Source organism: Robertmurraya sp. GLU-23 (genome assembly GCF_052983275.1).
This window is the reverse complement of the sequence record NZ_JBRKCV010000011.1, coordinates 115343-166939: the sequence shown is the minus strand read 5'-3', so window position 1 is coordinate 166939 and position 51597 is coordinate 115343. Positions and strand designations below refer to the sequence as shown.

The following is a 51597-nucleotide window of genomic DNA, read 5'->3' as shown; positions in this document are numbered from 1 at the left end:
GTAGTATTTAAAGGACCTAGTAATCGGATGAAGGAATCATTATTACAAAGTTAAGGAAATAGAGAGTATTGGCAAGTAACATTTTTAATTGCCGTTTAATACAATTTTTACTTGCCAAATACAATAAATCAATACATTTCTACACAGTATTACCTGAAATTCGTTAAATGATCGATCTGTTACTAAATTATGCTGAGCAAATACTACGTTTTTGGTTAAATAAGGATCAAATTTTACAGCATTGTTGGTCACTTGATAATAATCTGAAAAGGAGTTTTTCCCTCCTGAAGCAATATAATTATTGGTATATTTTTTCATATTTTCTAAAGGAAAAAAACCAGATTTAGCGATCTTTAATACATCAGAATTAATATCTGTTGCATATATCTTTGCTTTTTCGTAAATACCCTCTTCATGAAGAAGGATCGCCATTGAAAATACTTCCTCACCAGTTGAACATCCTGCATGCCAAATCCGAATCGTTGGATATGTTCGTAAAATAGGAACTACTGTCTCTCTAAAATTCAGAAAAAAATCTGGGTCTCTAAACATTTCTGTCACATTGATTGAAAAATCCGCTATTAATCTTTTTAGACAACCCGGATCATGTAAAACCTTCTCTAACAAACCGGTGATACTTGTTAGTTTTTCAGCATGGATTCTATGCCAAACTCTTCTTTTGATAGAATTGTAAGAGTAATCTCGATAATCATATCCACACCAGGAATATAGTCCCTGTAGAAGGAGATCTATTTCTATTTTTTCAAGTTCTTCTGATTTTTGCTCACTTTTATCCATCTACCATTTTCTTCCCTTCTTGCGAATACAGCCATACTTGAATCAAGGAAATTAACTGTTCAGGATCAAAGGGCTTTACAATATAATCGGAAGCACCTGCCTCTATACATTTCTCACGGTCTTCTTTCATAGCTTTTGCCGTTAAAGCTATGATTGGCAATGTATGATATTCCTGCATAGACCTTATTTTCGTTATGGCCTCATATCCATCCATTTCTGGCATCATGATGTCCATTAATATCAGGTCAAATTGTCTGTCCTCTTTCAAAATCTGCAAACAATCAACACCGTTTTCAGCGAACGTAATATTCAACCCATACAGTTCAAGAAAGCTAGACAGTGCATAGACATTTCGAACATCATCATCGACTAACATTATCCTTTTTCCTTTTAATTCAGGAATATTCTTAACCATATTCTCAGCATTCAAATCAGTTGATGTAGGTTCACAACTTCCTTCATTAAGTAACAAAGCCAATTCTTCTACTAATCGCTGTGGTGCCATACTATCTTTAATTATTATGGTGTGTGCGTGTTGATTTAAATACAATTCTTCTTTAGAAGTTAAGTTTCTTCCAGTATAAATGATAATATCTAAACGTTCCTGTTTCCCTTTTTCCATTATCTTATTTAATAATTCAAATCCGTTTGTATCAGCTAAACCTAAGTCCATAATCATAAAGTCAAACTGATTTACTTTTAACTCTTCGAGTGCCTCTGAACCATTCGATACCGCCTTAATGACCACATTCATGTTCCCTATTAATTCCATCAAACTAATTCGTTGATTATGATCATCATCTACAATTAAAAGCCTTTTAATTTGATCATCTGTGGTAATAGAAGGAGAAATTTTAGCTTTTTTAGCTGTACTCGATTGTTCTTCATCTTCTGAAGTACTACTAATCGTTTCGATCGTGACAGCCACTTCCTGAAAGTCATTAGATTCGTCTTTTTCATTATTTTCAGATTGATAATTTCCTAAACTAAAAGTGAATGTGCTTCCTTTCCCTTCTTCACTCTCAACCTTAATTTCTCCACCTAGTAGAATGGATGTTTCTCTGGAAATAGACAATCCTAGTCCTGTTCCTCCATATTTTCTACTAGTAGTTCCATCTGCTTGTTGAAAGGCTTGAAATATAAGATCTTTTTTATCTTTTGGAATGCCTATACCTGTATCGGTTACTGAAAATACAATATCATTTTTGGAATAAGATGAAGATCCAATTTCTAAACAAACTTTTCCTTTTTCTGTAAATTTAAATGCGTTTGAAAGAAGATTTTCTAACACCTGAAGCAAACGCTTTTCATCGCTATATATGGTTTGAGGAGTGCCTTCTTTTATATCTATATGAAAGTGTAATCCCTTTTCATTTGAAATGGGACGGAATCTTACATCAAGCATTTCTACTAAAGAATTAATTTGGATGACACTTGGATGGATATCCATTTTACCTGACTCTATCTTCGCTAAATCCAAGATATCATTGATAAGAATCAATAAATCCTTCCCGGATGAATAAATCGTATTTGAGTATTCGATCTGTTTATTAGATAGATTTCCCTCATGATTATCCGCCAATAACTTCGAAAGAATTAACAGACTATTTAAAGGGGTACGCAATTCATGAGACATATTTGCCAAGAATTCAGATTTATATTTTGAACTTAACGTTAGCAATCTCGCCTTCTCTTCTAGCTCTGCTCTTGCCTTTTCCACTTCTTTATTCTTGATTTCATATTTCTTATTTTGCTCTTCTAATCTCATTGCTTTCTCTTTTAATTCTGTATTCGTTTCTTCGAGTTCTTCCTGCTGAGCCTGAAGTTTTTCTTCAGATTGTTTTAGTACTTGTGTTTGCTCCTCCAACTCCTCATTAGTCATTCGTAATTCTTCTTGCTGGGATTGTAGTTCTTCCGATTGCACCTGTATTTCTTCCATTAAGGCTTGAGTTTCTTCTAGCACTTTTGCTAGTTGGATTCTTTTCATTGTATTATCCAAAATAATTCCGGCATGGCTGATTAGTTCATCCATAAAAGACTGCTGGGTCTCGCTAATTTTTTTAAAGGAGGCAAGCTCTATAACTCCGATCACATTCCCATTTACTATAATCGGCCATACATGAATATTTAGGGGAGATGCTTCTCCTACTCCAGCAATTAGTTCGATATTATTTAAATGTACCCCAGAAACAAAAATCGGAGACTTTTCTAATGCGGCTTGACCAATAAGCCCTTCCCCTAATTGAAAGGTACTTTGACTTTTTTCGTTAATAGCATATGAGGCTATTCTTTTAAATGAAGAATTATTATTTGAATCTTCGATATGAGTGACAAAAAATGCTGCCTTACAAGAATCCATTAATGGAACAATCTTAGAAAGGAAGGTTTGAGACAACGATTCTACATTGCTAAAACCATTTAACGATGTAGTAATTTCAGCTATATTTGACTTACTCCATATCAAAGACCTTTCTATTTGAGTTTGTTCCTCCAAGGATTGAACCATGCCATTAAATGAATTCGCTACTTCATCAATTTCATCGTTCGATTCTACTTCAACTCTTGTACTTAAGTCCAATTTCCCATTTGCAATATTACTCATAGTTGCCGAAACTTTCCCTAACCGCATTGCTAGTTTCCAAACCATTTTTCCTAAAAATCCGAAAGATAAAATAATACTTATAAAGGCTATTAGACTAGATATAATGATTTCTCTTTGAAGATCTTTTGAAGCATTAGAAAATGTTGATAATACGCTCGTTTCTAAACTTTCATTAAGATCCGAAAGTACTTGAAAAAACTCTTCATGTAAATTGTGCCCATTATCATTGATCAACTCAATGGCCTCTTGCCTTTTCCCTTCAGAAATAAGACTTATTATTTGATCTGTATAAATGGTAAAATTCTCATTTATTTCCTTAAGGTGTTTAATTAATTCCTTTTGTTCTTTTGTATATACCTTCAACTCAAGTGAATCAATATTTTTGGATACAGCATCATTTGCTAATTGTAAGTAAGTAAGTTCTTTTTGAAGGGAATCTTCATCAGTAAATAATATAATATTTCTTAAACTTATCGCTTCATTTTTAACTTCTCTATGGGTTTCTTCTGCCAACAAAACTAATTGGTAGTTATCTTGGGTCGACCCTTCTAACCGATTAATACTGGAGATTTCAATCCATCCAATAAGAAGGATCATAATAAGTAGGATAGGTTGTGTGCTAAGTCCTAACAGAAACTTTGATTTGATTTTCATATAAGAGCTCCTTGTAGAATTTTCCCATTCTAATGTATAGGTAGGTTTTTCCCTTGTTCTATACAAGCTTGATAAACCTTTGCAATAGCCTGAACACGATCATTAACGGTTAGTTTTTGAAAAATTCGAGTAATGTGATTTTTCACAGTATGTTCACTGATAAATAAACGTTCTGAAATTTCTTTATTGCTTAGCCCATCAACCAAAAGTTTAAAAACATCCATTTCGCGAATGGAAATCATATATATATCCTTTGTGTTATTTAATGCAGCAGTAAGAATTTCTTTATTACTTCTTTCATTATCTACTACATGATTATTTGTTGAAATTTCTTCGTACTTCTCTGTTAGAGTATCTTCTCGAGATTGGATTAATTCTTTCCTCTCAATATAAGTAGAATTTTTCTCTTTCAAGAATTGTTCAAATTCCTTTGGGAATATAGGAGGGCTAACCAAGTACCCCTGTATTTCATGGCAATTCAAATCCCGCAAAATACTAAGTTGTTCCTCAGTTTCAACTCCCTCAGCTATTACGGACATTTTTAAACTTTTGGCTAGAGAGATAATCGTAGAAACTAGTGGAACACTTTCCGATTTGGATTTTGTTAAATCTTTAATAAAAGACTTATCAATTTTTAATGTTTGAAGAGGAAATTGCCTTAAGTAATTCAGTGACGAATATCCTGTCCCGAAGTCATCCAAACTTATCCAGATACCCAAATTTCTTAAAAGAGTTAAGGTTCTTGTAATACTCGCCTCATCACCCATTAATACAGACTCAGTAATCTCAACTTCTATCATCCTAGGTTCTATATGATATTCGCTTAAGATATTCCCAACTTTTTCCACTAAGTCTTTCTGTAAAAATTGGATTGAAGAAAAATTCACTGCCACTCTGATTGGGGGCATGTCTTTTTTCTCCCAATGCTTGATCTGTTTGCATACCTCTTTAAGCACCCATTCACCAATTTCAACTATTTGACCGCTTTCCTCTGCTAATGGAATAAAATCCATAGGTGAAACAATACCCCAAGTAGGATGATTCCAGCGCAATAATGCTTCAGCGCTTTTAATTTCACCCGATTCTATGTTTATACGCGGTTGATAAACTAATGCTAGTTCCTTTCGCTGAATAGCTTTTCTTAAGTCATTTTTTAGGATAAAAGATTTATAGGATTGAATGTTTAATCCTGTGTGGTACATTTTGCACTTATTATTACCTAGTTCTTTTGCACGATATAGAGCTACATCTGCATTTTTCATTAATGTAATGGTATCTTCACCGTCAAACGGGAAAATACTCATCCCTATACAGCTAGTTATGAATAATTCGTATTGGTCAATGATTAGTGGCCTCTTGAAGCTTTCTAAAATATTTTCTGCCAACTCCAATGCACTTTCTCTATTTGTATTTGGCATGACGATATTGAATTCATCTCCGCCAACTCTTGCGATTAAATCTGTTTCTCTTACACTTGCTTTTAATCTAACAGCCACCTCTTGGAGTACTTTATCTCCAATCAGATGACCAAGCGAATCATTAATATATTTAAATCGATCCATATCCAAATAAAATAAGGCTAATGATTGATTGAATTGTTTAGCTTGATTGACCAATAAAGGCAGTTGTTCATTTAACAGCCTTCTATTTGGTAGATCTGTTAACCAATCATAGTAGGCCATATGAGTAATTCTTTCCTCATATTGCTTTTTATCAGTGATGTCTCTTATTGTAACAGCCACTATACACTCGTCCTCGACAAATCTTTTTCCCACTTGAACTTCAGTAGGAAAAATAGTTCCATCTTTTCTTGATGCATATATTTCTTTCTTATTTTCGTTGCCTGATATAAAATCCAAATGGTGGACTGCATTTAAAACATTTTGAATGTATCTTTGAGAGTCCTCTCGTTTAAAAAGATCTAAAATATTATTATTTAATATCTCCTTTACCTCATATCCAAACATGGATGAAATGGCAGGGTTTGCTTTTAAAATGATTCCTTTGTCATCAATATTAATCATCGTATCAATAGAAGTTTCTGTAATAACATTTGCTAATGCTTCTGAAATTTGAAGTCTTGAAGTGGCTTTTGACAATTCTATATTTACTTTTTCCAGTTCCTTGGTTTTTTCTTCCAAATGATTTGCTTGTTGAACAAGTAATTGATTCATTCTATACATTTGAACGAATCCTTCTACTTTCGCTTTCAGAACTACTGGGTCAAAAGGTTTAAGAATATAATCAATTGCTCCAATAGAATAGCCTTTAAAAATATGTTCAGAATCCATATTATTGGCAGTAATAAATAAAATGGGAATATTTTTTGTTTTTTCTCGAGCCTTTATTATTTTGGCTGTGGCAAATCCATCGATTCCTGGCATTTGAACGTCTAACAGAATAGCAGCAAAATCATTCTTTAATAAATATCTTAAAGCTTCTTCACCTGAAGAGGCTTTAACCAGATGATAATCCTTTCGATCAATTATTGCCTCTATTGCCAAGAGATTTTCGGGTCGATCATCGACTAATAATATATTAACCTTATCAACGCTATTCATTACTTCACACTCCAGTTCTTATATTGAGTTCAAATAGATTAAAATGATGTGTACCACCAAAATTTTGAGTACTAATTTATAGGCACTAAATCCCTGATATTCTCGATATGAGAACTTATTGTGTAATTATATCTTAGAACTATTTAGTAGGAAAGTTTTAACATTAAAATATTACAAATTTCTTAATTTTAATATTTGGTACAATACCCAATTTTTACTATTATTTTGCAAGCTCCATACAATAAAAAAACAGGAAACTCAAATGAGCTTCCTGTTAATTAACCTAATTTTTCCTTATGGTTCTTTGAATGACTAATCTTTTCTAAAAGTATTCTAATTTGTTGAAAATCCTCTTCTTGAAGAGGAATCCCTTCCCAATGAAGTTCTTTATGTGAAAGCACTTCTTTTACGTTTAATTCTTGAAGAGGGGCTACATTTAACAAATAATCGACCGAAACCTTATAATAATTTGCAAACATAACGAGTTTTTCAAGGGAAGGCTGTCTAAATTCCGATTCGTACCCCGCATAGGTGGATTTAGCCACTCCTACTATTTTCGCAGCATTTTCCATTGTTAACTGGTGTTTTTGTCTTAATTCTTTAAGTCTCTCACCAAAACCAAACATAGTATTCACCTTTTAATCAGTTTGTTTTATAACCGATAATAAATGAGACTTCACTCTTGCTAGTTGTTCCTCAATCATCTCGTTCCCTTTGCTAAACATATTGATTTCATGAATTGTAAATTCTCTTATGTTCTCAGAAAACACTACGGTATGTCCAACCATTTTATCATTATACTGGATTGGGATGCAACAAACAGCCTTATAGCCCGCCTTTAATAAATCCGTTTTGTGGTTCAGAGAAACTATGTCCTCTCCTTTCTCCACATTTGATATGGCTACAATCTCTTTTCCATAAACAGGTATGTCGTCACCATCCTGAATATCATTAACTGTAGATAGGCCTTGAGAATAATCATTATAGTGCTGAGATACTTTTGAAATTGATGCATTCCATAGTTTTTGTTCCTTTTCATCAAAAAGATAAATTCCGCAATCAATCCCTTTAACACGATGTTCGAGTAGCCTTGTACAACGATGTAACATCATTTTTGTTTCCATAGCCATGAAATCAGCTTCACTAATCACATCGTTTTTGTATAATTCCTTAAATATCTCACTCAAATCAAGTGTATTCTTCATTGTTGGCTCAATCCTAGATAATATTTTACTTATCTCTTTGGTGTAACGAAAACTTTTCAGAGAATGTATGATTTTGTCCATTTTTATACCTCATGTTAGTGATAACTTGTAACTAACCCATTTTATTTTCGAAAAGTTAAATTGTTTAAGAATGTATGATAATAACGAATAATAAAAAGCCCACCAAAAGATTGGTGAGCTTTAATAAAAATAGGGAATAATCCTACCATTTTATTAATCCAACCCTTTCGGTAACCCGGCGATCATTACTGTACTTAGCTTTAGACCCGTAGCTTTGCGTCCTTATTTTTCAATAAGTTTGCCATTATCGATGGTATATTTCCTTTAAAATCGACTATTAATTGAACTATGTTTAGAAACCTTTTCACAAATTTTATCACATTAAACCCTAATTAAGCTATTACCAACATTATAAAAAAAAGGTTGACGGTAACCATCCGACAACCTTAATTTAGAAAGAATTTACCCCTTCAATCCTTCATAGTGTCTAATAATCTCTTTAGCAAGTTGGCTTGAGTCCTCAAGACCACATACTTGTTGAAGCACATACGACACTCCATGTTTGTTAATCATTGACTGAAGCTTTACTGCATCTTCATCTTCTTTGTAATCAAAAAGTAAGGCTGCAGCAATAGCCTTTGCTAAATTATCGTAAGAAAGGCCCACTTTTTGAGCCTGTTGGGCTGGACGTACGAGTCGATCCTCTGGCCCAAGCTTTCTTAACGGGGAACGACCTACTCTTGTCACACCGTCATGTAGATGAGCATTTTCAAAACGTTTAATGATTTTCTCAATATATTTTTGATGTTCTCCCGGATCTAGATGGTACTGTTTGATTAAATAAGCACCCGTCTCACCAAGTGTGGCCTTCACCTGATTGTAGATATCCATATCCGCTAGAGTTTGGTCAATCGTTTCTTTGTTGGCAAGATAACCGAAATAAGCAATCACGGCATGTCCTGTGTTAACCGTAAACAACTTTCTTTCAATAAATGGAGCTAATTCAGGAACGATAATCATTCCTTCAATAGGAGGAATTTCTTCTTTCGTTTCTACCACCCATTCATGGTAAGGTTCAACAAGCACATCTAGAGAACCTTGATTATTTTGAATCGGTACAATCCGGTCCACAGCTGAATTTAAGAATTCTACATGAGCAAGTACCTTTTCTTGCATTTGATCATCAAGATGCTCAAAGATATAGCCTCTTAAAAGATCGGTAGCGGAAATTTGATTTTCACAGGCAATTACATACAGCTTGTCATTATTTTCTTCTACCCTAGCAGCCAATCCCTTTGCGATTAATGGTGCGATTCTCGGGAGGATGTTAGGTCCAATAGCCGTCGTTAAAAAGGCTGCCTTCTTGATTGTTTCTATTACTTCATTTTCCTGTGTTAGATTATTCAATCCTGAAACATTCTCAATAAGAATACTCTCTTGTGCATCTGTTGCAAGCTTTACTTTATATTGTTTTTCTTCATTTAATTGATTAATAATTGGTTCGGCAATATCTATGAAAGTAACATGGTATCCTGACTGAGAAAAAAGGGCTCCAATAAATCCTCTCCCGATATTACCTGCTCCAAAATGTACTGCTAGTTTCATTACATCATCCCTCTATCATTTATTTTTAAATTCGACTGTAGATAATCCGAAAAAATAGACTCTAACCTCTTATAAATTAGCTCTTCATTTGCCGATGAAAAAATCAAAATAGCTTCATCGGTCTCAATAATATTTGTACTAATTAAGCTAATAATCTCCTGCTGTCTGTTACTTAACTCTAATGGGGCCAGCATGAGCAAGAGGTTCTTCATCATAACCAGGTTTCCATCCATTCCCCTAACCAGACAAGGATTAGGCAGATGGGCAATTTGGAAGATCAGCTCACGTACATGCTTATTTCTTGCATGAAATAAGGCTAAATTGGTCTGAGGAATCCCGAGACCGCCTCTTTTTTCCCTCTCTTTTAACGAATTTAGAATGCCCCCAGAATCAGTCACTAGATTCTCTTTCTCGGCAATCTCCAACATCTTATTAAGGATCAATTCCTGGCTTTCCGAATGCTTCATCCTGTAAAATCGGTAATTTTGCATGATGGACTCTATACTCTGATGAATACTCTTAATGTCCTCTAGCATGTCATGCAAATCGATGTTTTTTTTAACAACAGATGAAGGTACAGAATGGCGTTCGATCTTTTTGTATTTTTCACCCTTTGCTATGGCTTCAATATTATTCTGTATAAAGCTTTTAATCGTATCAATGTTCTCTGTACTCAATAACGGGTTCACTAAAATGTATTCTTTATGGATGAAAGGCAATCTTACAGTAGAAATAATCACGTCATATGCTTGTAAATTCACATGTTCCGATATTTCTTTAATCGACTTAATATCAACTGAATCAATTTCTGCTATTTCTTTTTTGATTCTACTAGCCAACATCTTTGAAGTCCCGATTCCGGTAGGGCAAATCACCAGGGCTTTAATTGTCAAATGCTCTTCCTGCATTAATAATGCGGAACCGAAGTGTAACACCATAAAAGCAATTTCGTCTTCTGGAAAATGGTCAATGTATTTAAATTCTTCTTTTACACTATTATTTACTGCCATAAATAAAACCGGATACTTCCGTTTAATTTCTTCTTTTAGTGGATTAAACGACTCCATTTTTTGTTCGATACGAAAAAGCGCTGGCTCCATATGGGCAAGCAACCCTTGAAATAAGGAGAAGTCATCCGTTAAATTTACCTGAAGCTGATTAGAAACAGAGCGAATCACGTTTTTAATGAGCTGAGCAAGTAATATGTTTTCGGGTTCAGCCTCAGCACCTTGTAGCTTTATACCTTTTAGAATCAATGCTAAAAAATGGATATCTTTTTTAGTAAGACTCATATCAAGTTTTCGTTCTAACTCACGACTAATCACTAACATCAGATCATATTCGATCGCAACCTCTTTTTCTTGTAAGATCACATCCTCTTCCAACAAAAAGTGTGCATCTGTTCTCATTAGAGTGATATAAATATGTAAAACCACTTCCAAGTATGCTCGATCTGTTACTCGGGTTTGGGTTTTATGAAAGGTAGCATTGACTAAGGTAAGTACTTCTAAAAACTCATCATGATGAAAATAATGAAGAATCTTTTCCTCAGATGGACTTCTCTTTTCCAAAATAAATAGTTTTTCTATAAACTCATCGTGAAAATACTGTAGAAAAAAATGGACAAGAGCTCTTCGTTTGTTAGCCTCTGTACCGTGCAGTTCTACTCCTACTCCTCTTTTTCTTGTTAACTGTAATTGAAACATCTCTAGCCATTCCGCCATTTCGTCAAGATATATGGCTAATGTTGCTGAACTGACTCCAAGATGAGTGGCTAAAGTTTGAATTTTAAAAAGCTCTTCTTCATATACAGCTAAAAGTAATCGAAGCTTTTTTTCGAGAGGAGTTTGATCAATTGGTGTACTCCCTGCCAAATGCTGAATTAACCGATATATCTGTTCGTTCTTCCCCTCAATAGAAAGACCTTGATCCATGTTGCGTGTTAGACTTAGTCCAAACTTCTCCATGATCCTTTCAGTTGCCTTTAAATCACGTTGTATAGTCCTGGTACTTACATTTAGTGAAGAGGCAATTGAAAGAACGGTATGTTTTCCAGAAGTTTTAATAATCAGTTCAATGATAGCTTTTTCCCTTGAGGTTATATCCACGGTATCAACTCGTTCCTGAGTGAAATAACTAGAAAATAGAAAAGCGCAAAGATACGCTTTTCTATTTTTTATTTCTTATTTACTTTTTACCAATAATTTCGATAATCTCTTGAGCTGTTTTTGCTTGAGCCATTTTTTCGATATTTTCCATATCGGAGCAAGTAACTGCGATTCCAGAAAGGATTTCAAGATGTGTACCGTCTTTTCCAGCAATACCGAAGATTAAACGTACTTTCTGTCCATCAAAATCCACGCCATTCGGAACCTGGAGGACAGTAAATCCGGATTTAATAACAGCCTTCTTCGCTTCTTCTGTTCCATGAGGGATCGCAACATCATTTCCCATATACGTAGAAGTCATGTTATCTCTCTCAATCATTGCTTCGATATAGCTTTCATCGACGTAACCAGCATTCTTCAATGCCTGACCGGCAAAGCGAATGGCTTCTTCCTTATTTGCAAACTCCTGATTGATAAAGACATTTTCAGGACGAAGTAAATCATCGCTATGTGACACTTCTTGTTCCGTGTTATCCGTGCCATTCTCTTCTGCCTCATCTACTAAGTCATGAAGAGTTGAGCTTGCCGGAAATTTCAGCTCGCTAATTAGCTTGTCATATTCAGGACTAGATAAGAAATTATCAACAGAAATATGATAAGCATTCGGAACTTTGTTTATTGCTCTAGGAGTTAGCTCCTCCTGTGTAATAACAATTTGAGCGTCAGCTGGAAGATTACTAATAGCCATATTGGTAACCCCGATATCCATTCCCGCTTCTTTTACTTTTTTGCGTAACAACGATGCTCCCATAGCACTTGAACCCATTCCAGCATCACATGCAAAGATAATTTTTGTAACATTGTCAGGGATAGCGCCTTGATCTGTAAGCACATTTGATACAGAGCTTTTCTTCCCTTTCAGTTCTTGCATTTTTTGAGCGGCTGCTTCAAGGTCATCTTCACCCTGCTTCCCCGTTTTCAAAATAAAGGAAGAAACAATAAATGACACGACTGCAGCCACGATTACACCAGCAAAGTTTGCCATATATGCACTTGCATGATGTGGGGTAACCGCTGTAATCGCAAGAATACTACCTGGTGAGGATGGAGCAAATAATCCACCGCCTAATAGAACCAATGTAAATACTCCACTCATTCCACCTAGGATCACAGCAAAAAATAACATGGGGCGCATTAAGATATATGGGAAATAAATCTCATGAATACCACCGAAAAAGTGAATGATTCCTGCACCGGGTGCTGATTTCTTTGCTGTTCCTTTTCCAAAAAACATATACGCAAGTAGGACACCGATTCCAGGACCTGGATTTGCTTCAAGAAGGAACAGAATGGATTGTCCCGTTTGTTTTACTTGTTCCACACCAATTGGTGATAAAACTCCGTGATTAATCGCATTATTTAAGAACAATACTTTTGCTGGTTCAATGAGAATACTCGTTAATGGAAGCAGTCCTGTTCCAACCAACCAGTCAACTCCTGATACAAGCCATCCAGTAAACACATCGACTGCAGGCCCAACGCCTAAAAAGGCTAGAATGGCAAGGATCGCCCCTAGAATACCCGCAGAAAAATTGTTTACTAGCATTTCAAAACCAGCTTTAACTTTTCCTTCAATTAACTGGTCAAATTTCTTAATAACAAAGCCACCTAACGGACCAATGATCATCGCACCAAGAAACATTGGTATGTCTGCTCCTGCAATCACACCCATCGTTGCAATTGCACCAACAACCGCTCCACGTTCTTGATGAACAAGTTTTCCACCTGTATACCCAATTATAATAGGTAGTAAATAGGTAACCATTGGGGTAACCATTTTGGCAAGGTTTTCATTTGGGAAAAAGCCAGTGGGAATAAATAAAGCAGTAATTAATCCCCAAGCAATAAATGCTGATATATTTGGCATGACCATAGAACTTAGGAAATTACCAAACTTTTGTACAGCTACTTTTATTTTTGATTGTGCCATATTCGATCTCCTTCTAAAATTAGTACCTTCACATGTTAACTTACAAAGTTAACACTATCAACAAAGTGAAAAACCAACTTTGTCGTTCCTAAAGAGACAAAAGTATTTTTTCTCAACAAAGAATTAATATTCTTTGTTGTAATTTGACATAATTCTCTAAAAGATATAGTAGGTTTTTCATATTTTTAAGATATTAAAAAACCCTTGCGTTTTATCGCAAGGGCCTTACTTAATCTATTTATGCTTTTACAGCTAACTCAACTACACGGCGTGCAGATGCTTTTACTTCTTCTAAACCTGCAGCAATAATTTCTTGTGCTTTATTTGGCATCGCATTATGTCCTTCAATTACAACTTCATCAATGATTTGCATTCCGAACACTCCACCAAAAACATTACGCATATAGTTCACAGCCATTTCCATCGGTGCTGCTTCAGGCGCTGAATAAACCCCTCCGCGTGCATTTAGGAAAATCGCTTTCTTTTCTGGCATTAAGCTTACTAGGTTACCAGAAGCATCATATTTAAATGCGAAGCCTGCTGCGTATACATAATCAATAAACGTTTGTAATTTTGCAGGGATCGTTAAATTCCATAACGGAAACGCAAACACAACAACATCTGCGCTTGAAAGTGCGTCCATTGCTTTTTGTTTTGCAGCTAACAAACGTGATTCAACGTCAGTTAGTTCTCCACCATTTTGAACCTTACCAAATGCATCAAAAAGGTCCTGACCAAAATATGGTGTATCCTCTTCAAACACATCATAAGTAGTAACGTTTACGTCTTTCCCTTCTAACTCCGCCATAAACGTTTCGTACATCTTACTAGAAATCGCCTCAGAAGCAGGGCGGTTATTTGCTTTTACTACTAAAACATTCATTTACATTCTCTCCTTTATTGACTTCTCTGCCAGGCTAGTAAAACTAATTACCTAACTATAATTATTATAATCAGAGTCAAATGATTGTTAAGTACGCACTTAAAAGTGGTATAGTATCAAAATGTATACTATCACTTTAGCAATCACCTTCACATAGCCAGTTAATTTTTATCTAAAGGAGGAATTGAGATTGGAAATAAAGCCTGAATTATGTCGTGTCGACGATGCTTTAGGAATTTTAACGGGGAAATGGAAACCCATTATCTTATTACATCTTTTAACAAAAGGAACTCAACGATTTAGCGAGTTAAAGAGAAATATGCCTGGAATCACCCAGAAGATGCTAACTAATCAGTTACGGGATTTAGAAGAGGAAGACATTGTGCAACGTGTCGTTTATCCACAGGTTCCGCCAAAGGTGGAGTACTCCATAACGGATTATGGGAAAAGCTTAGAGCCCATATTAAGAGCCATGCATGATTGGGGTACGAAACACAATTTGCATAAACAACAAAAAATGGTTAATGAATAATATTTTTTTAGAGCTGTTACTATTGATCAGCTCTATTTATCTAGTTACTAGGCTTGTGATTGTCTATCTCGATACTTGCCGGGTGTCATTCCAACATGTTTTTTAAATAACACAGAGAAGTGGCGATAATTATAATAACCCACTTTTTCACTAACTTCGTTTACTTTTGCTCCATTCTTTAGCAATTTCTTTGCCTGTTCAATCCTCAATTTTGTGACGTACTTTATGTAGGACTCTCCCATTTGTTCCTTAAATAACACACTAAAATAAGTGCTACTCATGTTAGAATGCTCAGCCACTTCTTGAAGGCTAAGTTCTGTCTCGTAATTCAAATGAATAAAACGAAGGGCACGCTCAATGGCGATATGTTTAGGCTTAATCTGGTTGTTCTTTACCCATTGAAAAATTTGATGCATCTGCTGTTGAAACCAATAGCATAGCTCTATCGTGGAGTGTAGATTGGCAACTTCCTGATGTGGCAAATATCCTTTATTCCAAAGACTTTCTTTAGCTACTTCCATACTTAGGTAAATAAGTCTTAGCATCTTCCCTTTTACTACTTCTGGGTCTAATTTCCGCTCTATCATGGAACAATTAAATTCCTCTATTTTTTGTAGAAACGCTTCACGATCAAGCATGCGGAGACTAAGTAAAAGTGACTGTTTTCTTTGAGTAAGTTCCTTTTCTGTCAATGCCTTACACTCAAGTTCAAAAATGGAAGCCTTAACCATTACATTCTTCAACTCCTTATCCATTAAATATTTACAGAGATTGAATATATACGGGTTAAATAGATTTCTAGATAGTCAAGTTTACGTTGGAGGACATCTACTAGATTGTTTATTGAAGAAGAACAGAAGGAGATAAAATTCACTTTTTAAGTACTTTCATTTTACTAAGTTTTTCAATATTTTGAAAACGCTATCTTTTTGGTTGATGTCTGCTTTTTTTAGGTCATACTAAAAAAAGACCACAACCGTCTAATCGACTGGTTGTGATCCCTTCTTGTGATTTATTTCTTTTTGGGTTTACCACCTTCAAAAGATAAACTATCAATTCGAAGATCTGGTGAATGGAATACGACATATACCGTGTTTTGACCCTTCGGCAATTTTCCTTCTAGATCAACAGTCACATCTGTATATCCCAACTCGTTTACGGTCACCCCTGCATTCTCGATGGTGTATGTGTTCTTTTCTGTTTTCGGTACTTCAATTTCAGCAAAAGGTTCGCTAGTAACAGAACCTGAATGCAAAGTAATTTTTCCTCCTGTCACATTGGAAGCAAGACTAGCCGTTACTTGTTTTGAACCTGTTAGTACTACTTTTGGTAGAGCTACCCATGAACCATTTTGTTTCGATCGAACAGCATGATATTCTCCAACAACCTTTTCTGCTTTTAAACTTTCGGCTGTTCTTGCTTTGGAGACTTCATGATAAACAACTTCATTTGATGCAAAAGAGTGGTCGAACACATTAAATGGCTTATTGGTTGGTAAAGCCGCAAGTGACTCTCCATCAATGGCAATGGTACTTTCTGCTTTAACATCTTCAGAAGAAGATCCTATCATCAATACATAGTTTCCTTCCTCTACAAGGAAATCCCCGGCATTTACATCCCAAACAGCTAAATCTTTTGGATCGACCTTGAGTGTAACTTTCTTTGTCTCACCAGCTTGTAAGGATACCTTCTCAAAAGCCACGAGTTGCTTTTGAGGGGCATATTCCCCATAAGCAGATTTATTATTTTTTCCGTATAGCTGAACGACTTCAGAAGTATTTACCGTTCCTTCATTCTTCACTTGAACTGTTACTTCAAAAGGAGAACCCTCAGAAGCCATCTTTGGTGCTTTAAAGTCACTATACGTAAAGTTACTATAAGATAGGCCGTAACCAAATGGGTATGTGACAGGAGCCTTTGTATACATGTAGGTTAATTCTTGTTCAATTGGATCGGCATTTGTCATATCCAACGTAAATCTTGGATCAATGTCATCCAATGCAATAGTTGTATTTCCTTCAGGAATAGAATACTTACTGATTTCTGGGAATGTAGACATATCTGCATACCATGTTGAAGAAAGTCGTCCCGTTGGAGCATAGTCCCCATATAATACTTGAGCTAATGCATGTGAATCGTACTGACCTCCATATGGTTGATAAACAATGGCTGAAACGTTCGGGTTATTTTGAATTGGCTCCATTCCGACCGGGAAGCTAGATTTTACAACCACAACTGTCTTTTTCCCTTCCGCAGCGAAAGCAGCCGATACTTTTTCAACCAATTCGTAATCTGCCTCTCCCATATTTAAGTCAGAGCGATCATTGCCTTCCCCCGCACTATGACGTGGAATAGCTCCTACAAATACAACAGCATAGTCATCCGTTTTCGCACGATTGACCGCTTCAACTCCTACTTCTTTTACGACTGTTTGTTCAAATTTCACATCATCATTTCGATTGGTTACATTTTCAGCATTTCCAATCGTTGATGCCGCAGTCTTCAATTTTCCATCAGATCCAGTGGTAATCACTCGTCCGTTGGAATAATACCAATTCGTGAAATCACCTGAGAATCCAGTTCTGTATCCACTCGCCACAAGGGAAACCGTCTGATCTGCATTTTCCTCCACTCGGATGGTTGGTGGAATCGCACTTGTATTTCCTAACATTTGGGCAAGATCCCAGTCATTATTGGTTAAGTTTAATGCCGTTGCATTTGAATTTTCAACAGATGCATTAGCAGCAGTAGGTGATGTCACCCATTTTCCGTTTAATACTGAACGTAAGCTATACCCTTTTTGTCCCCAATCATACACTTCAAATAAATGCGCAGGGTTATTCACATCTAATGGTTCAGTTGTAGTTACAAGCTGAGAACCCTTTGTTACATCTGCTGCATTTTCATCCGCTGTAACCGTTTGATTATTCAGCTTTGATTTTAATGCAACCACTTCTATCGCCGGGTCGTAGGAAACATTATTGGAACCATTCGCCTTGATAATGGCTAATAGTGGTGAGATTCCAGAGTTGTCTATATTCGGTGTCGTTCTTGCTGAGTATGTGGTTTTAAACCTTGAATCTGCATACACTCCAGAAACGGACGCCTTCTTATTTTTCTCTAATGGGAGTGCCCCATCATTCTTTAGAAGGACGATACTTTCTTGAGCAGCCCTTAATGCAACATCTTGATGTTCAGGATCACTATATGTAGCTAGTTTTTCCCTAACATCTTTCGCCTCTTGAGCAAACGGATAGTTCTTAGGAATTCCGTTCTCATCTACTTCATTAAATATACCCACTCGAACCATTTGATTCACATGCGGACGAGCTGCATCAATTAAATCCTCTTTTGTCACACCGTATTTCCCTGCTTCAACTGCGTCAACTACAGCTGCCACATCGTCTAATGCATTTTGAGGATTTGGTCCAGGACGTCCGGCGTTCGCATCAGCTAAAATCATTAAGATGGTTGCAGTCGTTCGATCCGTTGCATATTGCGTATCATAACCATTGCCTTGCGCATTTGCTCCAAAAACGTGGGCATCTCCATTAAAATCTGGAGAGCTGTAAACACCGTATTTAGAATGATTATTCGCATGAATTTGGTAAGGTGAAAGAATATTCGGAATTCCGTTCGTACGTCCAAATGAAGTCATGACCCCTGCAACAGAACCAGAGCTTAGTGCTTTCAAAGGACTTTTTGTCTGATATTCGAAAATAGATCTTGCACCAGCACTATTATTAGCTGTTTGACGGAACCATTGTGCATTATAAACGGAGTAATGCTTCGTCCCAACAGCGGCACGCATCCAAAATCCATCTTCACTCTTTTCCTGATCTGTCCCACTAAGACCTGCTGCCATATTATCAATCATCGTAGAAGCCATGTGAACATCTTCAGAAAACCCTTCGTCAAATCGACCGCTTAACGGATTAATTCGCATATCGCTCACAACCGTAAAGGCAACAGTCGCAGAAGGATCTGTTCCACCGTGTATATTCGACTCCCCTTGCTTCACTTTTAATGTACTAATTTTTTCACTTCCTACTACTTTACCAATATCCGTAAGAAGTTCTTTATTCCAAGTTTGCCCCATTCCTACCAACGCAGGGAAATCCGTTGAAACACCTTGAACATTATCTGCAGCTGATAGAGCACCAGGAATCACCTTGCCTTTATTGGCTCCACGCTGTAAAGTGTAATGGTTTCTTGAACCAGTTGCATAGACGGCCGGTCCTTCTAGACCTGTATATTCAAAATAAGCATCCACATATTCATCTAGATGGTCAGGGACACCATCAAACAATGGCATTCCATCAAATACACCACCAACCTGATTTTTAAATATGATTTTCTCTTCTGCTTTTTTCTCTGGAGCTTTGAATCCAACGAGACTCGCGGTTAGCGAAGTAACAAGCAATACGGACAGTGATTTTCTCCCTATTCTAGAAAGACGGGATTTTTTCAACACAGCACTTCCTTTCAATTTTTTTAAGCGCTTTCAATTATAGAGGGACCGGTCTCCTATAAAATTATCTTACTCCCTATCTACCATTCAGCGATAGAGAGCTATTTTTACGATTGTGTACACATTTTTAAGACAGGAGTAAAGTGGATTCATTTTAATTATCATCCTTGATAGGATTTTCCTAATTTTTACTCTGTCAAATGAACCGTATACTTAGAGTATGTCTTAGACCACAGTGACGTTTTTCAGATTGAGGTGATTGGGTTGGTTGTAAGAATTGTATTTATCATTACATTAGGGTTTCAGACGATTATTAATATGACAAGACCTGTCATCACGTTATATGCCTCAGAGCTTGGAGCTTCTCCTCTTGAAATAGGTATCCTTACGGCCGCCTTTGCCTTATTTCCGCTCATTTTTGCAATTCAAGCCGGTAAATTAGCGGATAAACTTGGAGATCGCATTCCTGTTTTTATCGGGTTGTTTTCCATTATTGTGGGGATGGCTATTCCATTTTCTTTCCCAAGCATGTGGGCCTTGTTTGTGAGCCAGTTTTTTGTAGGAATTGGAAGTGTATTTATCCCTGTTTCCTTACAAAATGTTCTTGGAAATAGTGCAACTAAGGAGAATCGTGACCACTACTTTAGTATGCTTGGCATGGCAGTTGCAACCGGTGCATTAATCGGGCCTATCATCGGTGGATTTGTTACGGAGCATATTTCATATTCGTTTTCTTTTCTTCTTTCCATTCTTATTGGAATCGTACCAGTGATTTTTACTTTTTTCCTGCCAGTCATGAAAAGGCAAGGTTCTGCTAATCATTATGGAATGCTTTCTTCTATTAAGCTATTACAAAATCCACTATTACAAAAAGCCTTATTTTCAAGTGCCCTAGTATTGTACTCAAGAGATATTTTTGTTGCCTATTTTCCTTTGTATGCGAAAAGCTTCCATATGTCTGACTCTACTATTGGAATCATTATAGCTGTCCAAGGATTAGCGATGATTGTTGTAAGGGTGTTTCTACCAAAATTAATTGAAGTAATCGGTAGAGACAGGGTTCTTCTTACTTCTATCATTGTTGCTGGAATCTCCTTTCTGCTAATGCCTTTTTCAGAGAATGTGATTTTTATGGGCATTTTGAGCTCCCTTATGGGGTTGGGCTTGGGTTGTGGTCAACCTCTCTCCATGACAACGACGTATAATGCTTCTCCTAAGTCAAGGACCGGAGAAGTTCTCGGCCTACGCCTAACCACGAATCGCTTATCACAGCTGATTGCCCCTCTTTTATTTGGGGTGATCGGTGCCTCGGTTGGAATTATGTCTGTGTTTTTGGTTAGTGGGGTTTTCTTAGTTTCGGGGACCTTTTGGATTCGGCCGGAGAAAGTAAATTTATCAGAGGTAAAAGAAAATTAAATAGAAATAGGCAGACACTGTATTGTTAAAGAGTTCCGTTTTGAAGTGCTTTTCTTAAAATACGTACGAAATGACAGAATGGTATCTAATATTTACGAGGCAGATCATAATTGGTGAGTTTCTTTATTATGAATAAAAAACCAAAATTTATTTAAAAGTTCACTTACCTGTGATACGGTTCACCGTATTGCATCAAAATGAAGTTTTTCGTGGATTTTTAGATTACACTCACACCTTTATAAAGTAAGATGTTTTGTCCTTAATCAAGTAACTAGCAAAAGTAAAAATAAGCGGAGAATTTCCGGCTAGTTGCAGAATGGAGCCTCGTTTAGGGGTAAATAAGGGGAGTTTTTCCGCTTAAGCAAAGCAAAATCTCCTATTTTCGTATTTTTCGAGCCAATAGGCGGAATTTCTCCATCTATTTAAGTCTTTTTTTAAAAGAATTTCTAATTAAGCGGAATTTCTCCGTCTATTGATCAGCTCGAATGCTTAATCTGATCCCCAACCGATAAGTGCGGACCCTCTTGAACCCAGATGTGGAAAACACCAACTTTTTATCGACCGCTTATCAAGATCAATAAAATCGGTACTCAAAACGACACTGTAAATGACATAAGTTTTGACCCTCTTTTTAAAAGTACAATACTTATTGTCCGTCTTAATAATGAGTCAATTGCACGTCAAAGTTAATAGGATTTTGTAGAAACGCTAATAAATATAGGAAAGACGTATGCCAATTCATACGTCCTTTCTCGTGAATTTTAATAAGAAAGTACCCGAAAACGGAACCCTTTACTGTAGTGCTCTGCTTATTTTTCATTTACTTGAAACTCTAAAAAAACTCCCCATATTTTCTTAGTTACTGGTAAAAATAAGACGATGCCTCTGTCGATTAAAAGTGAATGTTGTCGTATGGCTATTTTCAGTAGTTTTTGCCTTGAAAAATTACTAGTAATACTAAAATAATCCTTTTTAAAATCTCTGAAAATTCACACTTCAATTGGTAAAATTATTTGTGGAAGCGTTACCAAAAAAATATTTAACTTAATTTTATGGGGGATAAAAGATGTTAAAAAAGATGAGGAAACGAAGAAGACAATTAACTTCCATTGCACTAGCAACAGGTATTGCTTTATCCGGATTAAGTTTTCAAACAGGCGTATTTGCTGCAGAACAAGGAGCTCCGAAGACAGAACAAATAAACCAAAATGAAGTGCCACAATTAGTAGACAAAGCCTCCATTGATGCTGTTATCGCCGCTATGACAGTAGAGGAAAAAGCAAAACTCGTAGTTGGTGTGGGCATGCCTGGAATGACGATCCCTAAACTTCCTGTTCAAGGTGCGGTCGGAGGAACACCTGCGATTGAAAGATTAGGAATTCCTGCTATGTATTATGCAGATGGGCCGGCTGGGTTGAGAATTAGCCCTACTCGTCCTGGAGAGTCAAAAACGTATTATACTACTGCCTTTCCAATTGCTACCTCGTTGGCATCGACCTGGGATACTAATGTGGTGAATAAGGTTGGGCAAGCTCAAGGGAATGAAGTAAAGGAATATGGTGTCGATGTCTTGCTAGCACCTGCTCTAAACCTTCACCGTAACATATTAACCGGAAGAAACTTTGAATATTTTTCTGAGGATCCGTTGATTTCAGGTAAGATGACTGCCGCTTTGGTAAATGGTGTCCAGTCTAATGGTGTTGGCGCTACTATCAAACACTATGCAGCCAATAATCAGGAAACCAATCGTTTTACCATTGATACGATCGTTTCTGAAAGAGCTCTAAGAGAATTATATTTGAAAGGCTTTGAGATTGCCGTAAAGGAATCTCATCCGAAAGCGGTCATGAGTTCTTATAATCTGCTAAATGGTACACCCGCATCTCAAAATGAAGAATTGCTGACAACAGTCTTAAGAGGAGATTGGGGCTACGATGGCTATGTGATGACTGACTGGTTTGCTGGAACAGATCCGGTTGCCCAAATGAGAGCAGGAAATGATCAGATTATGCCTGGTTTCCCTCAAAGCACAGAACGAATCGCAAATGCGGTTAAAAACGGAAGCTTAGACGAAAAGTTATTGGATCGAAATGTGAAGAATATCTTAAATTTCGTCGTAGAATCTCCTAGCTTTAAAAACTATAACCATTCTGACAATCCAGACCTCCAAGCTCATGCCCTAGTTGCTCGTCAAGCTGCGGCGGATGGAATGGTTCTATTAAAGAATCAAGAGGCTCTACCACTTAAGAAAGAAAACAAAGTGGCGTTATTTGGTACCGCACAGATTGAAACGGTGAAAGGTGGAACAGGTAGTGGAGATGTAAACGCAGCCTATACCGTGTCTATTGTAGACGGATTGAAACATGCAGGATATTCACTCCATGAAGACCTTGTGAATCAATATAGCAACTACATTAGTGAGTTAAGACAAATGGAACAATACAAAATAAAGCCAAGTCCATGGGGTGAGGACTTTGGAAAAGAAATACCAGTCATTCCTGAGATGGTGTTAGATACGAACCAGATTAAAACAATCGAGGATGAATCAGATATTGGGGTCATTGTGATTGGAAGAAATTCTGGCGAAGGTGTGGATCGTCAAAATGTAAAAGGTGATTACCTTCTAACAGATACGGAAAAAGCGATGATTCAAAACGTCTCAAAAGCATATCATGATGCTGGAAAGAAAGTGGCAGTTGTCCTGAATATTGGTGGCCCTGTTGAAATAGCAAGTTGGAGAGATCAAGTAGATTCCATCCTTCTAGCATGGCAACCAGGACAGGAAGCAGGAGATGCGGTAGCCGACGTATTAACTGGAGCGGTGAATCCTTCTGGAAAGCTCGCAACCACCTTCCCTGTAAAATATGAGGATGTACCTTCATCTGAAAACTTCCCTGGTACACCAGCAGAGAACCCTACTCAGGTTGTCTATGAAGAAGACATTTATGTTGGTTATCGCTATTACTCAACCTTTGATGTGAAACCTGCCTATGAATTTGGATATGGATTGTCTTATACAAGCTTTGATTACAGCAATATTCGAGTGAATCAGGCAGGTAAATTCAATGATCAAATTACCGTATTTGCTAATATAAAGAATACAGGGAAAGTCTCTGGTAAAGAAGCGGTTCAAGTATATGTTTCGGCTCCAGATGGAAAGCTTGAAAAACCTGAAATTGAATTAAAGGCATTTGGAAAAACAAAAGAATTAAAGCCAAATCAAACTGAACTATTAAAGTTTGATTTGAATGCGAAGGATCTGGCCTCCTTTGATGAAGACAAAAATCAATGGATTGTAGAGAAAGGTAAATATACTGTAAAGATTGGAGCTTCATCAGAAAATATTAAAGGCACCGCTACCTTCACAGTTACCAAAGATATCATTGTAGAAGAAGTGAGTAATTCGTTAGAGCCAGAGGTTGAAATTGATAGACTCAGTAAAAAATAAGATACAAACGCCAATATCGAAACTGGATATTGGCGTTTTTTATGCTATAGTGATCCAAATTGGGTTGCTGACTTAGCACCTGCTAGGTTTGCAAAGCTTGTAAACTCCTCTAATAAAGCTTTGTTTTCAGGTACTCCATTGTCATGAATCCGAGATAAAAGAGCTGCCATAAAAGCATCACCTGCACCCGTCGTATCAACCGCTTTAACTTGGATACCCGGAACGTTCACCTGAATCCCTTTATAACTCGCAAAAGCTCCGTCCTTTCCTCTTGTAATAAAAAGAAAAGGAATATTCAGGTTTGATATTCTTTCTAGTCCTTGCTCAAATTTCTCCGATTTTGTTAAAAACAATAATTCATCCTCTGCCATTTTTACGATATCCGCCTTTTTTACATAGGCGAGAATCACTTCCCTGCATTGCTCTTCACTTTCCCAGCGTTTCAAACGAATATTGGTGTCAAATGCTACCAGCAAATCCCCTTCACTAGCAAATGCGAGAGCTTGATTGGTTGTTTTTCTTGCTACTGGATGGAAAAGGGTGCCTGATCCAAAGTAGAATAGTTTACTTTGAATGAACAGCTCTTTGTCGAGTTCTTCTGCTGTCATCCAGTCATCAGGCGTTTCATTTATGTATGAATGGAAATAACGATCCCCTTGATCATTTATATGAACATATACCGAGCAAATCTTTTTAGTGGCCTCGTAAGTACAATAAGATAGATTCACTTGTGCCTTTTTCATTTGTTCTTGCACAAACACACTTGTCTCATCCATCCCAAGCTTACACAAATAATACGAAGGAATTCCTAACCTTTGAACTCCTACCGCCACATTAACAGTGGCTCCTCCTAAAAGTCGCTGATAATTTGTATTCGTCTGATCTTGGGAGATAAAATCAACAAAAGCCTCACCTAGTGAAATGATCCCTTGCTTTTTCAATCTTTTGCTCCTTTCGTCATGCACTCTAGAAAAAAATATTGCAGCCAAGGGCTGCAATATTAGTTTACACTAGCAGGGCTTCAATTTCCTCTGACCTTACGGGTTTACTAAAAATATACCCTTGCCCATGAACGCAATAGTTATTGATTAAATACTTTGCTTGATATTCTGTTTCGATTCCTTCTGCAATAACATCAAATTTTAAAGTTCTTCCCATTTCGATAATAGCTTTTACGATAGAATTAGTCCCCGTTTCCTTTTCTAAATCATCTAAAAAGGATTTATCGATTTTAATTGTATCAATTGGAAGATGTTTTAAGTAACTTAGAGAGGAGTAACCCGTACCAAAGTCATCAATAGCAATGGTAATGCCTACATTCTTTAATTGATTTAAGACACGAATAGAATTCTCAATGTCTTGCATAATCGTTTCGGTAATTTCTAACTCTAAATACTTTGGTTCTAGACTATACTCTGATAATGTGTTATCCACGAATTCAATGAAATCTTCCTCTAACAATTGCCTGACCGAAATATTAACAGCCACCGAAACTGGCTTTAGCCCTGTATCTTGCCACTTTTTATTTTGTCTAACAGCTTCTTTTAGAACCCATTTTCCAATATCAACTATGATACCTGTTTCTTCAGCTAGAGGGATAAATTCAATCGGAGAAACCATACCTAAGGTTGGATGAAACCACCGCAACAACGCTTCGGTACCTACAATTTCCTTACTTTTCAAATGAAATTTAGGTTGATAAAATAACGAGAATTGCTTTAACTCAATGGCTTTTCTTAACCCATTTTCCAACTCTAATTTCCTTAGTTTTATTTCATCAAGCTGGGAAGTATAAAATTGAAAATTATTTTTCCCATGTTCCTTCGCCAAATACATGGCTGTATCTGCATGCTTTATTAGCGTCTCCTGATCTTCACCATCTTCAGGGTAGCGACTTACTCCAATGCTAGTCGTTAAATAATAATCTTCTCCATTGATTTCAAAAGGAGTATTAAGATTTCGAAGGATACTATTTGCTATTTGCTCAATTTTTTGTATTTCATGATAAGAAAAAACCACTATAAATTCATCGCCGCTATGCCTAAATACGGAGCCTTTTTTTCCAATAATCGTATTTAACCGATTGGCAACCTCTCGTAAAATTAAATCCCCAGTAGAATGGCCTTTCGTATCATTAATTACTTTAAATCTATCTAAATCAAGAAACAAAACAGCGAATGTAGTAGAAAAGGAAGTTTCATGAACTAAATGTTCTTTTAGTTTATTTCTATTACCTAACCCTGTTAACGTATCATAATAAGCCATATGATGAATCGTTTCTTCTGCTTTTTTCCTCTCCGTAATGTCCTTACCAATGATTTGGTACACAGGTCGTCCCTCAATATTGATAGGTAATACAGAAAGTTCGACTGAAATTTCCCTTCCCTGTATGTCGGTTATAACGGTCTCATAACTTAATAAATTTTTCTCATATTGATCTAGTAACATTCTATTATTTATATCTCTAATTGTTTCGATCTTCATAAATTTTGTAATCGATTCATTACTTATCGGATGATCATCTGAAATACCCAATAGCTGATAACCTGCAAGATTTAAATAATCTAGCTTGTCATTCTTGATAATTGCAATAAAAGTCGGTGACATTTCCACCAAACTACGGTAACGTTCTTCACTTTCTCTAAGAGTCGTAATATCAAATAACACACTTGTAAAATCGATTAAGGTTCCGCACGAATCTAGTATAGGAATCCCTCTATCCTGAATCCAACGAATCTCACCATTTGGACGGCGAATACGGTACACACTAGTGACCGCTTCACCTCTCTCTATTTTTTTCTTTCTTTCCTCAAGCACAAGAGAATCCTCTTCTAGAATCGTTTCCTTCCATAGCTCTGTATTCTCGTAAAAATCTGATAAAGGATAGCCGTATAACTTTTCAATTCCAGGAGTGATCAGAAGTTTATTAGTTTTTAAATTCATGGACCAAATCGCCACGTCCAATGTTTCAAAAATGGTACTAAGCCGTTGGTTGGTCTCGTTTAAATCTGTTGTATGCCTATTGATTCTTTTTGTTAAATAAAATAATAAAATGATAATCATCACAACGAAAATATAATGAGCAACCTTAAATACATAAGAATTGTGTGGAATAAAAAACTCAATCAACTCAGAGACAATAAAAAGGAGGATAATAATGCTGATTTTTCCATACTGTCTATTCAATGTTTTATCCATAATGAGCCCCTATAGTAATCTTTTATTATATATCGGTAGAAATAGGGATATGTTTATAAAAGCTCGTGGAATAAATGAGTAACTGCTAATCTTTTCTACCACAAAAAACCCCTTGCACTTTTATGCAAAGGGTTCACATTCTTATTATTTCGGTAAATATCTCCATCCACCAAAATGAGTAATATCTTTTCCATTTCTCCCACCACTCGTTTCACAAACAAATCCAGGTACATCAGTTCCATCCTCAAGCTGCACCTTTCCCATGGCAAGCGGAGCAGGAATCAACAGGGCAAACTTCCCGAATTCCGAAATAGGCATCTCCCAAAGCTCTATTTCTATAGAAGCTCCAGCGTCATTCGTTCGAATAAGCCCTGGCTTTGCCGGTAGCGTATCAAGTTTTACAAGTTTGTAGAATGGAGCCGTTTTAGCTTCTCTTACAAAGGTTGCACGATGCAGGGTCATTTGCTTTTCCAGTGGAAAACCTCTCATATGCAAACCACAAACGGCTACTAATGTTGTAGTTTGGTTACCTTCAGTGCGATTTCCATGAAGAAATAAATCCGCCAGTCCCCTTATGATATGTTCATTTTGATGAGTGGAAAATAGGGTAATGCCAAAAGGTAGATTTTTAGCTGCATCCTCTGTCGGAATATTAATTGCACTAAGATCTAATAGATTGCAATGATTGGTGTACAATCCCATCGCACTATTGGTTTCAATTGGGTTTCTTCGTACTTCCTCTCTAGTCCAGGTTCCACCAGAGGTAGGCATCACGAGAACACCGTCTTTAAACTGTTGGTGAGCCCTCTGTTTAAACATCTGAAGTTTGTGCATCGCTTTAAAAACAGATGCAGCATCATATTCCGGCTTCGCCCCCGAACGCAAAACAGTCTCCGTTACAGGAAAAGCTACTCCACTATTCTCGGTAATGAAATTCCCTAGATCAGCCCAGCGTTCTGCCACCCACGGACCATCATATAAAACGCTGGCTGCTTCGGATAAATAGTCTCCATCAATGTATTCAATGGGAATATTTAGCTGTTCCAATTGTAAAATTGCCATTTCCCATGCTTTTTGATATTCAGCTGCATAGGGTCCAAAGAAGCGGTGCGGCTGTTGGACCATGTAGATTTTTTTCGGTAAAGCTTTTGGCTTACTTGCAAGCTCCCTGGACCATGGGTCTTCTTTATCAAAGCCTCTTGCGATCTCGTCAACGATTTCAACATCAGATAAAGTATGAGCAAATACCGTGACACAGTCTAGACTCGCGCAGGCTGGAACTACCCCCTTTGTTGGCCATGCACCGAGACTTGGCTTAAAGCCTAGCAATCGATTAAGCGCAGCTGGTACACGGCCAGATCCTGCTGTATCTGTTCCAAGAGCAAAGGCTACTTGACCTCTGGCAACTGATACAGCTGAACCTGAGCTTGATCCTCCACTAATCAATTCAGATTTCAGAGCGTTCTGTGTTTCACCATAAGGACTTCTAGTTCCGACAAGTCCGGTAGCAAATTGATCCAGATTTGCTTTTCCAACCGGGATGGCTCCAGCGTCGATGAACCGTTTCACTACTGTCGCATGTTCTACAGGAGTATAAGCAAACTCAGCACAACCCGCTGTTGTCGGTACACCTGCTAGGTCGATATTATCTTTAATCGCAAAGGGGATTCCCCAGAGAGGAGCTTTCTCTGGGTCCATATTTTTCAAGTTATCTAAATAAGGCTTGATGAATTCCATTGATGGTGGAGTGATCCAAATATTCATCTCTTTGTCAGCTTCACTTCGTTGGAGTATCTCTTGAATCAGCTTTTCTGGTGTTAATTCGTTAGACTTATATTTTTCTCTTAAATTATGAATGGATAGTAACTTTGGCGTGTTCATCGTTTTCATTAGATATCCCCCGCTTTTCTTTTGTAATGGAGACAAACAGTTGTCCCGCATGAACTTCATCACCTGGCGATACGTGGACAGATTGAATCACGCCATCAAATGGTGCATGTTGAGGAAATTCCATCTTCATACTTTCCTCAATCATTAATACGTCGCCTTTCTTTACAACATCTCCAGAAGAAACAAGCACTTTCCACACGCTCCCTGGCATCGTACAACGGACCGCTTCTACTCCTTGTGGCAATTCTTCTTCAACCGTTTCAGTTACCGATTGTTCCGAAATATACTCAGCAAGACCAAGCTCTTTCCAGCTCTCACGCTCTGCCTTAAATGCTGCCTCCTGCGTTTGTCGGAACTCTTCTGCACTTTCTTTAATCGAATCCAAAAACGCTAGGTACTCTCCAAGATTAAAGGTTGTCTCGGTAATGTCTACTTCAAAACGGCCTCTAAGGAAGTCTTCTCTCATGACTGTAAGCTCTTCTGTGCTGACTGGATAAAATTGAATTTGGTCAAAGAAACGAAGTAACCATGGCTTTTTCTCTGTAAAGCTCTTTGTTTCGCGAACTCGATTCCAAACTTGAACGGTACGTCCAACAAACTGGTATCCGCCTGGACCCTCCATTCCATAAATACACATATAGGCGCCACCAATTCCAACGGCATTTTCCGGTGTCCATGTTCGAGCCGGATTATACTTTGTTGTTACTAATCGATGTCTTGGATCGATTGGAGTTGCAACAGGTGCACCCAAGTAAACATCCCCAAGACCTAGGACTAAATAGCTCGCATCGAAGACCGTCTTCTTCACATCTTCTATTTGAGGTAAACCATTGACTCGTCGGATGAATTCTAAGTTACTTGGACACCAAGGAGCATCAGGACGGACATTTTTTTGATAACGATCAATGGCAAGCTGTGTAGCTGGATCGTCCCATGAAAGAGGAAGTCGAACCACACGGGACGGAACTTCAATCTCCTCTAGAGGCGGTAACTCTCGATTGATCCCTTCCATTAATGCACAAATGGTAAAGGTCGATATTTGAGATGCATCAAAATGAACTTGTAAGGAACGAATTCCTGGTGTTAAATCTAATACCGGAATATCCTTACGAGCTTGAATAGCATCCATCAATGCATGAATTTGAAAACGAAGCAAGAGATCTAGCTCCATTTCTCCATACTCGATGAGGATATGCTCATCTCCCGCTGCACGAATCGTCATAGGAAAATGACTTTCATCATTTTGAACAAGTATCGGATAACTTGGTGATAAGAGCTTCGTTTCTTCTGGCAATGTAGGAACTGAGTGATCTCCTATATTTTTTAAAAATAGTTCTTGTGATTTTCTTAGTTGTTCCGCCTCTTCTAGCGTTAAAAGTTGAAAGCGGACACGGTCACCTGCGTGAAGCTGGCCGAGTTTCCAAAATTCGGCTGATGCTGTTGTCACTGGACAAACAAACCCGCCAAGACTCGGACCATCAGGACCAAGTAAGATCGGCATATCCCCGGTTAAATCTAATGTACCTATCGCATATGCGTTGTCGTGAATATTAGAAGGATGTAACCCTGCCTCTCCTCCGTCTTCTCTAGCCCAAAGTGGAGCCGGCCCAATTAAACGGACACCTGTACGTGAGCTATTAAAATGGACTTCCCAGCTTGTTTCTGTCAACTGTGTCAAATACTCTGGTAATAAAAACTCTTCTGTACAGTGTGGACCTGGAATGACACCTATTGTCCATTCTTTTGTTAATACAGGTTGTTGAGTAATGCTAAGCTCTTTATTTGAAGGTGTAGCACAAGGATGAACTCTTAACACATCTCCTGTGCGAAGCGCACGCCCACCATGTCCGCCAAACCCTCCAAGCGTAAAGGTTGAAGCACTTCCTAAATAGAGGGCCATATCGAACCCACCTGCTACTTGTAAATAAGTGCGCATTCCTTGTGTAGCTTCACCAAATGAAAGAATTTGGCCGCGCTTGGCAGTGACCACTTTATAGGTCGGAACAGGAATATCATCCAATGTAGCTTTCATATCGGAGCCGGATAAGCAAAAAACGATATCTCCACGGAAACGGTAAGAGCCCCCTCGTAACGTTAGCTCTAACCCAGCAGCATGAGAATCATTCCCTAGCAACTGATTTCCGATTCGGAAGGAGAAAGGATCCATCGGTCCACAAGGAGGAACTCCCACATCCCAGTGCCCCACTCGTCCTGGCCAATCTTGAACAGTCGTTTGGATCCCACCATCCAGTACTTCAATAGCACATTCCGCTGGCGAAAATTCCTTTAACATTTGAGTATGCACATGTCCAGAGCGACATTCTTCTTCCTCTAACAGGGACTGCACATATTGTAAGTTGGTTGTGACACCATATAGTCTTGTATCTTGTAATGCTTGACTTAGTTGATTAATGGCTTGTTCACGAGTGTCTGCATGAACAATAATTTTGGCAAGCATAGGGTCATACAAAGAGGTAACCGTTAAGCCATCTCTTACCCACGTTTCAATCCGGGCATCCTTTGAAAATCGAACTTGATCCAACAGGCCACCGCTCGGACGAAAATCATTCAGACAGTCTTCCGCATAAATCCGAGCTTGAATACTATGCCCTTTCGGAGGGGTATACAAAGTATTTAGATCACGAAGCTCACCAGCCGCTTCACGAACCATCCACTCGACTAAATCAAGACCTAACACTTCTTCGGTCACACCGTGTTCTACCTGTAGTCTGGTATTCACTTCTAGAAAGTAAAACTTTTCCGCTTCTGGGTCATACAAATATTCCACCGTTCCTGCACTTCTATAGCCCACTTCTTCGGCTAATCGTTTAGAAGCAGCTAGCATTTCTTCACGAACAGCTGAAGATAAGCATGGAGCTGGACTTTCTTCTACCACCTTTTGATTACGACGCTGAACGGAGCAATCACGTTCTCCTAATGCGACCACTTCACCGTACTCATTTCCGAAGATTTGAACTTCCACATGGCGTGCTTTTTGAATATATTTTTCTAAAAAGACTCCTCCGTTGTTAAAATTCGTTTCAGCTAGGCGACAGACCGAATCAAAGGCATCTGTTAGGGCAGACTCATCTGCACAAACACGCATTCCAATTCCTCCACCTCCTGCTGTACTTTTAAGCATAACAGGATATCCAATTCGTTCGGCTTCAGCAACGGCGGTTTCTACTTGGGTTATTAAGGAGGTTCCCGGTAAAAGTGGAACTCCTGCTCTCATAGCTATTTCACGTGCTGAATGCTTTAAACCAAACAGCTCCATTTGCTCAGGAGTAGGACCAATAAAGGTGATTCCATGTGTTTGACATGCACGGGCGAAATCAGCATTTTCACTAAGGAACCCATATCCTGGATGAATAGCTTCCGCTCCTGACTCAAGAGCTGTTTTTAAAATGAGTTCGGCATTGAGATAGCTATCTTTTGCAGCACCTTCACCAATTAATACTGCTTCATCCGCGTGATCGACATGAAGGCTATCTTGGTCTGCTTTTGTATAAACTGCAACAGATGCAATGTTTAATTTTTTTAGCGTTCTTTCAATTCGAACCGCAATCGCTCCACGGTTGGCAATTAGTACTTTCTTGAACATGGTTGGAGCTCCTCTCTATGTTATTTATCCCAGATTAGTAGTTGAATAGGAGTTGGATTATAAGCGTTACAAGGATTATTTAATTGTGGACAGTTGCTAATAAGGACAAGTGTCCGACTGACTGCTTTCATTTCTACATAATATCCTGGGGCAGACACACCATCTTCAAACGTTAATCCACCTTCTGGAGTCACAGGAACATTCATAAAGAAGTTCACGTTTGGTGCTAGATCTCGTTTGTTAAATTGGCTTCCATACTTTGATAGTTGAAGCATAAATGTATCTCGACAGTTGTGCATCGGAAGCGTGTCATGAGCATAGCGAACGGTGTTACTTTGCGCGGAACAAGCACCACCAAGCGTATCGTGGCGTCCACATGTATCGGCAACAATCTCAACCAGTTCTTTCCCTGACTCGGAAACTAGAACTGAACCCGTCGTTAAATACACATTGCCCTGGCGTTGAATCGTATTGATTGCACTATAATGGTCGGTTGGATGATCAGCATCGTAGAATAGGGTGTCTGCTGCCTGGTTTCCCTCTATATCCACTATTCTTAACACCTGTCCTGGTTCAAGAATTTTGGTCCACCCCTCTCCAGCAGGAACGATGTAGTTATCAATTGCTTCATCTATCTGTCTTTCACTAATCTTATATTGTAAAGTGGCCATTAGTTTGTTCCTCCTTTTGTTAATAAACAATAGTCCCATGTGTTCTCAAATGCACGACGGTTTTCCGGACGATGGTTCACACAAATATCGTTCTCCTCTACAGGAGCTGCATCGGTGATCGTTATCTCGATAGGAACAGAAGGATAGTTGGAACTTGGGTCAAGCGGGTTTGGCGTGTTTGATAAAATAATAAGAACGTCCATCTCGGCTCTCAGTGTAATGGTGTCACCCTTTTTGGAATGACTTCGGGCAAAATGGAGTGAACCATCTTCCATGCAAAATACTTTTGAGAATAAATTTACAACAGGGATCAGATCTCTGTTCGTTAATCCATTTCGGAACAATTCAACTGCAAAGTTTTCTTCCCCACTTCGATACCAATCATTTCTTTGTTCTTGATATGTGGTCTTCCCATATCGTTCGTCGATCATAAGGCGTGTCGCATAGCCTGATATCGTGTCATGCCAGCCAAGAGAATCATCAATCATACTAGCTAGTACTCTTCCATTGTCACTCATCAAGACATTTCCAGTCGTTAAGTGAGCGGTATGCTGAGCCTTTAATGTATCCGGCATATTGTAGCGCTCCGATGTGTCATCTGCGTTATATAAAAGGAGAGAAAGATTGGCTCCATCTCCAAGAGCTTTAAAAGTTAGTTGTTTTCCACTTCTTATTTTTGTTGACCATTTTCCACCAGCAGGAATTATTTTCGTAAGTATCTTACTCATCATTTAGCCTCCTTTAAAATAAAAAAGGATAAAAGCCTAGGAGATCATTCATCTCCCAGGCTTTTATCCTTCCGTGTATACAGCGATTACTGTACGCTCTCTCTCGGACCTGACGTTAATAACCGGAACCCTAGAAAGCTTTTTCGTTTCCAACAGGATGTGGAAACCTGTATGTTGTTGTAATTATTATAACTGTCAGAAAAGACAGATAACAATGAAAGTGTCAGACTATCTAACAATGTTTTTCTTAATCGCTGTTTGATGGAAATTCAAAGCTATTTTACGTTCCTTAGCTTTGCTCCATTCAGTCTTCAAGAAAAGATACGTAAATCCTACAGCAACCCAGATGACTCCGGCTGTTAATGTATGCTTATCAAGCAAGGTTAACAGCCAACCGATAAAACTTGCCCCGACAAGTGGAAAAATAAGATAAAAACAAGTGTCTTTTAGTGAGCGTTTTTTCATTTTCACATAATAATGTGCAATGACTGATAAATTGACAAATATAAATGCGGTTAAAGCACCGAAACTAACAAACATGACAGCCGTATCTAGACTAATAAACACCGCAGATAATGAAATAATGGCTACCAACATGATATTGGCAAAGGGTGTTTTGTACTTAGGATGAATGCTTGTAAATATTTTTCCTGGAAGAATCGATTCCTTACCAAGTGCATATAAAAATCGGCTCACACTTGTTACGGAGGAAACACCCTGTGTAAAGGTTGCGATCATAAGAACCATAATAAAAAGAGAACTGAATAAATTGCCACCAACTAATTGAACGAGATTATAAGCTGCATTATCAGGATTGGAAAAAGTAAAGTCTGGATACGCAAGTTGAGTCAAATAAGAAATCGCTGTGTACATCGTTACCGCTATGATCACAATGAGAAAGATGGCTTTTGGTATCGTCTTTTTTGCATCGATCGTTTCTTCTGCCATCGTTGTGACTGCGTCAAAACCGAGGAAGCAAAAACAGATGAGTGCTGCACCAGAAAATACGGCACTTAAGGCAATATGTTCACCGAAGAAAGGTGTTAAAGAGAATAATGAGCTTGCACCTGTTCCACCTGCTAAAAGATCCTTTGCGACGAGAATACAAAAAATGAGAATAAATCCGATTTGAACAAGGACCGATAGTCCACTCACGCGAGCTGCCGATTTGATGCCAACGATATTAACGATAGCAAGGATGATATTCATAATGATAATCCAAACAAAAACCGGTATAGAAGGAAATTCTGTATGCATGAAGATGCCAAACGTAAGGATAGCAATAATAGGAGAGAAAATATAATCCAAAAGAAGAGCCCAACCAACAAGAAATCCTGCCATTGGGTGAACCGCCCTCTTCGTATACGTATAGGCAGAACCTGAGACCGGGTAAGCCTTAACCATTAAACTGTAACTATAAGCAGTGAAAAAGATTGCAATAAAGGCTGTTACATAGGCAGCCGCCATCATCCCACTCGATGCTTCATAAGCAACACCGTATACGGTAAAGAAAATCATCGGTGTCATCCAAGCAAGTCCCATAAACACAACTTGATGTAGCTTAAGTGATTTTACTAATCCTGTTCCTTTGTTCATTCTCTAACACCTTCTTCTTTGGATTTCGTGTTATAAAAAAACAAAAGCCCAGGAGAATTTTACAAAAAAATTCTCCCGGGCTTTTGTCCCTCCGTGTCTACAGATATACTGTACGCTCTCTCTCGGACCAGACGTTTTCCAACCGGAACCCTAGAGAGCCATTTTTGTCCTCAGTTATTCTAACGAGAACCCGTATGCTTTTATACTCTGAAGTATAGACGTGGGAAAGCAGTGGTTCAAGGAACATGTCAGATTATATAACATAGAAAAAAAGCTACCGAAGACACGGTAGCTTTCAAAGATCCATATTTTTATCCAAAACGGTAGTAAACTAATACAATCGTTGCTAGTACAAACAAGAAATTTAAAAATACAAAGATGAATTGATCTAGTTTTGTTTTATGCCATTTGATCGGTGGATTATAGAAAGATACACCTTCAATGATAAAGATGATTAAAACAATATGAATCATAAAGTGACCGATAATTTCTGTAAAACCAAACAACATCGTCGTCATAATAAAGATAACCGTAACAACAAGACCTAACACTCTATTTAAAATACCTACCACAAGTAAATAACCTACGACAAATTCAATAAATGCAGCCATCACAAGGAAAGTCGCTGGCGCAAAACCAAATGTTGGAACATGATGGTTCGCAATAATATCCATTGCCATACTTGGATACACCCATTTTTCAACGGCCACCCAGCATAGAGATAACCCTGTTCCTAAATATAAAAATGGAAATCCTACATTTTCTAGTTTTGTTTTTCCTACAAGTAAAACTCCAATAATGGCGATATAAAAGCTGTAATCAAGCATGTAGAAAATACCATGTTCGGCAGTAATATAAACAAATAATACTAAAAGAATAGCCGAACCGACCTTTGTTGCTATATGATGTGGAATCAATAAGAATCCAACACTAATCCATGCAATAATGGATACCATCTGACTTACTTGTAGTTCTGGTGCAAATAACGTTCCGTTGATAATTTGTAAAATAAGCGCGATGGCAGTCCCATATTTCAGCAGATGTCTTGAATATTTTCTGAGACTTGATAATTTGTCATCCCATACCTTAATTTGCTTCCATTCAGCAAATCTTGGAATAAGTAAGGTGAGTACCCCTAAAACAACTGCAGCAAGTAGTGCTAAAGATATAAAAAACGGCGATAATATATTTTCAATAGTTTCTTTTTGTGGCGCTATGTTTGTGAACCACTTCACATGGGCTTGTGCAAAATAAGGGGTTAAAATAGCTCCGATTAGTGTTGTAAAGAAAAAGATTTTCTTCATTGTTAGTCCTCCTTGCGATTAACACTATTAACATATTATTAATATACTTTACCGAACGATGTTTGGGTGATAGGAATATTGAACTTTTTGTGAATAATATCACAATCAATAAATAAGGAGGAAGACCCAGAAACCAAATCCACCATGATAACGTAAATACCTTTGTAAACGGTCGTTATAAAGGAGGATATATGAAAAAGAAAACACCTTTCATATGTATTATCATCAGTTTACTAAGCATTATTCTTTTTATTTCCGGATGCAGCAACTCTGAGGCAAGTCATTCTAAGGAAGCTCAAAAAGAAGAAAACACCTACGATAAGCTTGTAAAAGAAAAGAACAAAGAACTCGATCTTCAGCCCATTGAGCTAACTTCTTATAGCGAGGAAGCAGGAGTCACATTAAAAAAACCCACTTATAAAGAATTCGCCGTCAATCAAAAAGTGATGGTAGAAGGTGCGATCGAGATGTTTTCAGAGATCAAGTCTGACTATGTTTGGATCAAGGTTCGAGCTAACGAAGAGGGACCAGCTGGAATGGAGCAGGAATATTACGCACCGATTAGTGAAGGGAAGTTTAAGCAAGAGATTTCCCTTTTTAATGGAGAAGGCCAGTATGAAGTAAAAGTGCAGGTTCCTAGCTTAGATCGTGAAGACTATTATTATGAAACTGCATCATTTACGGTTCATAACGTGAACCCAGACATTGAACGTGATGTGACGTATTCTCCTTTTGGTCAAGAAGCAGAAATACTATTAAATCTTGATCACGGATATGTGACGGAAAAAGAAATTTTTGCAATAAGTGGAGATGCAGGAACATTATCCGATAACGACACCATCATGATTAAACTAACCAAAGACTCCGATTCCTGGACTCATGTATTGCCGATTGTGGATGGACAATTTTCCTTTGATGTCCCCCTTTTATATGGAAAAGGTGTGCATGAACTCGAAGTTCTAGTCCCTGATGAAGAGCGAGAAAAATATTATCAACCAGCAACAAAGATTCTCATTAATAATGATTCCGACCGAACCATGCTACCAATCGATTTTTCAAGTACTTATCTAGAACGAGGAGTCACACTCCAGTATCCACAATTTGGCGGAGTCGAATCGGATGGCCTATTTACGATTAAAGGTACGATTGACCCGAAAGCTTCATTTGGACCCGAAACCACACATATTTTTGTGACAACGAAAAAAGGTGAAGACGAAGCACTAGACGTGATTCCTGTAGAGGATTTCTCGTTTGATGATTCCTTCTATTTACGATTTGGACCGGGAACATATGAAGTCATGCTAAGCGTCCCTGAAATCAAGGAAGAGAATAGTGATCGATTTCGATATTTTGGATTTGCCAAATTTGAGGTAGAGTCAACCTCTGAAGATAAACGTGATCTGCTACCATCACGTGGGGTTGAGTCCGATGCTCCAGAAATTAAAGAGTTAGCTGGGCAGTTAACAAACGGTTTAACCACCGACAGGGAAAAAGCAGAAGCCATTTACAAATATGTGGCAAGCAACATCTCCTACGATGTTGAAAAATACGAAACGAAAAACTACAACTGGGATGATAGTGCCTTAAAAACACTTGAGTTGCGGAAGGGGATTTGTCAGGACTACGCTTACCTAACCATTGCCTTACTACGAGCAAGCAATGTAGAAGCACGATTAATTGAAGGAAATGCCTTTGGAGGATTTTGGCCGCAAAAGCATGCTTGGGTAGAAGCAAAAGTCGATGGAAATTGGCTGACCATGGATCCAACATGGGGAGCAGGTTATATTAAAGACGATGCTTTCGTCGCACAGTACACAGCAGAGTACTTTGATCCAAATCCAACAGAATTTGAAAAATCTCATAAGCGTACCGGAGTATCTTATTAACAAGCAAGCACCAGAATTTTCTGGTGCTTCTTTTCATGTAATATATCCCTTTCGGACGGGGATTCGCAGACCTCATCTATGCTATGAAGACCGTTTCCTTACAAATTATCTGGGCTAACAACCTTCATCCACTTCATGAAGACCGTTTTCTCCCATATTGCCTGGGCTAATGACCTTCATCCACTTCATGAAGACCGTTTCCTCCCATATTGCCTGGGCTAACGACCTTCATCCACTTTATGAAGACCGTTTCCTCCCATATTGCCTGGGCTAACGACCTTCATCCACTTTATGAAGACCGTTTCCTCCCATATTGCCTAAGCTAACGACCTTCATCCACTTTATGAAGACCGTTTCCTCCCATATTGCCTGAGCTAACGACCTTCATCCACTTCATGAAGACCGCCACCTTTGGATTTTAGTATCGTTCCCCGATAATTAATAATTTCCTGATGATAAATTTGTTCAACCTTCACGGCAAACGATTCTGAAGAGTAGTCACATGCGGCTTTCGTTCTTGCGTGAAGACTTAATCGACGATACACCTCTTCCTGACTCAGCATCAGGCGAAGCTTTTCATCAAACTCTTCAAAGTTCGAGTATTGCCACCCATTTACCCCATCAATAATCACATCATCTAAACAACTATCCTTCCGACAAAGGGCAGGCACTCCATTTGCTAATGCCTCAACATAAGTTAATCCTTGTGTTTCACTATTCGAAGCACTAACAAATACATCCCCCAATTGGTAATAAGCAAAAATTTCTGAGGGGGAGATCATTCCCACAAAGATCACATGATTATGAATTCCTAAAGTTTTTGCGTATTGCTCCAGGTTCTCCCGATTTGGCCCATCACCAACAATCAGTAAGGTCACATCCTTTTGCTCTATTTTTGATAGAAACAATAGAATCTCCTCGAGGTTCTTTTCCTTTGCTAAACGGCCAACTGATAAAAGTACCGGATGATGTTTAGGAATACCCATTTTCATTCGAAGAGTTTGCTTCTCCCAGTCGTCAATGGGTCTGGTTATTCTAGTTAAATTAATTCCTGTAGGAACCACCTGAATAGGTCGAGTCACTCCATATTCAAGGAGAATAGAGCGAACTTTTCCCGTAGGCGCGATCACACAATGTGTGTGGTTTAAGACTTTCCTTGTAAAAAGTGCAACCATGGCTCTGCCCCACTTTTTGTTAGGAGAAAAATAATGCGTATAGTCCTCATAAACCGTATGATATGTATGCACAATCGGAATCCACAGTTTCCTTGCTAGTTGTCGTGCCATTAAAAAGGTACTGAATTCACAGTGAGAATGAATAATATCCGGCTGCCAGTCAACCAACTCGTCAAGATATTCCGTATCTGTGCGCCAAGCAAACCTTGCTCCAGGGTACAACTTACCCGCTCCAAGTGAGCTAATATAAGTAACATGGTTCTTCTTATACGACCGTTTGGTCATAGACAACGTAAGAATTTTCACCTCATGTCCAAGTCCCCTTAGTTCTTTTTCCAAAGTCATAACAGACGTGACTACCCCATTTATAACAGGCGCATAGCACTCTGTTGTTAGTAAGATTTTCATATTTAGCCACCTTTGCTCGTTTTTTACATACGGACAAACTTGAGTCTAAATAAAATAAAAAACACCTTTCATACTATCCATCTAGTATAAAAAAGTGTTTTAAACGAGACTTTGGAGAATTGTAAAATATACTTAAAGATTTGTATATAAAAAAGAGCCCTATGAAAGGACCCTCAAATTTCTTGATTATTACTTGCAATCGCCTTTTGGACAGCTCGTATTATTCCACCATATCCCGTACATCGACAAAGGTTCCCAGATAGGGCTTCCTGGATTTGCACGTCTGACGGAGAAGGGTTTGTAGCTAACAAGGCATTTACCGCCATCACCATTCCCGGTGTGCAATATCCACATTGAAAACCACCCTCTTCTAGAAATGCACGTTGAATAGGATCCAGTTCCTCTCCTGCTAATCCTTCAATCGTAACAATAGAAGCATCATTGGCCTGATAAGCCATCACTAGGCATGAATTAACTAACTGATTGTTCATTTGAACCGCACAAGCTCCGCAACGGCCCACTTCACACGAAATTTTCGTACCTGTGAGGCTTAGTTCTTCCCTCAAAATGGTGACAAGCCTTTTCGTGGGGGGAACCTGTAATACAACATGGGTTCCATTAATGGTTAAAGAGAGCTCCATTTTGGGAGGAGTCATGATTTCTGTTTGTTCTTTCATATCCATCGCTTCTCCCCTCTAACAAACAATTGCTCTAGTAAAAACTCCCTTGATACAGGTAACTTATTGACCCAACACCCCGTTGCATCATGAATCGCCTTCACAATCGCTGGAGCAACGGCAATGGTACCAATCTCTCCCACTCCACGCGGTCCATATATATCCCCCTCTTGATGCTTCTCGATTGCTTCCACATTCATGACGAACGGCACATCTTGGATGGTAGGGATTAGATACGTATCAAAATTATCATTAATGTACGCTCCATTTTCCATCTTTGCTTCTTCCATTAAACTGTAGCCTAGCGCCATAATCCCTCCTCCTTCAATTTGTCCCTGATAACCTAGCAAGCTAACAACAGGACCAGCAGCAATCGCTTGATCCAAATCAAGCACCTTTACCTTTCCTGTTAACAAGTCTACCTCCACTCTTGCTAACACAGAAGAGAACGCATATAAAAAATGACTTCCGTCAACAACCGCATCAGGACTTACAGGAAAATTAAAGGAAGTTTCTACTTTTAAAAGTGGTTCATTGAGAGTTTTTTCGGCTAATTCGGCATACGAGACACATAGATTGCCATCAGTGAGCCAAATTCCATTTGGTCCCATATTCAGTTCAGTAACTGGTATTCCGGTTACATTCGATGCCCTCTCCAAAATTCCGCCTCGAAATGTTTCCTTCATTCTTTGAATCGAATTCCACACCATACTCGTTGCACGAGAGGCTGTGGACGATCCCGATATGGGTACGGCATCTGTATCTCCGACAACAATACGAATATCATCTTCCTTGCACTTAAATTCTTCCATAACTAAAGTCTCAATCACAGCTAACAAGCCTTGCCCACACTCTTCGAAGCCAAAAGCAGCTTCTATTTTCCCTTCTTTAGTAAAAGAAAGTCGTCCACCTGCTGGATCAATTCGACCAACACCTAATCCTCCACCATGAATGGATAAGGCTACTCCAGTTCCTGTTACCTTCCACTGATCTGATAAATGACTTTTGTTTGTGTTTTCAACCAACTTTTCCTTGATTGCCTTTAAGACATCACTAGCTCCACTAGTTGGAGCAATTTTTTGTCCTAACGGTCCTGGACTATTCACTTGTCTCAGGTTTTTCTCGCGAAATACAATAGGATCCATGTTTAATTTTTCAGCTAAACGGTCGATTTGTCCTTCAAGTGCAAACGTTACCTGATTCCCACCAAATCCTCTAAATTCACCTGCCACACCGTTATTCGTAAAAACGGACAAGCCTTCAATTTCAATGTTCGGAATGACGTATGGACCTGGAGCATGCTCAACTGCAAAATCCAAAACGGCAGGACCTAGTGTCGCATAAGCTCCTGTATCCGCTAAAATCTTTACCTTATGTGAGAGGATTTTTCCCGAATCATCCACACCGGTTTTCATTGTTATTTTCATCGGATGTCGCTTTAGCCCAGCGCGAACCGATTCTCTTCTCGTTTGGTGAATTTTAACAGGACAATTTGTTGCAAGTGCAAGTAGTGCTCCATATGGCTGAATGTTTAATTCATCTTTCCCCCCAAACGATCCACCCATTGGACTCGAAACAATCCGAATATCAGACTCATTCATATTTAAAATTCTTGATAGCTGATAACGATCTTTGAACCCATGCTGCGTACCAACATAGACCGTTAATTTCCCGTCAACTTCAGGGACAATCACTCCACCTTCTGTTTCCATATAAGCATGCATTTGTCTTGGAAGTTCATACGTTTCCTCTACAATATGGGAGCATGACTGGAATCCATCCTCCACATCTCCCTTTGAATAATAGGCACGATGGAGTAGATTTCCATCAGGATGAAGTTTGGGTGCCTCAGGATGAAGAGCTTCTTCAGGTTCAACAATGACCGCAAGCTTCTTATATTCCACCTTTATAAGCTGCAACGCTTCATCTGCTATTTCTATTGTATCTGCAGCCACAGCTGCGATCGCATCCCCAACATAGCGCACTCGATCCTCACAAAGCACAGGCTGGTCAGGAAAAATGAGTCCAAACCCGTTTAACCCTGGAACGTCCTCATAAGTGACAATCGCTCTTACCCCAGGAAGCTGCTTTGCCTGGTCAACGGAAATCGACTGTATTTCTGCATGAGGCTCTGTGCTTCTTAATATTTTTCCGTATAACATCCCTGGAAACGATAAGTCGGTTAAATACTTAAGTGCACCGGTTACTTTTCCAGGACCGTCAGGACGTATTTTCTTTTTCTTCGTTTCTATCACCATGAGCCCCGCTCCTTTATATCGCTAACCCCTTGCAATCTCTGAAACTATCCAATTGGCGACTACTGATTTTTTATAAGTTGCAGTAGAATAAGAATCTGTAGAAGGAGTAAATTCTTCTTCAATTGTTTGGAAGACCCTCTGTAATTGATCATTCGTAAGTGAAGCACTTTCTAATAGTTGCTCAGATTTATATAATCGCTGAGGATGAGTAGTACTCCCACTTACAGCCAATCGAACAGCTGAGATCTCCCTTTTTTCATTAAGATGGAACGTTCCAGCCACTGTCACAACACTTGGTGTAAATGCCTCGCGATGACAGAGCTTCTTATAAAAAAAACGCTTCGTTTGATCATCTGGCACAAAGACAGAGATAATAAGCGATTGAGTGTTATTTTTTATATAATCATATAATGGTTGATTTTGAACTGAGTTTCCATCATACACGGAAAGGACAGTATCCTTGGCAAGTAAAGCAGGAATCATATCGCCAAATCCATTAGCGATGTTACCACCTATCGTTGCTCTGTTTCGGACAGCAAGTGCCGCAATATTTCTAGCAGCCTCCACAAGAAGAGGATGGAAAAGTTCCTTGTTTTGACGACAGAAGTCCAAGGTAATGCCTGCGCCTAGACGAGTATATGATTGACCATTAACAAGTTCCTTCCCCCAGCCTTTCATCTCTTTAATACCATCTAAACTAATTAAATGGGAAGGAGCATCAAGCCCTTTCGCCCAATGAGTTTGCATTAAAGTTCCGCCTGCAATAAACGAAGCGGTTTCCCCTAACTTTTCCATTAGATCCCAAGCCTCCACGAGTGAGGTAGGCATCCATAATTCCGTATCAATTAGTGAGGTCGTTCCTTGTCTAATCATCTCCATTCACCACCAATTACCCTTTCATAATCTTTCTTTGTATCAATATCATAAAAGTCGCGAGCTTCTGAGAACTCTACTAACATTCCTTCTAATTCCTTAAAAATCTTTCGTGCCCCTACATCTCCCTGTAGCTTCATTAACTTAGGGAGGACTCGTGGTGAAAAGATGACAGGTGGTCTAGCGATTCCTTCGTAACAAGCAGCGACGAAATCTTGCTTGTCAGCACTAATATAAGTTGTGATTACCTTCTCTATGGTAGTCTTCGACAAAAAAGGCTGATCGGCTAGAAGAACCATGATTCCTTTTGGATTCACACGCCTCATTGCTGCATGTAATCCCCGTTGCAATGTATGCGCCTGCCCTTTCTCAGCATCATCACAAACCACATGAGACCATTGTCTAGAATAAGGAGAATCAAAGAGAGAGGGATCAACCCATTCGAGGGAGTCTTCTTTTTTTGAAACAACAAGGACATGTTCCAGGGAGGAAGATAATGCTGTACGTAGGGCGGAGCTTCCGATGGTACAAGTAGAGAGTGGAAGAGAAAGCTTGTTTTCCCCCATCCTGCTACTCTTACCCGCAGCAAGATATATGGCGATGATTCCATTCTTCATAGTGAATTCCCTCTTTACTTTTTTTCCGTTGTTGAATTAACTCAGCGACAATACTAACCGCAATTTCCTCTGGTCCCTCTGCTCCAATAGATAAACCAATTGGACTTTTTACATGAGGCGGAATGATATTTCCTTCTAGCAAACGCTGTGTCCTGTTTTTCGAACCAAGTACGCCTAAATACCTGATCTCTTTAGTAAGCAAATACTGTAAATATTCTTTGTCTCTCTGAAAATTATGGGAAACGACGATAGCTGAATCTGTAGGCTGGAAAGTTAATTTTTCAAAGCTTTCCTGAGGAAATCCCACAATCAGTTGGTCTGCCTTCGGAAAAGCTCCTTGATGGCATAATGCCGGACGCCAATCAGAAACAATTACCGAAAATCCGGTTTTAGAAGCTAAATCGACTAATGGAATGACATCTTCTCCCGCTCCGAAAATCACGAGTCGAGGTTTGGGTTCAAAGGTATGAATATATAGATTTGAAGCTAACTCGGAGGAATACAGTATTCCATTTTTTGGCGGCATTAAATGATAATTCTTTAAAAGTCTTTTAGCTGATAAAACATTACTCCCCGTCCAGCTCCCAAAAATCGTTCCATCATCAGTTATAAACAGGCAAGAGGATGCGGATAAATGTTCATCTAGTTGTTTGATCATCGTCACCTTATTCCCTAGTGCTAGATGATTTTTTAAAATACTCAAATGTTCTAGAAGCTGATCGTCAATCGGTTCGAGTAAGACTGTAATGATTCCATTGCAGCCTGCCCCTTGTCCCCATGAAAGATCATCTTCCGCTTGCATATGATAAACAATGGTTTGGGGCTTACTTGTTCCAAAGCATTCTTTTACTCGATACTCAAGATCGGTTTCTAGACAGCCTGCACTGAGGATGCCAGTCCTTGTTCCATTTTTTTGGAACAACATCGATGTTCCTTCTTTTCTATAGGCGGAGCCCTCCACTCGGATGATCGTTGCAAGAACCCCCTCATTAGAAGTTGATATCTTCTGTAGAATGTCATGAATTGCTTCCATCCGTGCCCCTCCTCAATTTTCATATAATTCAGTGTATTTATGAATCATAACAAATTAAAAATTGGAAATGTATATTTTTGTAAGGTAATCTAACATAGAAAGTGAAAATGGGGGAGCATTTGAAAACAAAGCAGATCTCTTGTTAGGAGCTGGGATAGCATTGCTAGTATATGAGGGAGAATAGAGTGAATAATAGATTTAAACCGATAAGCTTTGAGGTCTACGCTATTTGGACTCATTTTTAGCTTTTTGAGTGGCTCCTGTCCGAATGGACCCTTGATTCGGACTCAATGATTAGTTTCGAGCGCACTCCTGTCCGAATCCACACTTGATTCGGACTCAATGCTTGTTTTCGGGCTCTGCGCTGTCTGAATCCACCCTTCATTCGGACTCTAGTCGCGCTTTCTGCTCTGGCTCCTGTCCGAATGAACCCTTGATTCGGACTCAATGCTTGGTTTCGGGCTCTGCGCTGTCTAAATTCATCCTTGATTCGGACTCTGGTTACGCTTTCTGCTCTTGCCCCTGTCCGAATGAGCCCTCTACTCAGACTCAATAATTAGTCTCGAGCGCACTCCTGTCCCAATCCTCCTCTCACCCAGACAAGACCACCGTTCTGCCGAAATCAGCCATACAAATAAGGCCTCGGATAAAAACCCGAGTCCTTTCTTTCAAAAAAAGTACCAAACTAATTAGCCCGCTTATTCAATTCCGTATGATAAGTTGCTTCCGCGTTCTTGCTGATGGATTTTCTCAAATTAAAGTAGATGTATACAGCCATTCCTACCAGTACATAAAACGATCCGTAAAAGTATAGTTGGCTAAATGAAAGCCCAGTTGCTAATAGTCCAACGATATAGGATCCAAAACCAATTCCCATATCAAACACAGATAAAAAGGTGGCTGTTGCCATGGCTCTTCGTTTCGGTGGTGCAGACTGTATCGCGATGGTTTGGAAAGTTGGAAACAAGGTACCCCAACCAAGGCCGATAAAAGCAGCTGCAAGCAAAAAGATAAAACCTGATGATGCTTGACTCAGAATGAACAAACCAATGGAGAAAAGAACAATCCCAGGAAACACAATGATATTTGCTCCGAATTGATCAAACCATCTTCCAGTAAAGGGACGCGACACTAAGAGTACAATAGCATAAACAACGAAGAAAAAGCTTGCGACGTGTCCTAAATGGATTTCATTTGCATACACAGAGATGAATGAAATGATCGACGAATAGATAATTGCAAAGAATGCACCTGTTATGGCAATCTGTAATGCGGTTTTCTCAAAGAGTGAACCTGTTGTAAACTTCGTCGGTTCCTTTGAAGCTTCTCTCTGCTCCTTCGTTTTTGATATAGAGAAACCTGCAACAAGTCCACCGAATGAAGCAACCAGAGCAATCATAAGCATCACATGAATGCCACCACTTTGCATGGAAGTTAGCCCGAGGTAAGGGCCAATGACCATTGCTAGTGCTGAGGATAGGATAAAGTATCCCATTCCTTCTCCTCTTCTTTTTTCAGGGATAATATCCGCTACGATCGAGCCAGCAGCTGTGGTTGCCATCCCAAAGCTAATTCCATGAATCAGCCTTACCGTTAGCAGTTGTGGAACACTATTTGCAAAGAAGTAGAATAAGGTGGTAGCAAGAAATAATACTAATGAAGTGATCAATATGATTCTACCGCCATATTTTTCAATTAATTTACCTGAAAAAGGGCGTATGATAATGGCTGCTAGAAGAAAAGCGGTGGTAAGTAAACCAGCTGAGGATTTAGATGCCCCTAAGTCGTTCACGACGTATACTGGTAATGTTACTAAGAGAAAATAGAAGCTCATAAATAAAAAGAAATTGCTGGCTGAAACCGCAATAAAGTTTCTGGTCCACAATTTTATTTGTGTTGTATCATCCAAGGTGTTCACAACTCCCTATAATTTTTTTAACCATGTGGTCACAAGGACTCGCAATTCCTTTTGATCAGGTTCTGAAAGACCACTAATGATTTGATTATTCACATTCATCACGGCTTGTTCCCAAACTGGATAGCTTGTGATGGCCTTTTCGGTGAGACCGATATATTTTTTTCGTCGATCTTCCCCCTCGGTCTGTTCAATAAGCCCTAATTTTTGAAGCTTCTGAATGGTTCTTGTCATAGGTGGAGCTTCAATCGCTAAATACTGGCATAGTTCTTTTTGTGTCATAGATCCTTTTTCCTTAAGCACAAATAAGACTGACCACTGAGAGCTATAAATTTCATACGGTTCTAATGCCGCATTTACTCTTTTGGTCAGGTTCCTTGAAAGCTGGTGGATACTGTGAAATAGCTCATGTTTCTCCTGCATCTAATTACCTCTCCTTACCTATCATAATACTACTATATCATAAAATAGTTACCTAGGTAACTATTTTATATTAAAAAGGGCACTCCGTGTAGTGGAAGTGCCTGTTAGCTTGTAACTTATTATAATTTATTTGCAAATTCTCCAAGCTTCTTAGAAAGCTTCTCAATCTCCTCGACCAAGGAAGAAATTTCATGAATGGACTCCGCTTGTTCATCACCAACAGCGGCTATTTTTTCAATCGATTGTCCCATATGGTTCGTTGCTTTTTGAATTTGTGAAGTGATTTCACTCACCTTTTGTGTGGAAGATACGGTTTCTCTCGAGAATTTCCGAATCTCGTTTGCCACTACTTCGAATCCTTTCCCATGCTGTCCTGCTCTAGCCGCTTCAATGGCTGCATTCAAACCGAGTAAGTTCGTCTGATCAGCAACTTTCTTGATCATTGACAAAACGACATCCGTTTCTTTCACATTCTCTCCCGCTTGACTCGACTGTTCGAGAAGTTCCTTTGATAGTCGGACTAAGGATTCAGAGCCAGTTGCCACTGAATTAATTTGTTCCGTAGCTTGCGACAAGGAATTAGAAATTTTCTCAGCAATGGCTCTTAGTTCACTCTGTTTTCTAATTTGAACAGCTATTCCTCCAATGACCTTGTTTTTCTCATCATGAAGCGGAAGAGCCGTACCTGTAAATTCAAATCCATAGAAATCTTTTGGTACTTCTGCTTGAAGCCTTTTATTTTCACGAATCGCAACAGAAAGTGGTTCTTCTCGATTAATTTTTTGCCCTACTTTAATGTTTAAGTTAATATTATCACCTGGAAAATAGGCAATGAATTCTTCTAGATTACAGACGGCAATCGATAAATCAGCAGGGATGGCTTCTTTAAATACCGGGATGAATTCAACCAATTGTTGTAATGAGTTTATTTTATTCAAAACGTGTTCTCCTGTTCGTTTTCTTCTACCTTATTAATGATATAATTACCTTAATAATGGAAATTCATCATTACTAGAATAAATCTAGTTACTTTTTTTTACAAGTGGTTAGTTATATAATTACTGTTGTTATAGGTTTATTTTAAAAAGGGGGACAAAAGATTGACTCCAATTATTCAAGTAGAAGGAATTCAAAAACAATTCGATGCTCGACCTGTTCTACATGATGTATCTTTCACCGTTAATAAAGGCGATATTGTCGGGTTGCTAGGACCTAATGGCAGTGGAAAAACGACGATCATTCGATTATTAAATGGTGTTATCGAAGCCACAGCAGGAAAGATACTCGTCAACAATTGGGATCCACATGCACAAGGTCATGAAATTCGAAAAATCAGCGGGATACTTACAGATGGAGCAGGTCTTTATCACGAGATGAGTGGTGTTGATAATCTTAGGTTCTTCGGGAAACTTTACGGAGTAAATGATGAGACAAGGATTCAACAATTACTTGAGGATTTTCAACTGGACGACCATCAGCACAAAAAAGTGGGTACCTATAGCACAGGTATGAAACGTAGATTAGGAATCATCAAAGCCATCTTACATAACCCGACCATCTTGTTCTTAGATGAACCGACAAATGGATTGGACCCAGAAGGTATTCAAATGGTCCTTCAAAATATCCATACTCTTAACAAGAAATATGGAACCACGATCTTCCTTTGCTCTCATATACTGCACCAGATTGAAAGCGTTTGTACACAATATTTATTTTTAGATCATGGTACCATTATTGAATCTGGTACCAAATCAGGACTAGAAGCAAAATATATAAAAGAAATCTCTGTAAAAATTGAGACAAACGCGGATGTTAATGAACTAAGTCCTCTATATAAAGTGGTTAAACAAGACGGCTCTTTTATTACTTTTATCTTGCAAACAAAAGACCAATTGCCCAGATTATTAGAGGAAATATTGAAGAAGCAATTCTGGATTCACCATGTAGAGATTCAAAATAGAGATTTAGAGAGTTTGTATTTTCAGATTAGAGGTGTGAAAAATGAAGATAAATAGGCAACTAGTCTGGACTATTGCTTTGAAAGATATTAAGGGGATAACAAGTAATAAACAAGTGCTCATCGGTCTAATCATCCTGCCCTTGATTTTTGCTATCATTTTTCCAGCTGCACTTATTTTACTTATTCATTTTGTTCCTCTCACCTCTTCTGATATAGAGACAATGACAAACACTATTTTATCTGGTCTGCCTAACGGAGAAATGAAAGACACGATTAACGCGTTACCAACGTTTAACCATCAAATCATTTATGTGGTTGTAAACTATTTGTTAGGTTCTATGTTTCTTCTTATTCCCGTCATCAATTCGATGATGATTGCTCTTAATAGCTTTGTTGGGGAAAAGGAGAGAGGCACCTTAGAAAGTCTGTTATTTGCACCAATTACCGTAAAGGAATTGTTTATTGGAAAGGTACTTTCAGCTTTTGTTCCAACCATGTTTTTAACAATCGGCAGCTTTGTCATTTTTGGTGTTATTACAACTGCCATAACCTATCCAATCTTTGATGGGTTTATTTTTCCAAATATCAATTGGATTTTGCTTGTATTTTGGTTATCTCCAATCATTACTTTATTTACCATTTTAATCGAAGTATTAGTGTCAGCCCGATCAAAAAGTTTTCAGGAAGCTCAGCAAATCGGTGGACTGGTCATCCTTCCGATCGTTGGTTTATTCGTAGGTCAAGCGACAGGGATGTTAATAATTAGTCCCATCATCCTTCTTTGTGTCGGCCTTTTCTTATTGATCATTAACATGCTGCTGCTCTTCTTAATATCTAAATATAATAATCGAAACACCTTATTTGAAAGCCAAGTATAATTAATACAAAAACCTCTTTTTGTGGATTTCCACCATTAAGAGGTTTTTGCTCTTATTCAATTACTCCCGTTTCCGTAATGAACACTTTACTCGTTACTTCGAAAGTAGCATTCGGATAGACTTCATTCCACTTTTCTGGATCAAAATTCTTTGTTTGAGTTTTTGCTAAAACACCGATACCAATGGGGTCGATGCCATTATCTCGGAAA

General features: G+C 38.5%; 35 protein-coding genes and 3 riboswitches (1 of these 38 running past the window's edge). Of the genes, 6 read left to right on the top strand and 29 right to left on the bottom strand.

All coding sequences use genetic code 11. The features are described 5' to 3' along the window. Positions 1–84: 84 nt before the first annotated feature. The 9 genes from ACVBAX_RS17195 to ACVBAX_RS17155 form a co-directional block, all read right to left on the bottom strand. Complete coding sequence (locus tag ACVBAX_RS17195) at positions 85–798, bottom strand: CheR family methyltransferase (protein WP_447118113.1); 714 nt, start codon at positions 796–798, stop codon at positions 85–87. Continuing rightward, positions 791–4054 carry a response regulator gene (locus ACVBAX_RS17190; RefSeq protein ID WP_447118112.1) on the bottom strand — a complete coding sequence of 1088 codons (3264 nt, stop codon included), beginning with the start codon at positions 4052–4054 and terminating at the stop codon, positions 791–793. The genes ACVBAX_RS17195 and ACVBAX_RS17190 overlap by 8 nt, the downstream gene beginning before the upstream one ends. A gap of 29 nt (positions 4055–4083) precedes the next feature. Next, positions 4084–6615 carry an EAL domain-containing protein gene (locus ACVBAX_RS17185; RefSeq protein ID WP_447118111.1) on the bottom strand — a complete coding sequence of 844 codons (2532 nt, stop codon included), beginning with the start codon at positions 6613–6615 and terminating at the stop codon, positions 4084–4086. 278 nt (positions 6616–6893) lie between these two features. Further along, positions 6894–7241 carry a helix-turn-helix domain-containing protein gene (locus ACVBAX_RS17180; protein WP_447118110.1) on the bottom strand — a complete coding sequence of 116 codons (348 nt, stop codon included), beginning with the start codon at positions 7239–7241 and terminating at the stop codon, positions 6894–6896. 12 nt (positions 7242–7253) lie between these two features. Further along, positions 7254–7901: a GAF domain-containing protein gene (locus ACVBAX_RS17175; protein WP_447118109.1), complete on the bottom strand. Its 648-nt coding sequence runs from the start codon at positions 7899–7901 to the stop codon at positions 7254–7256. A gap of 166 nt (positions 7902–8067) precedes the next feature. Further along, positions 8068–8154, bottom strand: a riboswitch (cyclic di-GMP riboswitch). 149 nt (positions 8155–8303) lie between these two features. Then, the gene (locus tag ACVBAX_RS17170) at positions 8304–9446 is read right to left on the bottom strand and encodes a mannitol-1-phosphate 5-dehydrogenase (protein ID WP_447118108.1); all 1143 of its coding nucleotides are present in this window, start codon (positions 9444–9446) and stop codon (positions 8304–8306) included. Beyond that, entirely contained in the window at positions 9446–11554 is a 2109-nt protein-coding gene (locus ACVBAX_RS17165; protein ID WP_447118107.1) for a BglG family transcription antiterminator, read from the bottom strand. The genes ACVBAX_RS17170 and ACVBAX_RS17165 overlap by 1 nt, the downstream gene beginning before the upstream one ends. 79 nt (positions 11555–11633) lie before the next feature. After that, the gene (locus ACVBAX_RS17160) at positions 11634–13544 is read right to left on the bottom strand and encodes a PTS mannitol transporter subunit IICBA (protein ID WP_447118106.1); all 1911 of its coding nucleotides are present in this window, start codon (positions 13542–13544) and stop codon (positions 11634–11636) included. 238 nt (positions 13545–13782) lie between these two features. Continuing rightward, positions 13783–14427 carry an FMN-dependent NADH-azoreductase gene (locus ACVBAX_RS17155; protein WP_447118105.1) on the bottom strand — a complete coding sequence of 215 codons (645 nt, stop codon included), beginning with the start codon at positions 14425–14427 and terminating at the stop codon, positions 13783–13785. Between the two features lie 190 nt (positions 14428–14617). Here ACVBAX_RS17155 and ACVBAX_RS17150 point away from each other — a divergent pair, with 190 nt between their 5' ends. Continuing rightward, on the top strand, positions 14618–14959 hold the full coding sequence (locus ACVBAX_RS17150; protein WP_430777056.1) for a winged helix-turn-helix transcriptional regulator: 342 nt from the start codon (positions 14618–14620) through the stop codon (positions 14957–14959). Between the two features lie 47 nt (positions 14960–15006). Here the strand turns inward: ACVBAX_RS17150 and ACVBAX_RS17145 are convergent, their stop codons facing one another. Continuing rightward, positions 15007–15690, bottom strand: coding sequence for a helix-turn-helix domain-containing protein (locus tag ACVBAX_RS17145; protein WP_447118104.1), 684 nt, complete (start codon positions 15688–15690; stop codon positions 15007–15009). Between the two features lie 281 nt (positions 15691–15971). Beyond that, positions 15972–19430: a glycoside hydrolase family 3 C-terminal domain-containing protein gene (locus ACVBAX_RS17140; protein ID WP_447118103.1), complete on the bottom strand. Its 3459-nt coding sequence runs from the start codon at positions 19428–19430 to the stop codon at positions 15972–15974. Positions 19431–19685: 255 nt separating this feature from the next. Between ACVBAX_RS17140 and ACVBAX_RS17135 the strand changes: the two genes are divergently transcribed. Together ACVBAX_RS17135 and ACVBAX_RS17130 are read left to right on the top strand one after the other, a co-directional pair. Further along, the gene (locus tag ACVBAX_RS17135; RefSeq protein ID WP_447118102.1) at positions 19686–20846 is read left to right on the top strand and encodes an MFS transporter; all 1161 of its coding nucleotides are present in this window, start codon (positions 19686–19688) and stop codon (positions 20844–20846) included. Between the two features lie 1066 nt (positions 20847–21912). Continuing rightward, positions 21913–24294 carry a beta-glucosidase gene (locus tag ACVBAX_RS17130; RefSeq protein ID WP_447118101.1) on the top strand — a complete coding sequence of 794 codons (2382 nt, stop codon included), beginning with the start codon at positions 21913–21915 and terminating at the stop codon, positions 24292–24294. 44 nt (positions 24295–24338) lie between these two features. On the opposite strand, the gene ACVBAX_RS17125 is transcribed toward ACVBAX_RS17130, so the two are convergent. The 8 genes from ACVBAX_RS17125 to ACVBAX_RS17090 all read right to left on the bottom strand — a co-directional run bounded on the left by ACVBAX_RS17125 (position 24339) and on the right by ACVBAX_RS17090 (position 37285). Beyond that, entirely contained in the window at positions 24339–25235 is an 897-nt protein-coding gene (locus tag ACVBAX_RS17125) for a carbohydrate kinase family protein (protein WP_447118100.1), read from the bottom strand. A gap of 64 nt (positions 25236–25299) precedes the next feature. Then, the gene (locus ACVBAX_RS17120; protein WP_447118099.1) at positions 25300–27492 is read right to left on the bottom strand and encodes a sensor domain-containing protein; all 2193 of its coding nucleotides are present in this window, start codon (positions 27490–27492) and stop codon (positions 25300–25302) included. A gap of 144 nt (positions 27493–27636) precedes the next feature. Next, the gene (atzF, locus tag ACVBAX_RS17115) at positions 27637–29382 is read right to left on the bottom strand and encodes an allophanate hydrolase (RefSeq protein WP_447118098.1); all 1746 of its coding nucleotides are present in this window, start codon (positions 29380–29382) and stop codon (positions 27637–27639) included. Beyond that, positions 29342–32986: an urea carboxylase gene (gene uca, locus ACVBAX_RS17110; RefSeq protein WP_447118097.1), complete on the bottom strand. Its 3645-nt coding sequence runs from the start codon at positions 32984–32986 to the stop codon at positions 29342–29344. The genes atzF and uca overlap by 41 nt, the downstream gene beginning before the upstream one ends. 20 nt (positions 32987–33006) lie before the next feature. Further along, positions 33007–33657: an urea amidolyase associated protein UAAP2 gene (locus ACVBAX_RS17105; RefSeq protein ID WP_447118096.1), complete on the bottom strand. Its 651-nt coding sequence runs from the start codon at positions 33655–33657 to the stop codon at positions 33007–33009. Then, positions 33657–34385, bottom strand: a complete 729-nt coding sequence (locus ACVBAX_RS17100) for an urea amidolyase associated protein UAAP1 (RefSeq protein ID WP_447118095.1) — start codon at positions 34383–34385, stop codon at positions 33657–33659. The genes ACVBAX_RS17105 and ACVBAX_RS17100 overlap by 1 nt, the downstream gene beginning before the upstream one ends. 50 nt (positions 34386–34435) lie before the next feature. Beyond that, a riboswitch (guanidine-I (ykkC/yxkD leader) is annotated at positions 34436–34530 on the bottom strand. A gap of 83 nt (positions 34531–34613) precedes the next feature. Further along, on the bottom strand, positions 34614–35981 hold the full coding sequence (locus ACVBAX_RS17095) for an APC family permease (RefSeq protein ID WP_447118094.1): 1368 nt from the start codon (positions 35979–35981) through the stop codon (positions 34614–34616). A gap of 70 nt (positions 35982–36051) precedes the next feature. Beyond that, a riboswitch (guanidine-I (ykkC/yxkD leader) is annotated at positions 36052–36146 on the bottom strand. Positions 36147–36292: 146 nt separating this feature from the next. Continuing rightward, on the bottom strand, positions 36293–37285 hold the full coding sequence (locus tag ACVBAX_RS17090) for a hypothetical protein (protein WP_447118093.1): 993 nt from the start codon (positions 37283–37285) through the stop codon (positions 36293–36295). A gap of 191 nt (positions 37286–37476) precedes the next feature. Here ACVBAX_RS17090 and ACVBAX_RS17085 point away from each other — a divergent pair, with 191 nt between their 5' ends. Further along, the gene (locus tag ACVBAX_RS17085; RefSeq protein ID WP_447118092.1) at positions 37477–39171 is read left to right on the top strand and encodes a transglutaminase domain-containing protein; all 1695 of its coding nucleotides are present in this window, start codon (positions 37477–37479) and stop codon (positions 39169–39171) included. A gap of 374 nt (positions 39172–39545) precedes the next feature. On the opposite strand, the gene ACVBAX_RS17080 is transcribed toward ACVBAX_RS17085, so the two are convergent. The 9 genes from ACVBAX_RS17080 to ACVBAX_RS17040 form a co-directional block, all read right to left on the bottom strand. Further along, on the bottom strand, positions 39546–40754 hold the full coding sequence (locus tag ACVBAX_RS17080) for a glycosyltransferase family 4 protein (RefSeq protein ID WP_447118091.1): 1209 nt from the start codon (positions 40752–40754) through the stop codon (positions 39546–39548). A gap of 173 nt (positions 40755–40927) precedes the next feature. Next, a complete protein-coding gene (locus ACVBAX_RS17075; protein WP_447118119.1) occupies positions 40928–41431 on the bottom strand; it encodes a (2Fe-2S)-binding protein in 504 nt (167 codons plus the stop codon). After that, on the bottom strand, positions 41428–43689 hold the full coding sequence (gene pucD / locus ACVBAX_RS17070) for a xanthine dehydrogenase subunit D (protein ID WP_447118090.1): 2262 nt from the start codon (positions 43687–43689) through the stop codon (positions 41428–41430). Before pucD ends, ACVBAX_RS17075 begins: the two co-directional genes overlap by 4 nt. A 21-nt stretch (positions 43690–43710) precedes the next feature. Next, complete coding sequence (locus tag ACVBAX_RS17065; RefSeq protein WP_447118089.1) at positions 43711–44562, bottom strand: FAD binding domain-containing protein; 852 nt, start codon at positions 44560–44562, stop codon at positions 43711–43713. Continuing rightward, positions 44559–45179, bottom strand: a complete 621-nt coding sequence (locus ACVBAX_RS17060) for an NTP transferase domain-containing protein (protein ID WP_447118088.1) — start codon at positions 45177–45179, stop codon at positions 44559–44561. Before ACVBAX_RS17060 ends, ACVBAX_RS17065 begins: the two co-directional genes overlap by 4 nt. Continuing rightward, positions 45139–46212: an XdhC family protein gene (locus ACVBAX_RS17055; protein ID WP_447118087.1), complete on the bottom strand. Its 1074-nt coding sequence runs from the start codon at positions 46210–46212 to the stop codon at positions 45139–45141. Before ACVBAX_RS17055 ends, ACVBAX_RS17060 begins: the two co-directional genes overlap by 41 nt. 685 nt (positions 46213–46897) lie before the next feature. Further along, positions 46898–48121 carry an MFS transporter gene (locus tag ACVBAX_RS17050; RefSeq protein ID WP_447118086.1) on the bottom strand — a complete coding sequence of 408 codons (1224 nt, stop codon included), beginning with the start codon at positions 48119–48121 and terminating at the stop codon, positions 46898–46900. A 15-nt stretch (positions 48122–48136) separates the two neighbouring features. Next, on the bottom strand, positions 48137–48550 hold the full coding sequence (locus ACVBAX_RS17045; RefSeq protein WP_447118085.1) for a MarR family winged helix-turn-helix transcriptional regulator: 414 nt from the start codon (positions 48548–48550) through the stop codon (positions 48137–48139). 119 nt (positions 48551–48669) lie between these two features. Next, positions 48670–49488 carry a methyl-accepting chemotaxis protein gene (locus ACVBAX_RS17040; protein WP_447118084.1) on the bottom strand — a complete coding sequence of 273 codons (819 nt, stop codon included), beginning with the start codon at positions 49486–49488 and terminating at the stop codon, positions 48670–48672. Between the two features lie 162 nt (positions 49489–49650). Here ACVBAX_RS17040 and ACVBAX_RS17035 point away from each other — a divergent pair, with 162 nt between their 5' ends. Both ACVBAX_RS17035 and ACVBAX_RS17030 read left to right on the top strand, forming a co-directional pair. Then, on the top strand, positions 49651–50565 hold the full coding sequence (locus ACVBAX_RS17035; protein ID WP_447118083.1) for an ABC transporter ATP-binding protein: 915 nt from the start codon (positions 49651–49653) through the stop codon (positions 50563–50565). After that, on the top strand, positions 50552–51388 hold the full coding sequence (locus tag ACVBAX_RS17030) for an ABC transporter permease subunit (RefSeq protein WP_447118082.1): 837 nt from the start codon (positions 50552–50554) through the stop codon (positions 51386–51388). The genes ACVBAX_RS17035 and ACVBAX_RS17030 overlap by 14 nt, the downstream gene beginning before the upstream one ends. 52 nt (positions 51389–51440) lie before the next feature. Here ACVBAX_RS17030 and ACVBAX_RS17025 read toward each other — a convergent pair whose 3' ends face one another. Beyond that, positions 51441–51597 carry the 3' end of a Ger(x)C family spore germination protein gene (locus ACVBAX_RS17025; protein WP_447118081.1) on the bottom strand. The gene runs 905 nt beyond the window's last position, so the window shows 157 of its 1062 coding nt (coding positions 906–1062); its start codon lies off the right edge, out of view; it ends in the stop codon at positions 51441–51443.

Coding starts and splice junctions, on each gene's coding strand:
- ACVBAX_RS17060 (WP_447118088.1), bottom strand. CDS start 45,179: ATGAAGAATGGAATCATCGCCATATATCTTGCTGCGGGTAAGAGTAGC.
- ACVBAX_RS17075 (WP_447118119.1), bottom strand. CDS start 41,431: ATGAAAGAACAAACAGAAATCATGACTCCTCCCAAAATGGAGCTCTCT.
- ACVBAX_RS17030 (WP_447118082.1), top strand. CDS start 50,552: ATGAAGATAAATAGGCAACTAGTCTGGACTATTGCTTTGAAAGATATT.
- ACVBAX_RS17055 (WP_447118087.1), bottom strand. CDS start 46,212: ATGGAAGCAATTCATGACATTCTACAGAAGATATCAACTTCTAATGAG.
- ACVBAX_RS17160 (WP_447118106.1), bottom strand. CDS start 13,544: ATGGCACAATCAAAAATAAAAGTAGCTGTACAAAAGTTTGGTAATTTC.
- ACVBAX_RS17155 (WP_447118105.1), bottom strand. CDS start 14,427: ATGAATGTTTTAGTAGTAAAAGCAAATAACCGCCCTGCTTCTGAGGCG.
- ACVBAX_RS17065 (WP_447118089.1), bottom strand. CDS start 44,562: ATGATTAGACAAGGAACGACCTCACTAATTGATACGGAATTATGGATG.
- ACVBAX_RS17085 (WP_447118092.1), top strand. CDS start 37,477: ATGAAAAAGAAAACACCTTTCATATGTATTATCATCAGTTTACTAAGC.
- ACVBAX_RS17180 (WP_447118110.1), bottom strand. CDS start 7,241: ATGTTTGGTTTTGGTGAGAGACTTAAAGAATTAAGACAAAAACACCAG.
- pucD (WP_447118090.1), bottom strand. CDS start 43,689: ATGGTGATAGAAACGAAGAAAAAGAAAATACGTCCTGACGGTCCTGGA.
- ACVBAX_RS17130 (WP_447118101.1), top strand. CDS start 21,913: ATGTTAAAAAAGATGAGGAAACGAAGAAGACAATTAACTTCCATTGCA.
- ACVBAX_RS17045 (WP_447118085.1), bottom strand. CDS start 48,550: ATGCAGGAGAAACATGAGCTATTTCACAGTATCCACCAGCTTTCAAGG.
- atzF (WP_447118098.1), bottom strand. CDS start 29,382: ATGAAAACGATGAACACGCCAAAGTTACTATCCATTCATAATTTAAGA.
- ACVBAX_RS17145 (WP_447118104.1), bottom strand. CDS start 15,690: ATGGTTAAGGCTTCCATTTTTGAACTTGAGTGTAAGGCATTGACAGAA.
- ACVBAX_RS17190 (WP_447118112.1), bottom strand. CDS start 4,054: ATGAAAATCAAATCAAAGTTTCTGTTAGGACTTAGCACACAACCTATC.
- ACVBAX_RS17100 (WP_447118095.1), bottom strand. CDS start 34,385: ATGAGTAAGATACTTACGAAAATAATTCCTGCTGGTGGAAAATGGTCA.
- uca (WP_447118097.1), bottom strand. CDS start 32,986: ATGTTCAAGAAAGTACTAATTGCCAACCGTGGAGCGATTGCGGTTCGA.
- ACVBAX_RS17120 (WP_447118099.1), bottom strand. CDS start 27,492: ATGGATAAAACATTGAATAGACAGTATGGAAAAATCAGCATTATTATC.
- ACVBAX_RS17170 (WP_447118108.1), bottom strand. CDS start 9,446: ATGAAACTAGCAGTACATTTTGGAGCAGGTAATATCGGGAGAGGATTT.
- ACVBAX_RS17105 (WP_447118096.1), bottom strand. CDS start 33,657: ATGGCCACTTTACAATATAAGATTAGTGAAAGACAGATAGATGAAGCA.
- ACVBAX_RS17175 (WP_447118109.1), bottom strand. CDS start 7,901: ATGGACAAAATCATACATTCTCTGAAAAGTTTTCGTTACACCAAAGAG.
- ACVBAX_RS17095 (WP_447118094.1), bottom strand. CDS start 35,981: ATGAACAAAGGAACAGGATTAGTAAAATCACTTAAGCTACATCAAGTT.
- ACVBAX_RS17195 (WP_447118113.1), bottom strand. CDS start 798: ATGGATAAAAGTGAGCAAAAATCAGAAGAACTTGAAAAAATAGAAATA.
- ACVBAX_RS17080 (WP_447118091.1), bottom strand. CDS start 40,754: ATGAAAATCTTACTAACAACAGAGTGCTATGCGCCTGTTATAAATGGG.
- ACVBAX_RS17185 (WP_447118111.1), bottom strand. CDS start 6,615: ATGAATAGCGTTGATAAGGTTAATATATTATTAGTCGATGATCGACCC.
- ACVBAX_RS17090 (WP_447118093.1), bottom strand. CDS start 37,285: ATGAAGAAAATCTTTTTCTTTACAACACTAATCGGAGCTATTTTAACC.